Annotated in this window: 52 protein-coding genes (1 of these 52 cut by a window edge); 34 read left to right on the top strand and 18 right to left on the bottom strand. The window is 61.6% G+C overall.

The window, feature by feature from the left end:
• Positions 1-413 carry the 3' portion of a hypothetical protein gene (locus tag E4631_RS07725; RefSeq protein ID WP_133659538.1) on the top strand. It extends 286 nt beyond the left edge of the window, so only the last 413 of its 699 coding nucleotides appear in the window; its start codon lies off the left edge, out of view; the stop codon is at positions 411-413.
• Here E4631_RS07725 and E4631_RS07720 read toward each other — a convergent pair.
• The 3 genes from E4631_RS07720 to E4631_RS07710 form a co-directional block, all read right to left on the bottom strand.
• Positions 389-1,573 carry an SMP-30/gluconolactonase/LRE family protein gene (locus tag E4631_RS07720; protein WP_133659537.1) on the bottom strand — a complete coding sequence of 395 codons (1,185 nt, stop codon included), beginning with the start codon at positions 1,571-1,573 and terminating at the stop codon, positions 389-391. The genes E4631_RS07725 and E4631_RS07720 overlap by 25 nt on opposite strands.
• Before the next feature lie 164 nt (positions 1,574-1,737).
• Positions 1,738-2,733: a hypothetical protein gene (locus E4631_RS07715; RefSeq protein WP_133659536.1), complete on the bottom strand. Its 996-nt coding sequence runs from the start codon at positions 2,731-2,733 to the stop codon at positions 1,738-1,740.
• Between the two features lie 114 nt (positions 2,734-2,847).
• Positions 2,848-3,249 (bottom strand): hypothetical protein, encoded by a 402-nt coding sequence (locus E4631_RS07710; protein WP_133659535.1) that lies wholly within the window; start codon positions 3,247-3,249, stop codon positions 2,848-2,850.
• 343 nt (positions 3,250-3,592) lie between these two features.
• Here E4631_RS07710 and E4631_RS07705 point away from each other — a divergent pair, with 343 nt between their 5' ends.
• The 3 genes from E4631_RS07705 (at position 3,593) to E4631_RS07695 (ending at position 5,908) form a co-directional block, all read left to right on the top strand.
• Positions 3,593-4,030, top strand: a complete 438-nt coding sequence (locus tag E4631_RS07705) for a hypothetical protein (RefSeq protein ID WP_133659534.1) — start codon at positions 3,593-3,595, stop codon at positions 4,028-4,030.
• A gap of 86 nt (positions 4,031-4,116) precedes the next feature.
• Entirely contained in the window at positions 4,117-4,755 is a 639-nt protein-coding gene (locus tag E4631_RS07700; protein WP_166648238.1) for an RNA polymerase sigma factor, read from the top strand.
• A gap of 94 nt (positions 4,756-4,849) precedes the next feature.
• Positions 4,850-5,908 (top strand): energy transducer TonB, encoded by a 1,059-nt coding sequence (locus E4631_RS07695; RefSeq protein WP_133659532.1) that lies wholly within the window; start codon positions 4,850-4,852, stop codon positions 5,906-5,908.
• Positions 5,909-6,027: 119 nt separating this feature from the next.
• On the opposite strand, the gene E4631_RS07690 is transcribed toward E4631_RS07695, so the two are convergent.
• The 4 genes from E4631_RS07690 to E4631_RS25860 form a co-directional block, all read right to left on the bottom strand.
• On the bottom strand, positions 6,028-7,113 hold the full coding sequence (locus E4631_RS07690; RefSeq protein ID WP_133659531.1) for a proline iminopeptidase-family hydrolase: 1,086 nt from the start codon (positions 7,111-7,113) through the stop codon (positions 6,028-6,030).
• A gap of 184 nt (positions 7,114-7,297) precedes the next feature.
• Complete coding sequence (locus tag E4631_RS07685; protein ID WP_133659530.1) at positions 7,298-9,463, bottom strand: S9 family peptidase; 2,166 nt, start codon at positions 9,461-9,463, stop codon at positions 7,298-7,300.
• Between the two features lie 208 nt (positions 9,464-9,671).
• Positions 9,672-11,933, bottom strand: a complete 2,262-nt coding sequence (locus E4631_RS07680) for a M28 family metallopeptidase (RefSeq protein ID WP_133659529.1) — start codon at positions 11,931-11,933, stop codon at positions 9,672-9,674.
• A 339-nt stretch (positions 11,934-12,272) separates the two neighbouring features.
• On the bottom strand, positions 12,273-12,449 hold the full coding sequence (locus tag E4631_RS25860; protein ID WP_166648237.1) for a hypothetical protein: 177 nt from the start codon (positions 12,447-12,449) through the stop codon (positions 12,273-12,275).
• A gap of 158 nt (positions 12,450-12,607) precedes the next feature.
• Between E4631_RS25860 and fumC the strand changes: the two genes are divergently transcribed.
• The 12 genes from fumC to E4631_RS07620 all read left to right on the top strand — a co-directional run bounded on the left by fumC (position 12,608) and on the right by E4631_RS07620 (position 25,702).
• Positions 12,608-14,017, top strand: coding sequence for a class II fumarate hydratase (fumC, locus tag E4631_RS07675; protein ID WP_133659528.1), 1,410 nt, complete (start codon positions 12,608-12,610; stop codon positions 14,015-14,017).
• A 233-nt stretch (positions 14,018-14,250) separates the two neighbouring features.
• Positions 14,251-14,574, top strand: coding sequence for a hypothetical protein (locus E4631_RS07670; protein WP_133659527.1), 324 nt, complete (start codon positions 14,251-14,253; stop codon positions 14,572-14,574).
• 128 nt (positions 14,575-14,702) lie between these two features.
• On the top strand, positions 14,703-15,290 hold the full coding sequence (locus tag E4631_RS07665) for a GNAT family N-acetyltransferase (protein WP_133659526.1): 588 nt from the start codon (positions 14,703-14,705) through the stop codon (positions 15,288-15,290).
• Complete coding sequence (locus tag E4631_RS07660) at positions 15,283-15,690, top strand: diacylglycerol kinase family protein (RefSeq protein ID WP_133659525.1); 408 nt, start codon at positions 15,283-15,285, stop codon at positions 15,688-15,690. The genes E4631_RS07665 and E4631_RS07660 overlap by 8 nt, the downstream gene beginning before the upstream one ends.
• Positions 15,691-15,750: 60 nt before the next feature.
• The gene (locus E4631_RS07655; RefSeq protein WP_133659524.1) at positions 15,751-16,215 is read left to right on the top strand and encodes a hypothetical protein; all 465 of its coding nucleotides are present in this window, start codon (positions 15,751-15,753) and stop codon (positions 16,213-16,215) included.
• Positions 16,216-16,351: 136 nt separating this feature from the next.
• Positions 16,352-16,843 (top strand): DinB family protein, encoded by a 492-nt coding sequence (locus E4631_RS07650; RefSeq protein ID WP_133659523.1) that lies wholly within the window; start codon positions 16,352-16,354, stop codon positions 16,841-16,843.
• A gap of 155 nt (positions 16,844-16,998) precedes the next feature.
• Positions 16,999-17,676 carry a response regulator transcription factor gene (locus tag E4631_RS07645; protein WP_133659522.1) on the top strand — a complete coding sequence of 226 codons (678 nt, stop codon included), beginning with the start codon at positions 16,999-17,001 and terminating at the stop codon, positions 17,674-17,676.
• Positions 17,677-17,840: 164 nt separating this feature from the next.
• On the top strand, positions 17,841-19,217 hold the full coding sequence (locus tag E4631_RS07640) for an ATP-binding protein (RefSeq protein ID WP_166648236.1): 1,377 nt from the start codon (positions 17,841-17,843) through the stop codon (positions 19,215-19,217).
• A 202-nt stretch (positions 19,218-19,419) separates the two neighbouring features.
• Positions 19,420-19,689, top strand: coding sequence for a hypothetical protein (locus E4631_RS07635; protein ID WP_133659520.1), 270 nt, complete (start codon positions 19,420-19,422; stop codon positions 19,687-19,689).
• A 37-nt stretch (positions 19,690-19,726) separates the two neighbouring features.
• Positions 19,727-20,875 carry an efflux RND transporter periplasmic adaptor subunit gene (locus E4631_RS07630; RefSeq protein WP_133659519.1) on the top strand — a complete coding sequence of 383 codons (1,149 nt, stop codon included), beginning with the start codon at positions 19,727-19,729 and terminating at the stop codon, positions 20,873-20,875.
• Between the two features lie 172 nt (positions 20,876-21,047).
• Positions 21,048-24,224 (top strand): efflux RND transporter permease subunit, encoded by a 3,177-nt coding sequence (locus E4631_RS07625; RefSeq protein WP_133659518.1) that lies wholly within the window; start codon positions 21,048-21,050, stop codon positions 24,222-24,224.
• Between the two features lie 47 nt (positions 24,225-24,271).
• On the top strand, positions 24,272-25,702 hold the full coding sequence (locus E4631_RS07620; protein WP_133659517.1) for a TolC family protein: 1,431 nt from the start codon (positions 24,272-24,274) through the stop codon (positions 25,700-25,702).
• Between the two features lie 201 nt (positions 25,703-25,903).
• Here E4631_RS07620 and E4631_RS07615 read toward each other — a convergent pair whose 3' ends face one another.
• The 4 genes from E4631_RS07615 to E4631_RS07600 form a co-directional block, all read right to left on the bottom strand.
• Positions 25,904-28,945, bottom strand: a complete 3,042-nt coding sequence (locus E4631_RS07615) for an AsmA-like C-terminal region-containing protein (protein ID WP_133659516.1) — start codon at positions 28,943-28,945, stop codon at positions 25,904-25,906.
• 409 nt (positions 28,946-29,354) lie between these two features.
• Positions 29,355-30,980: a carboxylesterase/lipase family protein gene (locus E4631_RS07610; protein WP_133659515.1), complete on the bottom strand. Its 1,626-nt coding sequence runs from the start codon at positions 30,978-30,980 to the stop codon at positions 29,355-29,357.
• Positions 30,981-31,168: 188 nt separating this feature from the next.
• The gene (gene htpG / locus E4631_RS07605; protein ID WP_133659514.1) at positions 31,169-32,998 is read right to left on the bottom strand and encodes a molecular chaperone HtpG; all 1,830 of its coding nucleotides are present in this window, start codon (positions 32,996-32,998) and stop codon (positions 31,169-31,171) included.
• A 101-nt stretch (positions 32,999-33,099) separates the two neighbouring features.
• On the bottom strand, positions 33,100-33,624 hold the full coding sequence (locus tag E4631_RS07600; protein WP_133659513.1) for a hypothetical protein: 525 nt from the start codon (positions 33,622-33,624) through the stop codon (positions 33,100-33,102).
• Between the two features lie 390 nt (positions 33,625-34,014).
• Here E4631_RS07600 and E4631_RS07595 point away from each other — a divergent pair, with 390 nt between their 5' ends.
• From E4631_RS07595 to E4631_RS07550, 10 genes are all read left to right on the top strand, one after another.
• The gene (locus tag E4631_RS07595) at positions 34,015-34,353 is read left to right on the top strand and encodes a hypothetical protein (RefSeq protein ID WP_133659512.1); all 339 of its coding nucleotides are present in this window, start codon (positions 34,015-34,017) and stop codon (positions 34,351-34,353) included.
• Positions 34,354-34,590: 237 nt separating this feature from the next.
• Complete coding sequence (locus E4631_RS07590; RefSeq protein WP_133659511.1) at positions 34,591-37,062, top strand: TonB-dependent receptor; 2,472 nt, start codon at positions 34,591-34,593, stop codon at positions 37,060-37,062.
• Between the two features lie 117 nt (positions 37,063-37,179).
• Entirely contained in the window at positions 37,180-37,749 is a 570-nt protein-coding gene (locus tag E4631_RS07585) for an RNA polymerase sigma factor (protein ID WP_133659510.1), read from the top strand.
• 3 nt (positions 37,750-37,752) lie between these two features.
• Positions 37,753-38,034: a hypothetical protein gene (locus tag E4631_RS07580; protein ID WP_174805475.1), complete on the top strand. Its 282-nt coding sequence runs from the start codon at positions 37,753-37,755 to the stop codon at positions 38,032-38,034.
• Between the two features lie 99 nt (positions 38,035-38,133).
• A complete protein-coding gene (locus tag E4631_RS07575) occupies positions 38,134-38,832 on the top strand; it encodes an ATP-dependent Clp protease proteolytic subunit (protein ID WP_133659509.1) in 699 nt (232 codons plus the stop codon).
• A 79-nt stretch (positions 38,833-38,911) separates the two neighbouring features.
• Positions 38,912-39,862: a cation diffusion facilitator family transporter gene (locus E4631_RS07570; protein WP_133659508.1), complete on the top strand. Its 951-nt coding sequence runs from the start codon at positions 38,912-38,914 to the stop codon at positions 39,860-39,862.
• Positions 39,863-39,977: 115 nt separating this feature from the next.
• Entirely contained in the window at positions 39,978-41,297 is a 1,320-nt protein-coding gene (locus E4631_RS07565; protein WP_133659507.1) for an MFS transporter, read from the top strand.
• A gap of 66 nt (positions 41,298-41,363) precedes the next feature.
• A complete protein-coding gene (locus E4631_RS07560) occupies positions 41,364-41,750 on the top strand; it encodes a hypothetical protein (protein ID WP_133659506.1) in 387 nt (128 codons plus the stop codon).
• A gap of 118 nt (positions 41,751-41,868) precedes the next feature.
• Positions 41,869-42,309 carry a DUF6526 family protein gene (locus tag E4631_RS07555; RefSeq protein WP_133659505.1) on the top strand — a complete coding sequence of 147 codons (441 nt, stop codon included), beginning with the start codon at positions 41,869-41,871 and terminating at the stop codon, positions 42,307-42,309.
• Positions 42,310-42,360: 51 nt separating this feature from the next.
• Positions 42,361-42,663, top strand: a complete 303-nt coding sequence (locus tag E4631_RS07550) for a DUF4286 family protein (protein WP_133659504.1) — start codon at positions 42,361-42,363, stop codon at positions 42,661-42,663.
• 118 nt (positions 42,664-42,781) lie between these two features.
• Here E4631_RS07550 and E4631_RS07545 read toward each other — a convergent pair whose 3' ends face one another.
• The 3 genes from E4631_RS07545 to E4631_RS07540 form a co-directional block, all read right to left on the bottom strand.
• A complete protein-coding gene (locus E4631_RS07545; RefSeq protein ID WP_133659503.1) occupies positions 42,782-44,827 on the bottom strand; it encodes a prolyl oligopeptidase family protein in 2,046 nt (681 codons plus the stop codon).
• Positions 44,828-44,985: 158 nt separating this feature from the next.
• A complete protein-coding gene (locus tag E4631_RS25855) occupies positions 44,986-45,162 on the bottom strand; it encodes a hypothetical protein (RefSeq protein ID WP_166648235.1) in 177 nt (58 codons plus the stop codon).
• 45 nt (positions 45,163-45,207) lie between these two features.
• The gene (locus E4631_RS07540; protein ID WP_133659502.1) at positions 45,208-46,020 is read right to left on the bottom strand and encodes a hypothetical protein; all 813 of its coding nucleotides are present in this window, start codon (positions 46,018-46,020) and stop codon (positions 45,208-45,210) included.
• 256 nt (positions 46,021-46,276) lie between these two features.
• Here E4631_RS07540 and E4631_RS07535 point away from each other — a divergent pair, with 256 nt between their 5' ends.
• From E4631_RS07535 to E4631_RS07515, 5 genes are all read left to right on the top strand, one after another.
• Positions 46,277-47,323 (top strand): lysylphosphatidylglycerol synthase transmembrane domain-containing protein, encoded by a 1,047-nt coding sequence (locus E4631_RS07535; RefSeq protein WP_133659501.1) that lies wholly within the window; start codon positions 46,277-46,279, stop codon positions 47,321-47,323.
• A 72-nt stretch (positions 47,324-47,395) separates the two neighbouring features.
• Positions 47,396-47,869, top strand: a complete 474-nt coding sequence (rfaE2, locus tag E4631_RS07530) for a D-glycero-beta-D-manno-heptose 1-phosphate adenylyltransferase (RefSeq protein ID WP_133659500.1) — start codon at positions 47,396-47,398, stop codon at positions 47,867-47,869.
• Positions 47,870-47,943: 74 nt separating this feature from the next.
• Positions 47,944-48,621 (top strand): zinc metallopeptidase, encoded by a 678-nt coding sequence (locus E4631_RS07525; RefSeq protein ID WP_133659499.1) that lies wholly within the window; start codon positions 47,944-47,946, stop codon positions 48,619-48,621.
• A gap of 131 nt (positions 48,622-48,752) precedes the next feature.
• On the top strand, positions 48,753-49,916 hold the full coding sequence (locus E4631_RS07520) for an acyl-CoA dehydrogenase family protein (RefSeq protein WP_302476332.1): 1,164 nt from the start codon (positions 48,753-48,755) through the stop codon (positions 49,914-49,916).
• A gap of 169 nt (positions 49,917-50,085) precedes the next feature.
• A complete protein-coding gene (locus tag E4631_RS07515) occupies positions 50,086-51,012 on the top strand; it encodes an AraC family transcriptional regulator (protein ID WP_133659498.1) in 927 nt (308 codons plus the stop codon).
• 462 nt (positions 51,013-51,474) lie between these two features.
• On the opposite strand, the gene E4631_RS07510 is transcribed toward E4631_RS07515, so the two are convergent.
• Genes E4631_RS07510 through E4631_RS07500 form a run of 3 tightly spaced genes read right to left on the bottom strand, consistent with a single transcriptional unit; the run spans position 51,475 to position 53,604 of the window.
• Positions 51,475-52,230, bottom strand: coding sequence for a geranylgeranylglyceryl/heptaprenylglyceryl phosphate synthase (locus tag E4631_RS07510; RefSeq protein WP_240734750.1), 756 nt, complete (start codon positions 52,228-52,230; stop codon positions 51,475-51,477).
• Positions 52,223-53,185: a hypothetical protein gene (locus E4631_RS07505; RefSeq protein ID WP_133659496.1), complete on the bottom strand. Its 963-nt coding sequence runs from the start codon at positions 53,183-53,185 to the stop codon at positions 52,223-52,225. Before E4631_RS07505 ends, E4631_RS07510 begins: the two co-directional genes overlap by 8 nt.
• A 47-nt stretch (positions 53,186-53,232) precedes the next feature.
• Positions 53,233-53,604 carry a phage holin family protein gene (locus E4631_RS07500; protein WP_133659495.1) on the bottom strand — a complete coding sequence of 124 codons (372 nt, stop codon included), beginning with the start codon at positions 53,602-53,604 and terminating at the stop codon, positions 53,233-53,235.
• 138 nt (positions 53,605-53,742) lie between these two features.
• Between E4631_RS07500 and E4631_RS07495 the strand changes: the two genes are divergently transcribed.
• A complete protein-coding gene (locus tag E4631_RS07495; protein WP_133659494.1) occupies positions 53,743-54,903 on the top strand; it encodes a J domain-containing protein in 1,161 nt (386 codons plus the stop codon).
• Positions 54,904-54,920: 17 nt separating this feature from the next.
• Here the strand turns inward: E4631_RS07495 and E4631_RS07490 are convergent, their stop codons facing one another.
• Positions 54,921-55,907 carry a YpdA family putative bacillithiol disulfide reductase gene (locus tag E4631_RS07490; protein WP_133659493.1) on the bottom strand — a complete coding sequence of 329 codons (987 nt, stop codon included), beginning with the start codon at positions 55,905-55,907 and terminating at the stop codon, positions 54,921-54,923.
• A gap of 196 nt (positions 55,908-56,103) precedes the next feature.
• Here E4631_RS07490 and E4631_RS07485 point away from each other — a divergent pair, with 196 nt between their 5' ends.
• Together E4631_RS07485 and E4631_RS26235 are read left to right on the top strand one after the other, a co-directional pair.
• Complete coding sequence (locus E4631_RS07485; RefSeq protein ID WP_133659492.1) at positions 56,104-57,015, top strand: bifunctional 2-polyprenyl-6-hydroxyphenol methylase/3-demethylubiquinol 3-O-methyltransferase UbiG; 912 nt, start codon at positions 56,104-56,106, stop codon at positions 57,013-57,015.
• 24 nt (positions 57,016-57,039) lie between these two features.
• The coding region (locus E4631_RS26235; RefSeq protein WP_205704217.1) for a hypothetical protein at positions 57,040-57,367 on the top strand (328 nt) is incomplete at its 3' end.

Raw genomic sequence — 57,367 nt, 5'->3', positions numbered from 1 at the left:
AAAAGCGCTGGATGGCGCTTTCCAACGACCTGCTGGCCCGCTGGGGCGGCAAGTTTCAGTACGGCGATAAGGTGCGGGTGCGAGGTATCTCACCGCAGCTCGATGGCGTGTACACGGTGCACGACACCATGAACAAGCGCCACCGCCACTGCATTGATATTCTGACGCATCCGAGCGAGAAGCTCGATATTTTCACGCCCGACGTGAAGATTCAGCTGGTGTTGGCGGCCGCGCGGCCGGCCCCTACCCCCCCCATTACTACGCTGCCGCAGCCGGCGGCCCGCAGCCGGTTGCGCAATCAGGCCGCCATAGCAAAGGCCCGGCCAGCACGCAGTACGTCACCAGCCGGGCCTCACCCACGATTTATTCGCCGCCCCAAACGGGAGATTTATTTCGCGAGTGCCATCTTATAAATACGGAACGGCTCGCGCGGCTGCCCTACCCCCTTGTTCCAGTGCGGCGTCTTGTGGATGGCCGACGTGGTAAAGTAAATATTGTTGCCGTCGGGGTCCCAGCTAAAGGTATCGGGCCACTCCAGGCGGGCCTCTTTAACTACAGTTTCGATTTTGCCGTCAGGCGTGCGACGCAGAATCTCCCCGTTTTCGAAACCCGTGAGGTAGAGATTATTCTTGCTGTCGAGCTCCATGCCGTCGCAGGCGGGCGCATCGCCGAGCTTCTCCACGGCGGCTTCTACCTGCGCTTCTGTCAGGGCCGCGTTGCGGAGCACAGCCGTTTTGATGCGGTAGAGCGAATGGCCCGACAGCGCGCGGTAGTAGAGGTATTGGTTGTCGGTACTCAGGGCAATGCCATCGGCCTTGAAGGCGCCGGGCTTGCCGGTCGGGTCATACAGGGCGTGGCCCTGGGCCTTGGTAATGAAGCCTTTATCGGGTAGCGTGGACGGCTGTTTGGCCAGCAGCTGGCGCGACTTGGTGGTTTTGAGGTCCGTCACAACCAGCGCGCCGGTGCCCGAGTCGGTGAGGTAGGCGTAGTTATTCTGGAGGTCGATGCGCACGTCGTTGAGGTACGAATGGCGCGGCGCCACGCTCTCGGGGTAAAGAATCGTCTGGACCACCTGGCTGGTTTTGGGGTCAATTTTGACCAGCTTTACGCCGCCGGGCACGGTGAATTTGAGGCCGGGCGCGGCGGGGTCAATCACCCACAGCATACCCTGCTTATCGACGTAGCCCGCCTGCGGGCAAATCCAGTGCTTCTGCGGCTCGGCTTTCACCGAGTCGTTCCAGGTGCACCAGCCAGCATCGGGGTAGGCCGAGAGGGTATTATTAGCGCCGACTAAGGCCACCGGAAAGGTCGGGTTGTAGTCCCAGCGCGGCGAAAAGGCGATGATTTTGCCGCCGGGCGCCACGGCCACACCAGTCACCTGCGGGGCGTTGAACTCGCCCACGATGGTGAGCGGCGAATTGGCGGGCACCGGCGCGGGCACGTGCGCAGCGGTAGAGTCGGCGGGCATGGTACCGCGGGCTTGGTTGGTGGCCGCGTCGTTGCCGCCGCAGCTAGCCAGCAGCAAGCCGGCGGCGGCCAGCGCCGCACCCGATTGAAGAAGAGAAGCAGACATGGAAAAGGAAGGGATAAACGACTAAAAAACCCCGGCGCCAAGGTGGGCGGGGGTTTCGCATACGGCCAGACCGGGCGGGGCGTTGAGCAAATACGGCGCGCGGCGCCGCATAATTTCCGACCCCTACCCCCCGGCGCCGGCCCGAAGTCAAGTAGCCTGAACCGCTACAGCCACACGGCCGCTTCGGCGGCGCTCTGGGGCTGGCCGTCGGGGGTATAGAGTAAGCTCAGCGGTTGGAAGGGGTTGGCCAGGATGCGGGCTTCGCTGATATTCCAGCGGGCCCACAGGCCGGTGAGGGTGTGGGCGTAGGCCAGGTTGTCCCAGGGGTTAAAGATGGTGGCCGTCACGTCATCGACCAAGGCATCGAGCACCAGCTCGGCACCGGGCGCGTCGAGGGGGGTAGGGCGGCGCGGGTACACATCGGGCACCGCCGCCAGCAGGTAGGCCGCGTAGTAGGCGCGGGCTTTGAACTCAGCCACCTGCACTGGGTGCAGCAGCCGCTGAGCATCGAGGGCCACCTGGCGCATAGCTTGGCCGATGAAGCCGATATCGACCAGCGTGCCTACTACCACGGCGTTGCCCAGTTTTATGCTGAAAACCAACGTGTTGAGGTCGTCGTCGTATTCAAACGCCGGGGCTTCAAACTGGCTATCCACTTCGAGCACGAATACCGAGCCGGGCACAAAATCGGCGTAGTCGGTAGGCACCCGTAGGCCTTGCAGCAATTGAAAAAACGCCCGAAACCGCTGCAACAGCTGCACGTTTTCGGCCAGCGGATACTGGGGCTTGATGAGGGGCTCCTGCTGCTGCACCAGCTCAGCGGCAAAGATGCCGTAGAACATCTTGGCCAGCCACTGCCACAGCCGGGCGGGGGGTAGGGCGCGCAGGGCGGCGGGGCCGACCAGCGCGGCGGCTTCTACTTCGGCTTCCAGGGTGGCCAGGCGGGCGTGCAGCACGGGGGCCAGCGGCAGGCGCAGGGCGGCGTAGGTAGTTTGGCTCTGGTCGAGCAGGTAAATGGGGCGCTCGGCGAGGCCGTAAGTAGCTTGCAGCCAGTCGGCAAACACCGGAATGGTATCGGCGGGGCCGACGAGTTGGCCGGTGAGAAAGCAGTGGCCGGGGCCGAACTGCATTCCCTCAAAAGGGTCGTAAAGGGTAATCATGGCGGGGGAACTAGCACCCGCAAAGGTCCTCCTTGAAATGTAAAATGAGGAATTTGGAGTGAAGAATTATACGGTCGATAATTCTTCACTCCAAATTCCTCATTCCAAATTCTTCTAGCGCGAGAGCAGGTTACTGGCTTTGATGAGCAGGCGGCTCAGGTTGTGCAGGGCATCGGAGTAGCCGTTGGCGGCTTCCTCGCCCACCTTGGCGGCCTCGGCGCCCAGGCTGGCGAGCACTTCGGCTACCTCGTGGCCTTGGGTATCGGGCGACTTCAGCATTTGATTCAACAGGCTGATTTCCTGCTTTATCTTGGCCAGGCCGGGGCGAGTGCTGGCGGCCAGCACGGTTTCCCAGCGCTCCAGCTCGTGCAGGCCGGTGGCGCCATCGGCGTTGGGCAGGCCTTGACTCAGCAGGGTGATGGTATCGGTTAGCAGGGCCGAGCTTTGCTCGTCGCTGACGTGGAGCTGCACTTCGGGGGTAGGGTTGGCGTGGGGGGTGGCGGCGGTAGAGTCCATAAGTAGAGGGGGTAAGATTACCTGGCTATACTTGGCGCGGCCCAAAAAAGTTAGTGGTGCGGGCAGCCACGCCCCCAGCGGCCCGGGGTTTTCCCTGAATAAGGGCCTGAGTAAAAGGCGCCTTTTCTCCCCAAAGCCGCCTGCTTTCTGAAGCGCGCCCGGTTATTATCGTTGGCCAGCGGCGCGGTGGCCGGCGCCTGCGGGGCCGCTGGCGCTCGTGCCCGAACAGCCGCGGAACCAAGCCAGCCGGGTGAGCCAAAAAGACGCGGTGGGCGCGGGTTACTTTTAAGAGCGAGCCCGCATTAAGCAGCAAATTTCCCTACCCCCTCATTTCTACTTCATCATGAATACTTCGCTGAAAACCCTGTTCGCTGCCGCCATCGCCCTGAGCTTCACGGCTTGCTCGACCGACACGTCGAAAACCACCAACGCCGATGGCTCGACCACCACGACCACCGAGGTAACTACCCCCAGCGCTGACTCGGTAGGTGCCACGATGGATACCAAAATGGACGCCGCCGGCGACAAGATGGATGCCGCTGGCAACAAAATGGAGAATAAAATGGAAGAGGCTGGCGACAAAATGGATGCCGCCGGCAACAAGATGGGAGCTAAAATGGACGCCGCTGGCGACAAAATGCAGGCCAACGCTGCCGAAGCCAAAGCCAACATGAACGCCAAGATGGATGCCGCCGGCAACAAGATGGATGCCATGGGCGACGCCGCTGCCAAGTCGGCCCGCGAAACCAAGGCCAACATAAAAGCTGCCGCCAAGCAGTAGTTTTTAGCTAGCCAACCAAGAGCCTGCGCCCACCGGCGCGGGCTTTTTTGTGCGCGGTTCGGGCGGGGCAGGCGTATTTTGCTGCCGTGTTATTTCGCCGCCGCGCCCCCGTTGTTCCTGCCGCCGTGCTCTCCGACCAGGAGGTGCTGGCGCGCTACCGCCAGGGCGGCGACGTGGCCGCGCTGGGCGTGCTCTATGAGCGGCACCTGCCGGAGGTGTTTAGCGTGTGCCGCCGCTACCTGGCCCCGCCCGATGAGGATGCGCAAGATGCTACCATGCAGCTCTTTGAGCAGCTGGTGGTGAAGCTGCGCAGCCACGCGCCCGACAATTTTGCGGCCTGGCTCTATACCACGGCCCGCAACTTTTGCCTCATGGAGCTACGGGCGCGGCAGCGCGGCACGGCCAGCGGCGGCCCGCTGCTGCTCATGCCCGAAGCGGCCGATGTGGAAAACGCGGCCGCCCGGCATCTGCCCGATGCCGGCATCGAGGCCGAGGCTGCCCAGCAGCACGAGGCCGACCTGCAAGCCCTGGAGCTGGCCATGCTGCAGCTGCCCCCCGAGCAGCGCCGCTGCCTGGAGCTATTTTATCAGGAAGAAAAATCGTATCAGGAAATAGTGGCCGCCACCGGCCTCGCTCTCAACCTCGTGAAAAGCCACCTCCAAAACGGCCGCCGCATGCTCAAGCGCAGCCTGGGCAAGGAGTTGAGAATGAGGAATGAAGAGTGAAGAGTTACTTTTAATGCTGCTCATAAAGCCCCTACCCCCCTTCCATAACCCGCCAATTCATCATTCTTAACTCCCAACTCTTAATTCAAAAAAAATGCTGCCCGCCAACCCGCTACTGAACGCCACTGCCCCGGCCGGCCCGCACCTGCCGGTGGCGCTGCTGCGCCAGTATGCGGCGGGTACGCTGGCCTCCGCCGCCCAGCACCGCGTAGAAACCCACACGCTAGCCTGCGCCCGCTGCGCCGATATTCTGGAAGGTTTACTGCAAACCCCAGCTACCACCACCGACCAGGCCCTGGCCCAGCTTCAGCAGCGGCTGCGGCAGCGCGTGCAGCAGCAGGCCCCGGCGCGGCTAGCCCAGCGGCCCCGGCGGCACCACTGGCTGGCGCCGCAGCTGGCCATAGCGGCGGCCCTGCTGCTCGCGATGCTGGCGGCGGGCTGGTGGGCGTGGCAGCAGCGGCAGCACACCGCGCTACCCGCGGCCCGTGTGGCGCCGCCCCGCCCCGCGCCGGCCCCTACCCCCCCGTTGCCGGCCGATGCTCCCCTCCCCGCTGCGGAGGTAGCCGACGCGCCCACAGCGGCTGCGACGCGCCTCCCGGAGCTTGCCGCCACTACGCCCCCCAAGCGGCGCGCGGCTACCGCGCCCGTGGCGGCGGGCAGAACTACTACCAACCATCAGCGTACTACTTCGCCCGCTGTTAGCCAGCCGGTTACTGTTGCTAGTGCACCGGCAGCCGCTACCACTGACTCAGCCGTGAAAACGCTTTCAGAAGTAGCGGTAGCCCTTACCCCCCCTAGCCCGGCCCAGGCCCGCGAAGCTACCGACCGCCTGCGGGCGGCCATGCCACCGCCACCAGCGCTGGCGGCCTCACCCACGGGTGGTTACGCGGCGCTGCGTGAGTACCTGAAGAAAGGGGCGGCCGAGTTTGAGCCCGAAATGCGCGACGGGCCGCGTCGCACCGGCCGCGTGCTGGTGCGCCTGCGCATTGGGGCCGGTGGCAAGCTGGAGCAAGCCGAGGCCGTGCGCAAGCTGCGCGCCGACTACGACGCCGAGGCCATCCGGCTGCTGCAGGAAGGCCCGACCTGGGCGCCCGGCATCAGCGGCGGCCGGCGCGCCGCCCAAACGATTGACGTGCCGGTGGAGTTTGAGTAAAGAGGCGTATTGAGCCGACTGTCATTGCGAGCAACGCGAAGCAATCGCCCCAGAACGACACCCACACGACTCGTTCTGGGGCGATTGCTTCGCGTTGCTCGCAATGACAAGCAGTTACCTTACAGCTGCATACCGGCTTTGAAGGAGCCGTCATCTACCGTTTTCAGGAAGGTGATGAAGCCTTTCATGTAGGTTTGCTGGTCGTCGTACATGGCCATGTGGCTACCCTGGGGGCAGATGAGCGAGGCGCCTTTCTGCACCTTGGTGGCAATCATGGCCATGTGGGCGGGGTCCATGGTGTCGTATTTGCCGCCGATGGACAGGAATGGCACCGTGAGCTTGGGCAGGTCGGGCACCCGGTCCCAATTGGTGAGCTTGCCCGAGATGCCGAACTCGCTGGGGCCCTGCATGGTCACGTAGAGCGACTGGTTAATTTTGCTCATGGCGCGGGTTACGGGCTCGGGATTGGGCACAATGCGGCACAGGTGCTCGGCGTAGAAATTGGGCTCCAGCAGGCCCATGTAGCGCGGGTTGCTAAAGTCTTTTTTAGCCTCAATCTGGCGGATTTCCTTGAGCACCTCGGGCTTCATCTGCTTGGCCAGCACCTCGTCGGCGTACTTGCCGTAGGCGGGGCAGCTCATCATCATATTACTGATAATGAGTCCTTTTAGATTTTTCTGATATTTGAAGGCGTACTCGGCGGCCAGGATGCCGCCCCAGCTGTGGCCCAGCAGGTAGAAGTTGTCCTTATTCAGATTTAATGCCTGGCGCACCTGCTCCACCTCTTCCACGTAGCGCGGCAGGCTCCACATGCTGGTGTCTTTGGGGTTGTCGGAGTTGCCGCAGCCGAGCTGGTCGTAGTAGATAAACTCGATGCCTTCCTGCGGCAAAAAGCTCTCCATGCACTCGAAATACTCGTGCGTGGCGCCCGGCCCACCGTTGAGCAGCAGCACTTTAATCTTGGGGTTATTGCCAAACTTCTTGGTCCAGACGTTGAACTTGCCCTTGGGGGTCGTGATGGGAATAACCTGGATGCCGCCGGTTTTCACCCCACTTTCCACGGCCGGGAAGTAGTTGGCCGGCATACTCGTAGAGGTGGCCGGAGCGTCGGCAGTGGCGGGGGCTTGCGACTGGCCGCAGCCGGCCAGTAGCGCGCCGCTAAGCAGCAACAGCGCCGGCAGGTGGGCGGGAAAACGCTTTTTCATGGGGGTAGGGAAAGGGGGATGTAAGGAGTTAAAAGGTATTTGTAAACACCAACAGAACGTCATGCGGAGCTTGTCGAAGCAGCTCGCTCGAATCGTTGAGCCAGTGACCCAAACGGCGCGAGCGAGATGCTTCGGCAAGCTCAGCATGACGTTCTTTTTTATGCAGTAATAAAGTAAAAACGACCTACTGCGCGGCTACCCCTTTGGTGCGCAAATACCGCTCAAAAAATTCGTAGGTGCGCAGCATCTGGTCGATGCGCTGGCGGTTGTCGCCCGAGCGGGTGAGCTCGTGGGTGCCGCCGGGATGGCGCACGTATTCCACGGGGCGGCCCAGCACCTTGAGGCTGCGGTACAGCATCTCGCCCTGCACGAAGCCGGTGCGGCGGTCATTCTCACCATGAAAGAGAATGTAGGGGGTAGTAATATTCTCGACGTAGGTGATGGGCGACTCGCGGGTGAGTACCGCCCGCACCGCCGGCTGCCAGGGGTAGCCGCCGAAGTAGTTGGGCACCAGGCGCCAGGCGTTGCCTTCGCCAAAAAACGTGGCCAGGTCGTACACGCCGCGCTGCGAGCAGGCGGCCTGGAAACGGTGGTCATGGCTTACAATCCAGGCCACGAGGTAGCCGGCGTAGGAGCCGCCAGTCACCACCAACTTGTTGGGGTCGGCCCAGCCCTGGGCCACGGTTTGGTCGAGGGCCGTGAGCACGTCGCGGCTCGGGCCGGTGCCCCAGTCGTTGATATTGGCCCGCAAAAACTGCTCGCCGTAGCCGCCCGAGCCGCGCGGATTGCCATACACCACGCCGTAGCCCTGGCTGGCGAAGTACTGAAACTCGTGCCACATGCTAGCCTCACCCGGCCCCCACATGGCCGCCGGGCCACCGTGGATTTCGAGCAGCAGCGGGTATTTCTGGCCGGCCTGGTAGGCAGTGGGCTTCATCACCCAATACTCCACGGTCAGGCCCTTGTCGTTCACGAAGCTGTGCTTTTCGGGCACCGACAGCCGCCGGGTCTTCACCCAATCGTTGAAGGTGCCGGCGCGGTGTACCTGGTGCAGATTGGCGTCGGCCACGAATAAGTCGGAGGGGTTGCGCACGCCGGTTTGGGCATACACCACGTGGCCCTGCGCCACGTCGAAGCTCAGAATACCCGTATCGTCAGCCGATAGATTTTCGACTTTGCGCGTGCTGATATTCACCCGGTACAGCGGCACGCCGCCGTTGGCTTGGGCCGTGAAATACAGGTACTTGCTATCGCTGCTCCAGGTGAGGCCGGCCGGGTTGCGGTCGAGCGGAATGGTAATGGCTGGGCCGCCGCCCAACGGCATGACCAGCAGCTTGGGCACGGCCACGCGCCCGGTGGGCGACTGCTGGTACGCCAGCCACCGGCCCGAGGGCGACACCGCCGGCGTAGTGTAGGCGGTGCTGTCCTGGCCCAGCAGGCGGCGCAGGTGGCGGCCGTCGCGGTCGGCCAAGAACACCGCGTTTTCCTGGGCGCGGTCGGGGTGGCGCACCGAGTCGATGGCCGCCAGCAGTAGCAGGTGCTGGCCATCGGGCGTGAAATCGGCCTGCGTAAAGCGGTAGAAACCGTGGGTGATAGCCACCGGCTGCGCGGCCGGGTCGGTGGCGCTAATCAGGAACAACTGAGCCAGACTTTTATCGGCCGACACGTCCTTTTCATCTTGAAAATCAAGGTTATCAAGCACCTTGGCTTTTTTGTCCAGCTCGTTTTTGTCGAGGTAGGCACGCACCTCGGCCAGGCTACCATCGGCGTTGGGCCGGGCCGAGTTCAGGGGCGAATTCTTAGCAAAGCCCGGCTTCTCGTACGACCAGAGGGGTTGGGATTTGCTAGCGTTCAGCAGCGAGTCTTTCACCAATTCGCGCAGCGGAATGGCCGCCCCAAACAGCACCTGCCGGCCATCGGGCGACCACTTGGGGGTAGTAGCGCCGTACTTGAAGCGCGTGAGCTGCCGGGCCTCGCCGCCATCGGCGGCCATCACGAATACCTGCGGCTTGTCGTCGATGGGCCGCACGAAGGCCAGCCGCCGACCGTCGGGGCTCCAGGCGGGCTGCGCGGCACCCTCCTTGCCGAAGGTGAGCTGCCGCGGCACGGCCCCCGCCTCGGTGCCGACGGCGTAGAGCTGGCTCACGTTTTTGTAGTCGGCCTTGTTTTTCTCATCGGGCACCACGGCCAGCACGCTAAAGGCCGCCCGCTTTCCGTCGCGGGTCAGGGTGATGTTGTTCACTTGCTCGATTTTCAGTAGGTCGGTGACTTTCACTGGCTCGGGGGTCTTTTGGGCGCGGGCGGCCAGCGTGGCGCAGCAAGCCAGGAGGGCTAGGGTACTTTTTTTCATAGTCTTCAGAATTATCAGTAGTGCATTAGTACGTTGCGCAAACCAGCAGAACGTCATGCTCATCTGGCGTCCGCCTGTCGAAGCATCTTGGTCGCATCGTTGGATTACTACCCCCAACGGCGCGGTAGAGATGCTTCGACAGGCGGACGCCAGATGAGCATGACGTTCTGCTGGTTTGCTCCATAAGATTCAAACCACCCTTCTTACCTTACAGCACCTTCGGCGTGGCCGTAGTCGCCGCCTGGCTCACCTGCCCGGCAAAGCGGTCGATGGCCGCGGCGGTGCGCTTTATCTGCTCGTCGGCCTCGGCCCACTTGCGCTCCTCCACGGCTTCGCGGATGCCGGGCATGGTTTTCACGCCGTAGCCGGTGTAGAAGCCGGGCGCGTAGAGCTGGTGCCGGTACCAGGGCCGGCGCGGCAGGCCTTCGTTGCTGAGGAGTTGCTGCTCAGCCTGGTACAGGAGCTGGTCGAGGGCTTTCTGGCGGTCGGGGGGTAGGGGGTTTTGGCGGGCCTGCTCGTAGGCCTGGGCGCTTTGGGCCAGCTTCTGCAAAGCCGCGTCGAGGGGTGCGAAGTCGAGCTGGGGCACGGCGGCCTGGGCTTTGGGGGGTAGAAGCGGCTGGCTGGGGTTCGACACGGCCTCGTAGCGCTGCTCGGCCAGCAGCTTGGTTTGCTTGGCGGTTTCAGTGCGCATGTCGTCGGTCAGCTTCTTGACTTCGGTGCTGTACTTGGCCACGGTGTTCGAGAAATTCTGAAACTCGAAGGGCAGCACGTCGGCATTGACCAGGCGCAGTTCGCAGCGGCCCATGGTTTGGGCCAGCGCCACGCCGTAGGCAAACGTGGGGTCTTTGAAGCGCGTGAAATCATCGAACGAGTCAAAAATCGAGTGATACTCGCCGCCCGCCGCCTCACCGCCAAAGCCCACGTTCATCGACGGAATACCCAAATGCTGGAGGTAGGGCGAGTAGTCGGAGCCCGCGCCTAGGGCCCCGATGCGCAGGTCGGGCCGCTCGCGGGCATCTTTCTGCACCTCGGCACTGCCGTTTACCAGGTCGTTGGCGCGGCGCCGCTCCAAGATGGACATCGGTTTTTCGGGGTCTTGCACGTCGCGCGCCACCTGGTTGAAAAACTTTTCCAGGGTGTGCGAGCCCGCCACGCCCAGAAAGCCGCGGTCGCTGTTATCAGTATTAAGGTAGGCCACCACGTGCTTCTGGATGTCCTTGGCGTTGGTTTCGGCCCACTCCGTGGAGCCCAGCAGGCCGGGCTCCTCGCCGTCCCAGGCGCAGAACATGAGCGTGCGGCGGGGCCGCCAGCCGGTTTTCACCAGCTCGCCGATGGCGCGGGCTTCTTCCAGCTCGGCCACCATGCCGCTGAGCGGGTCGCTGGCGCCGTTGACCCAGGCGTCGTGGTGGTTGCCGCGCAGCACCCACTCGTCGGGCAGCTCCCTACCCCGCAGCGTGGCGATGACGTTGTAAATGGGCTCCGTTTTCCAGTTGAATTCCAGCTGCAAGTGCACCTTGGCCGGCCCCGGCCCGAGGTGGTAGCCGATGGGCAGCGCGCCGCGCCAGTCGGGCGGCGCCATCGGCCCGGCCAGCGCCGAGAGCAGGGGCAGGGCGTCGCCGTACGAGATGGGTAGCACGGGTATCTGCGTGAGGGTGGGCGCGGTGCGGTAGTCGAGGCGCTTGGCGTTTTTGGTTGAGCCATAGCCGGGCGTGAGGGGGTCGCCGGGGTAGGTGGGCATGTCGAGCACCGAGCCGCGCTGGGCGCCGGTTTCGGGCTTGAAGGGGCCCTTGGGGTACACGTCGCCCTGGGCGTAGCCGTCGTCTTTGGGGTCGGAGTAGATGAGGCAGCCGATGGCGCCCATCTCGGCGGCCACCTTGGGCTTGATGCCGCGCCACGAGCCGCCGTACTTGGCAATCACGATTTTACCCTTCACGTCGATGCCGCGGCGGGCCAGCTCCTCGTAGTCTTTCGGGATGCCGTAGTTCACAAACACCAGCTCGGCGGTCACGTCGCCGTCCTTCGAGTAGGCATTGTAAGTGGGCAGCTGCTCGCTGGTCTGGCCCGAGGTGGCGTCTTCGGGCACTGGCTTTTCGGTGAGGCCCGCCACGTAGGGGGTAGGCGCCACCAGCTCCAGCTTGCGCAGCTTGGGCGTCGGAAACAGCACGTACGACACGTCGATGCGCGTGGCGTAGCCCCAGCTTTTGAACAGGCCAGCCATGAATTCCGCGTTGTCCTTGTCGTAGGGCGAGCCCACGTGGTGCGGGTGGGCGGCCAGGCGCTTCATCCACTGGCGCAGCTCGTCGGCCTTGAGCTGGGCATCGAACTTAGCTTCGAGTTGGTACTCGGTGGCGGCCGTGGCGGGCACGAAGCCCAGCAACGGCTTTGGGGCGGCAGGCGGAGCAGTCTGGGCGGCGGTCGCACGGGATAGCAGGCCAGCCGCGAGCAGCAGCAGGGGGTAGCGTTTCAGCATAAGCAGGTTGATGTGGAGAAAGCCGAAGGCCCATCACTCGCTATGCGAGAAGTAGGCCGGCGAAAGATAGCGCCCGCTTGCCGCCGAAACGTGCTGTTTTTTCGTCTTATTATCAAATTGCTTAGGGCTTACACCAGAGACGTTTGTCATTGCGAGCGAAGCGCGGCAATCGCACCAGCACAATGGACGAACGATTGGCGTGGGCGTCGTTCTGGTACGATTGCTTCGCTTCGCTCGCAATGACAAACGAGTTGCGTAAGCCCTATTTCTAAAACACCAAAGCGCCGCGCCAGCCCGTGAGGGACAGCGCGGCGCGTAAGGGGGTAGGAAATCGAAAACCTAGCCGCTGTAGCCGCCGCCGCTTTCGGGCTCGGTGGCGCTGCCGCCGGGCTTGGTGGGGGTAGGCAGGTCGGTTTCGGTCTTGATTTCTACGTTTTCGTAGTCGGGCACACCGTCGCCCTGCACGGGTACGGGCGGCTCGGTGTGGGGGTCGGGGGTAGGCGTGGGCTCGTTCATAGGAGGTGAACTAGTGAGAGGTGAACTAGTGAGCCGTGCTTACGCAGTTAAGAGGGTAATGGCTGACGGGGCGGGGGTGGGTACTGTACTTTTGCGCGGGCCGCCTGGCCTTGCCGCTTGGCCTTCTCACCAGTTCACCACCTCACTATCTCACCCGCATGAGCCAGTTCCGCACCGAAAAAGACACCATGGGCCAGGTGCAAGTGCCCGCCGACGCCTATTGGGGCGCCCAAACCCAGCGCAGCATCGAGAACTTCCCGATTGCGCAGGATATCAACAAGATGCCAAAGGAAATTATCAAAGCCTTTGCCTACTTGAAGAAAGCCGCTGCCCTCACCAACCGCGACGCGGGCATTCTGGACGCCGACAAGGCCGACCTCATTGGCCAGGTGGCCGACGAGATTCTGGCGGGCCACCTGGCCGACCAGTTTCCGCTGGTGGTGTGGCAAACCGGCTCGGGCACGCAGTCGAACATGAACATGAACGAGGTCATTGCTTACCGCGGCCACGTGCTGCACGGCGGCCTGCTGGGCGACGAAAAGAAGTTCTTGGCCCCCAACGACGACGTGAATAAGTCGCAGTCGAGCAACGACACCTTCCCGACGGCCATGCACATCGCGGCCTACAAAATCCTGGTGGAGCTGACGATTCCGGGCATTACCAAGCTGCGCGACACGCTGAAGGCCAAGGCGCTAGAGTTCAAAGACATTGTTAAAATCGGCCGCACCCACTTCATGGATGCCACGCCGCTGACCCTGGGCCAGGAGTTTTCGGGCTACGCCTCGCAGCTCGACCACGGCCTGCGCGCCATCAACAATTCCCTACCCCACCTCAGCGAGCTGGCGCTGGGCGGCACGGCCGTGGGCACAGGCATAAACACGCCGCCGAATTACTCGGAAAACGTGGCCAAGCACATCGCCGACCTCACCGGCCTGCCTTTCGTCACGGCCGAGAATAAGTTTGAAGCCCTGGCTGCCCACGACGCCATCGTGGAGGCTCACGGTGCCCTCAAAACCGTGGCCGTGAGCCTGATGAAAATCGCCAACGACGTGCGCATGCTCAGCAGCGGCCCGCGCGCCGGCATCGGCGAAATCTCGATTCCCGACAACGAGCCTGGCTCCAGCATCATGCCCGGCAAGGTGAATCCCACGCAGTGCGAGGCCATGACCATGGTATCGGCCCAGGTGATGGGCAACGACGTCGCCGTCACGGTGGGCGGCTCAATGGGCCACTTTGAGTTGAACGTGTTCAAGCCGATGATGATTTACAACTTTCTGCACTCGGCCCGCCTCATCGGCGACGTGTGCGTGGCTTTCAACGACAAGTGCGCGGTGGGCATCACGCCCATCCTGCCCAACATCAAGAAGCACGTCGATAGCAGCCTGATGCTCGTGACGGCCCTCAACCCGCACATCGGCTACTACAAAGCCGCCGAAATTGCCCAAACCGCCCACAAAAACAACTCGACCCTCAAGGAAACCGCCGTGCAGCTCGGCTACGTGACGCCCGAGGAGTTCGACCAGTGGCTGAAGCCCGAGGACATGGTAGGCGACATCAACATCAGCTAGCCCTTGCCTTGAACCAAGCGGCCGGAGCGGCGCCATAGCCAATGGCGAGCCGCTCCGGCCGCTTTTTTGTGTTCACCAGTGCCCGGCTGCTTCATCGCTGCTTACTTTAATTCAGGGGGGTAGGGTGGCCTCGCTGGCGGGCCCAGCTTTTTTTGAGGCGGGCGGCTAAACCACGGCGGGTGGCGCGCGTCGAACGGCCTCGTTGAGACTCCCACCCTTTACCCCTCCTTGCCATGAATAATCGTTTGTTTTCGGCTGCCGCCGCCCTGCTCGTAGTAGCCAGTCTCGCCACGGCTCAGGCCCAAACCCGCACGCCCGTTGTCAATGCCCGCGAGCAAAACCAGCGCGCCCGTATTCGCCAGGGCGTCGCCTCGGGTGAGCTGAACCACCGCGAAGCTGCCCGTATGCGGGGCCGCGAAGCCGGCCTAACGGCCGAAAAGCGAGCCGCCCGCGCCGACGGCGTGGTAACGCCCGGCGAGCGCCAAGACTTGCGCCAGACGGAGAACCGCGATAGCCGCGCCATCAACCGCCAAAAGCACGATGGGCAGGTGCGCTAACCTAGCAGCCTGACCAGCAGCCCCGCGCCCACCCGGCGCGGGGCTGCTTGCTTTTGAGGGGGGTAGGCGATTTGGCAATTCGCCATTAGCGGGCATCTTTGCGGCTCGTACCAGCTTTTGCCATCCCTATGGATTGTTCCCAAAACATTGTACTGGAAAACAGCCGCGTGCGCCTGCGCCCGCTCGAAGCCACTGATTTCGAAGCCCTGAAGCTCATTGCTTTCGACCCCGAAATCTGGCAGTTTACCATCACCCGCGCCGACGATGTGCTGAGCCTGGCCGCCTATATGGCGGCCGCCGAGCAGGCGCGGCAGGCCGGGCAGCGCTACCCCTTCGTGATTATTGACCGGGGCAGCGGGCGGCTGGCGGGCAGCACCAGCTACTACCACATCGACCCCGACAACCAGAAGCTGAGCATTGGCTACACCTGGCTGGGCGCTGAGTTTCAGCGCACGGGACTCAACCGGGCGGCCAAACACTTGCTGCTGGGCTACGCCTTCGACCAACTGGGCTGCGAGCGCGTGGAGCTGGAAACCGACAGCCGCAACCACAAGTCGCAAACCGCCATGCGCCGCATGGGCGCCACCGAGGAGGGCACCCTGCGCAGCCACCGCTTCGGGCAGGACAACTACCGGCGCGACACGGTCATCTTCAGCATTTTGCGGCCCGAGTGGCACGAGCTACGGCGCACCACCTTTGCCGAGTACAATGTCTGAAACCGGTCCCCTACCCCCTGCCGGGCGGCCGGGACTACTGCGGCGCCGGGCGGCCAGCTTTGGGCACGCCTTTCGGGGGGTAGGGGCAGCGCTGCGCTCCGAGCTGCACTTGCAGTTTCATGCGGTAGCCACGGTGGCGGTGCTGGGGCTGGGGCTTTATATGAGGCTGAGCCTGAGCGAGTGGGCGCTGGTGGCGCTGGCGGTGACCGGCGTATGGGCCGCCGAGCTGTTCAACACGGCTATCGAAACGCTCACTAATCTGGCCTCGCCCGATTACCACCCGCTGGCTGGCAAGGCCAAAGACGTGGCGGCCGGCGCCGTGCTATTAGCCGCGCTGGGCGCGCTGGCGGTGGGCAGCTGCATATTCGGCCCCAAAATATGGGCCTTACTGCCGCGCTAACTATGCGGGCTGGTTGACGTAAGACTATTTCTGAGTCTCGCGTTTCCCTACCCCCTTCTTATGCGCCGTTTTTTTATTCCCGTTACGATTACCCTGTTGGCTTTGTCGCTGGGCGCCTGCCAGCAAGATGTGGTAGTGAATACCCCTACTACCCCGCCATCCGAAACCTTCGTTTCGGACAATACCGTGGCCCCCACCAGCGCTAACACCGTGGATGGCGTGCCCACCCGCGACATGCGCCTCGACAGCACCGCGCGCCCCGCGTGGCTCGAAAGCCGCATCCAGAGTATCCTGGCCACGCGCAAGCGCAACCCCATTATCCGCATCACGCGCTACCGCTACGACGGCGAATCGGTGTATTATGAGTCGGCGCCGTGCTGCGACCAGCAATCGACGCTCTACGACCTGCAAGGCCACGTGCTGTGCCACCCCGAGGGTGGCATCACGGGCAAGGGCGACGGCCGCTGCGGCAGCTTCGACAAGCGCAAAACCAACGAGCAGCTGGTGTGGCAAGACCCGCGGTGATGCTTAGTTATGAGTTAAAAGTTATGAGTTATGAGTTAAAAGCTGGCCGGCCGCTATCTGGCGTGGCCTTAGCTTTGGCTCATGGATGATGACTTTTCAACTCATAGCTCTCAATTCATAACTCATAATTCAACCAATGATTAACACCATCGCCAAGCTCGGCACCTTCAACGTGTGGGCCAACGAAACCTTGCTGCGCCGCCTCGACTCGTCGGTAGCCGCCGGCAAAGAAGCTCCTCAGCCCGCGCTGCGCATTTTCAGCCACGTCATTAATGCCCAGGCCATCTGGATTGCGCGCCTCAGCGGCACAGCCAGCCCCCTCAAGGTGTGGCAGGAGCACGACCTGGCCGGCCTGCACCACTGGCACGAGCAAACCTCGCAGGCATTTGCCGACCTCTGCGCCAACGCCGACGAAACCGAGCTGCTGCGCCACATTCAATACGCTAACTCCCAGGGCGATGCCTTCGACTCGCAGGTGAGCGATATCCTGACGCACTGCGTGGTGCACGCCAGCTACCACCGCGGCCAGGTGGCAGTCAAAATGCGCGAAGGCGGCCTGGAGCCGGTTAACTCCGACTTCATCACCTACTGCCGCGAGCAAGCCGGCCAGGTAGTTCCGCAGCTGTAAAACGGAGTGGCACTCCGCTTATCGTTGAACGACTCGTTCACGCGGAAACGGAGTGCCACTCCGTTTTACATTTTTAACAGGCTGCTTCGCCTTGGGGTGAGGCAGCCTGTTGTTGGTGAAGCCGGCCCAGCATGGCCCGTTAGTACGTTGCGTTTATGAAAATACTCTTGGTGGAAGACGAGCCGCCGCTGGCCTCGTTCATCAAAAAAGGTTTTGAGCACGAGGGCTACGACCTGACCGTGGCCTACGACGGGCGCACGGGCTGGTCGCTCTATGACCAGCAGCCATACGACCTCGTAATTCTGGACGTGAACCTGCCCTACCTCAACGGCGTGGAGCTGTGCCAGCGCATTCGGGCGAACCACCGCCGGGTGCCGGTGCTGTTGCTCACGGCCCTCGACAGCCTCGACGATAAGGAAGCCGGCTTCGCGGCCGGCGCCGACGACTACCTGGTCAAACCCTTCGAATTCAGAGAGTTGTTGATGCGGGCCCGCGCCCTCACCCAGCGCTACGCCGCCGCCGGCGACGAGCGCCGCGAGCTGCGCATGGCCGACCTTGTGCTCGACCTCGACGCCAAATCCGTGACCCGCGCCGGCCAGCGCATCGCCCTCACCACTCGCGAGTACTCGCTGCTGGAGCACCTGCTGCGCAACCGCGGCCGCGTCATCTCGCGCGTCGATATCGCCGAGCGCGTCTGGGACCTGGATTTTGACACGACTACGAATGTCATTGACGTGTACGTGAGCTATTTGCGCAAGAAGCTGGACCGCGATTTCTCGCCTAAGCTCATCCATACCGTGGTGGGCATGGGCTACGTGATGCGGGAGGGGTAGGGACCCTATGAGGGGCAATAAAGAACGTCATGCTGAGCTTGTCGTAGCATCTCTTTTGCATCACTAACTTCCAACGTTTGAGGTTAGTAGCACGGTAGAGATGCTTCGACAAGCTCAGCATGACGTTCTTTATTGCCCAGTACCCATTACCCATTCAAAAAACTGTGCTGATTCGTAATAAGCTGATGCTGCGCTTTACGCTGGTGGTGCTGGCGATTCAGGTCAGCTTTTCGGCGTTCATTTATTATTTCAACGTCAGCACGCGGGCGCAGCGCTTTGAGCACCGGCTGGGCACCAGCGCTACGCTGGCGGCGCGGCTGCTTATCCGGCCCGGCAAGCTCGAAACCGGGCAACTGGGCACCCTGCGCCGTCGCGATTTGCTGACGCTGGCGAATGAGCAAATCAGTATTTATGGGCCGGGCGGCGAGCTGCGCTACAGCAGCGCCGACGACTTTGACCAAGCGCCGTACCGCGCCCGGCTGGCGGCGCTGGGGCCGGGGCAGCAGGTAGCATTCGGGCTGGGCGGGCGGCGCGAGGCGGTGGGCCTGGGCTACGACCACGCGGGCGCGCCCTACCGCATTTTTGTGTCGGCCGACGACCAGCTGGGCTGGGCGCGGCTGCACCAGCTGGGGCTGCTGCTGCTGCTGGGCAACGTGGGTGCGCTGGCGCTCACCATTTTGGCCGGCTGGTACTTTGCGGGGGCGGCGCTGGCGCCGGTGGCGCGCATTGGCCGGCAGGCGGGGCGCATTTCGGCCACCAACCTGGGTAGGCGGCTGCCCGAGGGCAACGGGCGCGACGAGCTGGCCCAGCTGGCGCGCGCCTTCAACGGCATGCTGGCCGGGCTGGAGCAGGCCTTTGAGGCCCAGAAGAGCTTTCTCAGCCACGCCTCGCACGAGCTGCGCACGCCCCTCACTACCCTCACCGGCACCCTCGAAACGGCCCTGGCCTACGATGCTACCCTGCCCGCCGCCCGCGAGAGCCTGGCCCACTCGCTCGACGCCGCCCGCCACCTGCAGAGCCTCACCACCAGCCTGTTGGCGCTGGCTAGGGCCGATGGCACCCTACCCCCCTTTACGCCGGTGCGCCTCGATGAGTGCCTGAGCCAGGCCCTCGAATATGCCCGCGCCAAGTATCCCGGCCGTGAGCTGCGCCTAGCCTTCGGCACGCTGCCCGACGCGGCGGCCGACACCGACGTATTTATGGTGCCCGGCAATGCCGAGCTGCTCACCACGGCCCTGCTCAACCTGCTCGACAATGCCGGTAAGTACTCAACTGGGCCGGTGCTGGCCGAGCTGGGCTACGACGGCCCCACCGTGCTGCAAGTGCGCGTCATCGACCGGGGCCGCGGCCTCAGCCCCGACGAGCTGGGCCACATCTACGAGCCGCTGTACCGGGCGCCCGGCGCCCTGGGCCGCCCCGGCTACGGCCTGGGCCTACCCCTCACCCAACGCATCGTGCAGCGCCACGGCGGCCGGCTGGCCCTGGCCTCGGCAGAGGGGGTAGGGACCACGGCAACGGTATGGTTACCGGCCGCGGCGTAGTGTGAAGTTTCCACTTCGTGCGCGAGCGGCGCGAGCATGGTCGGGCGCGCCGCTCGGTTCCGCCTGCTCGCGCCGCCCGCGCACGAAGTGGAAACTTCACACTACTATTTTCACTGGATTTTCATCTTTTTTAATACGGTTCTCACACCGTTTTAATGTCAGATTGAGTACTTTGTAAGTAGTTGAACCATGCTACTTACCTATGTCTCCCAAACCACGCTCCTTAAATTTTCTGGCCTTGCTGCTGGGCGGGGCGCTGGTGTTATCATTGGTATTCAATGGTTTCCTGCTTTATTCGCGGCCGGCTGTGGCCGGTGACTTCGACGACTTGCAGGAAACCGAAGCCGACCTGCGCATGACGCAGAAGCTGCTGGCCCACTGCCAGGCCGACCACCAGCGCCAGGACAGCCTGCTGGCCCTGCGCCCTCCGGCGTCGGCCGCCCTGCCCACCGCCGCCGTACCTTCCCAATAGCCGGCCGAGGCCTTTTCCATTGCTCATTTCTCTACCCATGCACACCGTTTTTAGTCGCTCTTTTTTCTCGTTCGCGCTGCTGGCCACCACGGCGGGCCTGCTCGGCGGCTGCTCGGCCAAGGCCGAGAAGGACACCGCCGAGGCCCCGGCCGAAGTGCCCGTCGTGACCCTCAAAAACTCGGAGCAGGAGTTGTTTCACGACTACGTGGCCGATATTCAGGCGGTGCGCAACGTGGAGGTGCGGGCGCAGGTCAACGGCTTTCTGGAACACATTTTTGTGGATGAGGGCCGGCCCGTGAAGAAGGGCCAGCCGCTGTTCCGCCTCAATGCCAGCGCGTTTAAGAACACGCGCAACCAGGCCGAAGCCTCCGTGGCCAGCGCCCAGGCCCAGGCTGCCTCGGCCCGCGTAGAGCGCGAGCGCGTGCGCCTGCTGGTGGGCAAAAACGTGATTGCCAAGAGCGAGCTGGAACTGGCCAACAGCAAGGTGAAGGACGCCGAGGCCCGCGTGGCCGACGCCCGCACCGGGGTAGCCGCTGCCCAGCTCAACATCGGCTACACGCTGGTGCGCGCGCCGTTTGATGGCGTAATTGACCGCATTCCGCTCAAGGTGGGCAGCATCGTGGAGAAGGGCACGCTGCTCACGACGGTGTCTGACTTACACGCGGTGTACGCCTACTTCAACGTGGCGGAGGCCAACTACATGGCCTACGTGAAGGCCCGCCAGCAGCACCCCGAGCGCCACCCTGATTCGGTGCAGCTCACGCTGGCCGACGGCTCGCGCTACGCCATGGGCGGCCTCATCGAAACCACCGAGAGCGAGTTTAATCCAAACACGGGCTCGCTGGCCTTCCGGGCGCGCTTCCCCAACCCGCAGCGCATGCTCAAGCACGGCGCCTCGGGCAAGGTGCGCCTCACCTCTACCCTCCCCGATGCGCTGCTGGTGCCCCAGCGGGCGGTGTTTGAGCTGCAGGATAAAAACTACGTGTACGTAGTCGACAAAACCAACACTATTCACCCACGCAGCTTCATACCGCAGACGCGCCTCGGCGACTTCTACGTGGTGCAGAGCGGCCTGAAACCCGGCGAGCGCGTGGTGTACGAGGGCGCGCCCGAGCTGCACGACGGCCAGAAAATCCAGGGTCGGACGGTGCAGATGGATTCGCTGCTGGCGAAGAATGGGGAGTGACGGGCCGTTTGTCATTGCGAGCGCAACGAAGTGAAGCGCGGCAATCTTTCCTTGGTCGTTCGCTTCGTTGAATTAGTACCCCTAACGTGAAGGAAAGATTGCCGCGCTCCACTTCGTTGCGCTCGCAATGACAACGTGCTCATTGTTAATTGCTCATTGCTAATTACTTACCATGTTCGACATTTTCATTCGCCGGCCGATTCTGTCGCTGGTTATTTCCGTGTTTCTGGTGCTGCTGGGTGGGCTGGCGTTGTTTACGCTGCCCATCACGCAGTTCCCCGACATCGTACCGCCTTCGGTGACGGTGACGGCCAAGTACACGGGTGCCAACGCGGAGGTGTGCGCCAAGGCGGTGGCTACCCCCCTGGAACGGGCCATCAATGGCGTGCCGGGCATGACATATATGTCGTCGGTGAGTAGCAACAACGGCATTACTATTATCACGGTGTTTTTTGAGGTGGGCACCGACCCGGACCTGGCGTCGGTGGGCGTGCAGAACCGCGTGACGACCATCCTGGACGAATTGCCGGAGGAGGTCATCAAGGCTGGCGTGACGACGGAGAAGGAGGTAAACTCGATGCTGCTGTACCTCAACATTACCAGCGATGATAAGTCGGTGGGCGAGAAGTTTATCTACAACTTCGCCGACATTAATGTATTGCAGGAGCTGAAGCGAATCAATGGGGTAGGCTTTGCTGAAATCATGGGCTCGCGCGAGTATTCGATGCGGATATGGCTGAAGCCTGACCGCATGGCGGCCTACGACGTGGGCACGGAAGACGTGGTGGAGGCCATTCGGGCCCAGAACGTGGAGGCCGCGCCCGGCAAGTCGGGCGAAAGCTCGGGCACTACCCAGGCCCAGCCGCTGCAATACGTGCTGCGCTACACGGGCAAGCTGTTTGAGCCCGAGCAGTACCGCAACATCGTGCTGCGCTCGAACCCCGACGGCTCGGTGCTGCGCCTCAAGGCGGTGGCCGACGTGGAGTTTGGCTCGCTCACCTACGGCATGTCGTCGAAGACCGACGGGCGGCCCTCGGCGGCCATCATGCTCAAGCAGCGCCCCGGCTCCAACGCCAGCGACGTGATTGCCAACGTAAAAAAGCGCATGGCCGAATTGCAGGGCACCAGCTTCCCGCCCGGCATGAAGTACAGCATCGCCTACGATGTGTCGCGCTTCCTGGACGCCAGTATTCACGAAGTACTGCGCACGCTGCTGGAGGCATTTATCCTGGTGTTTATCGTGGTGTACCTGTTTTTGCAGGATTTCCGCTCCACGCTTATTCCGGCGCTGGCCGTGCCGGTGGCGCTTATCAGCACGCTGTTTTTTATGCAGCTGCTGGGCTTTTCGATTAACCTGCTCACGCTCTTTGCGCTGGTGCTGGCCATTGGTATTGTGGTCGACAACGCCATCGTGGTGGTGGAGGCCGTGCACGCCAAGATGGAAGAGAAGCACATGAGCGCCCGCGCTGCCACCTTCGAGGCCATGCACGACATCAGCAGCTCGCTGATTGCCATCACGTTGGTGATGTCGGCGGTGTTCATTCCGGTGTCGTTCATGAGCGGGCCGGTGGGCGTGTTCTACCGGCAGTTTTCGCTCACGCTAGCCATCGCTATCGTCATTTCAGGCATTAATGCCGTGACGCTGACGCCCGCGCTGTGCGCCATCTTCCTGAAGACCCACGAGGGCGAGCGCACCGGCCTGATGGGCCGGTTTTTCAAGGGTTTCAATACCCGGTACGACGCGATAGCCGGCCGCTACCAGGGCTTCCTGACGGCCGTGGCCGGGCGGCGGCTGGTGACCATCGGCGGGCTGTTGTTTTTCTTCGTTGCCACCTGGGGCATCAGCCGGATTTTGCCCTCGGGCTTCATCCCGACCGAGGACCAGGGCATGGTGTACGTGAACGTGACTACCCCCCCCGGTGCCACTGTAGAGCGCACCGAGGAGGTGCTGAACCAGGTGCAGCGCATTGCCGAAAAGCTCAAGCCCGTGGAGTCGATTTCGACCCTGGCCGGCTACAGCTTGGTGAACGACGCAGCCGGCTCCAGCTACGGCATGGGCATGATTAACCTCAAGAGCTGGGACGAGCGCGAGCAGTCGGTGCCCGATTTCATCAAGGAATTGGAGGAAAGGACCAAGGGTATCAGCGACGCCGATATTCAGTTCCTACCCCCCCCGGCGGTGCCGGGCTTCGGCAACAGCAGCGGCTTCGAGCTGCGCGTGCTCGACCAGTCGGGCCGCGGCGACCTGCAAAAGACGGCGGCCGTGGCGAAGACGTTTTTGGCCACGCTGCGCAAGTCGCCGGCCATTGGTGAGGCTTTCACGGGCTTTAACCCAAATTATCCGCAGTACCTCATCCACGTGGACCAGGACGTGGCCGCCAAGGAAGGCGTGACCGTGGACCGCGCCATGAGCACCCTGCAAACGCTGATGGGCAGCTACTACGCCTCCAACTTCATCCGCTTCGGGCAGATGTACAAAGTGATGGTGCAGGCCGGCCCCGAGTACCGCGGCCGGCCCGACGACCTGCTGGCGCTGCACGTGAAAAACAACCGCGGCGAGATGGTGCCGTTCTCGACGTTCATCCGCCTGGAGCGCGTGTACGGCCCCGACCAGCTGACGCGCTACAACATGTACACCTCGGCCATGGTGAACGGCGACGCCGCCGCCGGCCACAGCTCGGGCGAGGCCATCAAGGCCATTGAGGAAGTGGCGGCCAAGGTGCTGCCGCGCGGCTACTCATTTGAGTGGAGCGGCATGACGCGCGAGCAGATTTTGAGTGGCGACCAGGCGCTGTACGTGTTCGGCATCGTGCTGATATTTGTGTACCTGCTGCTGGCCGCGCAGTACGAAAGCCTGCTCCTACCCCTGCCCGTGCTGCTGAGCCTGCCCACCGGCATCTTTGGCGCCTTCTTGAGCCTCAAGCTGTTGGGCCTCGAAAACAACATCTACGCCCAGGTGGCGCTGGTGATGCTCATCGGCCTGCTGGGCAAAAACGCCATCCTGGTCATTGAGTTTGCGGAGCAGCGCCGCCGCGCCGGCGCTACGGTGCTGGAAGCCGCAGTGCAGGGCGCCGTGTCGCGCCTGCGCCCCATCCTGATGACCTCCTTCGCCTTCATCGCGGGCCTAATTCCGCTGGTGCTGGCCGACGGCGCGGGCGCCCTAGGCAATCGCTCCATCGGCACGGCGGCAGCGGGCGGCATGCTCATCGGCACCCTGTTTGGCATGCTGCTCATTCCGGGCTTGTACGTGCTGTTTGCCAGCTTCGAGAAGGTGAAAAACCTCGACTCAAACGAGGACGAGCCCGATGCTACGCCGGTGGTGGCCGAGCCGGAGTTGGTGGCGCATTAGTGCAGCCCCACCGCCGGCCCCTCACCCCCAGAACGACAATCCAACCTATGCGCTTTCTTCCCGCCTTACTTATTCTGCTCCTGGCCGCTGGCTGCCGGGTGGCCGCGCCCAGCGGCCCCGTTACCAGCCCTACCTCCCCGCAAACCTTCGCCCCCACCCAAACCGACACGCTGAGCGCGGGCCTGCTGCCGTGGCGGCAGTTTTTCCGCGATTCGGCGCTGGTGGGGCTGCTCGACACGGCCATGCGGCAAAACCTGGATGTGCGCATTGCGGTGCAGCGCGTGGAGGTGTACCAGGCGCAGTACCTGGCCCGGCGCGGGGCGCTGTTCCCGACCGTGTCGGCCGGGGGCACCACGGGGCTCGACCACTACGGCCTCTACACGATGACAGGCGTCGGCAACTTCGACACCAACTTGTCGCAGAATATCGACGGGGGCCAGCGCGTGCCCACCGGCCTCACGCCCGACTACTTTGCCGGCCTGCGCAGCTCCTGGGAAATCGACATCTGGGGCAAATTGCGGAGCCGCCGCCGGGCCGCCTACCTGCGCGTGCTGAGCTCGGAGCAGGGCCGCAACCTGGTCATTACTAACCTGGTGGCCGACGTAGCCCGCGCCTACTACGAGCTACAAGCCCTTGATAGCCAGCTTGCTACTCTGGAGCGCAACGCCAAGCTGCAGGAAGAGGGCCTGCGCCTGATTCGCATTCAGAAGCAGGCCGGGCGCGTGACCGAGCTGGCCGTGCAGCAGTTTGCCGCCCAGGCCCTGCGCACCGAAAGCCTGGCCTTCGAAACCCGCCAGCGCATCACCGAAACCGAAACCAACATCAACCAGTTGCTGGGCCGCTACCCGCAAACCATTCGGCGCACCCCCCTGCGCCCCACGCAGGAGCTACCCGCCAATATTATGGTAGGCGTGCCCGCCACCGCGCTGCTGCGCCGCCCCGATGTGCGCCAGGCCGAGCTGGAGCTGCGCGCCACCCACGCCGATGTGGATGCCGCCCGCGCCGCCTTCCTGCCCTCGCTCACGCTCACGCCCTATGTGGGTCTCAACTCATTCAGCGCCAGCCAGTTTTTTAACCCTAGCTCGGTGGTGTACGGGGTGCTGGTGGGCCTCACCGGCCCCATCCTCAACCGCGCGCAGGTGCGGGCCGACTACCGCCAGGCCGTGGCTGGCAGCTACCAGGGCTACTACCGCTACCAGCAGGCGCTGCAAGCCGGCTTCCGCGAGGTAGTAGTGGGCCTGCGCGGCCTCGAAAACTACCGCGCCGCCGCCGACCTGCGCGCCCGCGAGGTAGCCCAGCTGCGCAGCGCCGTGGCCACCGCCAACGAGCTGTTCGTGGCCGGCTACGCGTCTTACCTGGAAGTAATTACCGCCCAACGCAGCGTGCTCGACGCCGAGCTGAACCTGGCCACCGCCCGCCAGGCCCAGCTGCTGCAAAGCGTGAATTTGTACCGCGCCCTCGGCGGCGGCTGGCGGTAATTATCTGAACCGCGGATTTATCGGATTCGTCGGATTTATCGGATTTCGTTGACGATTAATTTCGGCCAGTATACACACTAAAAAGGCTGCTCTCCGAGCATCCTTTTTCAGCTTTAAATTAAGCCTACTGAATTGACGAAAGCGAATCGTCAACAAAATCCGATTAATCCGACGAATCCGATAAATCCGCGGTTCAGACAATTACTTCCTGGTCGTGTCGGCCGCCGGAGCCGGGGTAGGTGCCGCCGCCTTCTTCCTACCCCCAAACAAGCTGTTCAAGCCGGCACCGATGGCTTGCTTGGCCTTCTCCTGGGCTTCCAGCTTCTTCTTTTGAATTTCGAGGTTGAGCTGCTCCTGGGTATTTTGCTGGGTAACGGCGGTGGCTTTCTGGGTGCTGTCGGTTTTCGCCTTGTTCTTGTTGGCGAGGCCCAGCAGAGCGTCGGTGAGCTTGGTTTTCACCACGTTGGTCACGATGGCTTTGCCCTGGTCCTTGAGGCTGCCGCTGGTCAGCTTCACGCTGGGGCTGGTCATGGTGCCGCCGATGTTGAGACCCAGCGTCACGCGGTCGGTACCCTGGATATTCGATACGCCCGTGAGCTGCGTGAGCTTGCTGCTCACAGCGTTGCCGAGCTTGCCGGTGGGCGCGTTGATGGCCGCCGCGTAGCTCAGCAGGCCGGCCAGGCTGTTAGTGCCGCCGAGCGTCATTTTCACGTCGCCCACCGTGATGTCGAAGGGCTTTATCACCAGCTTGCCGTCCACAATCTGGGCATCGACAATCTTGTTGACTACGCTCAGATTTTTCAGTTCGGGTAGGGTAGTGAGGCTGGCAATCTGGGAGAGCACCGGCGACTGCAACACGCTGGCTTTCACGATGTCAAACAAGCCTTTACCGCTCAGCGAGGCCAGCTTGGGCAGCATGTCCTGGCCCATCTCGCCGTTCACGCTGAAGTTGGTGTTGAACACGCCCTGCACCGCGGCGGCCAGCGGCACCAGCGCCTTCACCGAGTTGAACGACGCGAAGGCTTTCTGAAAATCGAGGTTCTTGATGTTCAGCCCCAGGTCAAACTTGGGGTGCGCCAAATCCTGGGTGTTGTAGCTGCCGGTAGTGCCGAAGGTAGCGCCCAGCGTATTGAAGGTCAAATCTTTGAGCGTCGCCACCTCGTTTTTCACCGTCACGGTGCCGCTGGCGTTGTTCAGCTTCAGGTTGTCGTAGGTCACATTATCCACCTTGCTGTTCAGCACTAGGTCGAAGAACTTCGGAATCGGCACTACCCCGTCGGCTTTGGTGGGCGCTTTCTGCACGGCGCCGGGGGTAGGCTTTTCGCTCACCGGGTCCACCATAAACTCGTTCACGTTGAAGTTGTGCGAGGTCACGTTCATGGTGCCGCGCAGCGGCTGGCCGGGCGTGAAGAGGTAGCCCAGGTAGTTGCTCACCGTGCCGTTGGCCGCAAAGTCGGAGCTGCCGACCGTGCCGTTGAGGCTCTGAATTACAATCTGGTTGTTGTTGAACGTGCCGGCCGCGCTGCTGATGTTCACGCCCTGCGGCAGGTCTTTGCTCTTGTAGGTCACGTTTTTAGCCTGCACCGTGCCGCTGGCTTTCACGTTCTGGTAGCGGCCGGCGTCCACGTCGGCCATATTGCCGGCGGCGGCGATGTTGCCGCTCACGCGGCCCGTCACGGTCATGCCCTGCAGCGGGAAAATCTTGGTGATTTTGGTGAGGTCCACCGTGCCCTTCACGTTGGCGTCAAACACCGGTGAGTTGATGTTGTGCGCCGCCAGGCGGCCGTCGAGCGGCTCGCCCTCCAGCATCATGTGAAACTGCGGCAGGTTAACGTAAGTATCATTCACCTGACCAGTCGAGTTTACCACCGTACCGCTCAGGTTAATATCCTCAATCGGGGCCGGAAACTTATCCGACTTCACGTAGCCGTTGGTCATCTTGATGGCGGCGTTCACCACCGGCATCTGGGTTTTCGAGTAAGTGCCTTTGCCCGTGGCATCCACGAAAAGCTGGCCGCGCATGTTGAGGCCGGCCACCGGGTACACTTTCAGCGCCTCGGCCAGGTTCACGTTGGCTTTCACGCGGCCATCCACCTTCATGGGCTCCAGGCCGTCGATGGTCACGTTGCCGTCCACGGGATTAGTGCCCAGGTCGAGGTGAAACTTCGACACGTTGACTTTCACGTTGTTGGTGAAGCCCGAAGGGTTGTCCACCACCATCGCCACGTTGATATTTTTGGCTTCCTGCGGCAGCTGCGGATACTTGAAGCGACCGTTGGTCACGGTCAGGTTCACGCCGTAGCCGGGCATGCGCAGCTTGTTCTGCACGCCCTTGTAGTAGCCGCTGAAGGCCACCTGCCCGCTCGCCTGCACATCCTTAAACTCCTTGTTGAACACGCCCGGCACCAGGCTCAGAATATTCTTGAAGTCAGTTTGCAGCGCCTTAAAGGTGATGTCGTAGGTGATGTCCGTGGCATTGGGCAGCCCGATGGCGCCCGCGAAGCTGAACGGAAAGTCGTTGAGCTTCACCTGGTTTTCCTTGAAGGTGTAGAGGTTTTTGTTCAAATCCATGGCCATGGCCACGTCGGCGTTCACCTGCTTATTGGTCAGGTAATCGATGCCGTTGTAGTTGGCCGTGAGCTTGTCGATGGTCGTGTTAGAGGTTAGGTCAAATACATTCTTCGCAAAGTCGCCCTTGCCGGTGTGGTTCAGGCCACGCGCGTCCATGCTGAACGGGATGCTGCGGTCGTCGTAGCGCAGGCGGCCGTTGTTGATTTTCCAGCCCTGAATAGCCAGGTTCACCGAGCTGGTATCCTGGCCTTTAGAGGCGGCGGCCGAGTCCGAAATCATAATATCCCAGTTGGCGCGCCCGCTCTTGAGCACCTTCACGGCGATGTCGGGCTGGTCGAGGGTCACGCTTTTCACGTCAATCTGCTGGCCTTTGATGACGCTCATCAAATCGAGTCCCACCTTCAAATCGGGCAGGTAGGCCAGCGTGTCGCGGCTGAATGAGTCGAGGCCAATCACGCGCAAATTTTTGATATCCAGCCCTAAATCGGGAAACGTGCTGAGCAGCGTCACGTCAATGTCGGCGGGGTTGTACTGCACCTTGGCCCGCACGCGCTGGGCAATCTGCTTATCGGCCAGCGCCCGCAGCTTGTCTTTAAATAAAAACGGCGCGGCCACCAGGCCCACTACCAGCAGCACCACAAACACCAGAAAACCAAGGAGAATCTTGCGCATCAGAAGAGGTAATTAAATAACGTCGGGCGAAAATAGCGCCCGCCGGGGCCGGCAAGGGCCTATCTATACTTTAACGCGAAAATGAAGCCGACTGCACCCGGCCACCGCATTTTTTCTGCCAACCCAGGCAATTTCCCCCTAAAAAAAGCCCCGCGGCCGGGCGGCCACGGGGCTTTCGATTCCGAGATGGGGGTAGGGAGGTTAGCAAACCCAAGTTGCAGACGAGCTTGCTGCGGGGGGAAGTTTCAGCTGGAGGGGCCGCCTGGCCGGTCCGCCGGCGTGAGCCGGCTGACCGGTTATCGTTGACAGATGCGGCCCACGCAACAACAACCGGTCGGCCGGCTCGCGCCGGCGGACCGGGGAGCATGCCTCGCAACTTGGGTTAGCAACTAAACCTGTTTTAAGGGCGCTACTTGCCCGCGTGCTGCTCCAAATATTGGTAGCGCGCCCGCGTCTGGTCGGGCTCGGCCTGGGTGGTCACGTCGAGGCGCATCACCTGGCCATTTTGCTGGCTGGCGGCGGGCCACTGGGGTAGGCCGGGGCCGTTGGGGTTGCCGGTTTTGATGAAGTTGGCGAAGTAGCCCTGCATTACTTTCGACACCTGATAATCGTCTGGCGTCCATGCAAATACCTTGTTGGTGGGCAGGTTGCCGAGGGCGTACTCAATCTCGGCCGAGTGCACGGCGCCCTTGGCGGGCGGGGCGGGGGTAGGGGCTCCCGTGCCCTTGCTGACGCCGCCGGCCAGGTTGGCGGTGGCGTTGCCCATTTCGGGCGTCATGGCCGGGCGCGGGCGGGCGTAGAGGTAACGGTACACGGGCTGGCCGCCGGTCTGGAGCTGGGCATCGGCCAGCTTCCAGGTGCTATAGGCGATGAAGCGGTCGCCGGCCAGGTCGGTGGCGGCCTGCTCGGCCTGCGCATCGGTAGTGGCGGGATAGAGACGCTGAATATCAGCCGCCTGCTCGCCGTAGAGCTTCTGCACGGCGGCGGTGTAACTGGCCACCGTGGGCGCGGCCGGGCCCAACAGCGCCTGGTAGGCCATCTCCTGCGAGTTCCAGCCCACCAGCAGCGGCACGTGCGCCTGCTGGCCGGCGGCAAAAATCTCGGCCGGCGAGCGGGGTAGGAAATACCCATCCACGATGGGCGAGAAGCGCGGCGCGCCCTGCTTGCCGGTGGCTTCGAGCACCTGCTGGGCTGGCAGCGCCCGCAGGGCAGCCAGCGAGGTGGCGCCCAGGCTGGTAGCAAACCCTACCCCAGTCTGCTCGCCCTGCGCCAGGGTGGGCAGCGGCTGCAAGCCCAGCAGCGAGCCGCTTTCGGCAATGGCGCCTACTATCAGGTTTTTAGAAGCCGGAGCCGCCAGCTGGGCGCTCACCGACCACGAGCCGGCCGACTCGCCTGCAATGGTAATGTGCTGCGGGTCGCCGCCAAAGGCCGCGATGTTGGCCCGCACCCACTGCATAGCCGCCTGCTGGTCGAGCAGGCCATAGTTGCCCGAGGCGTGGTGCGCCGATTCCTTGGTCAACTCGGGGTGGGCCATAAAACCGAACACGCCCAGGCGGTAGTTCACAGTCACGGTCACGATGCCCTTCTGGGCCAGCGCCTCGCCGTCGTAGCGCGGCTCCGAGCCATCGCCAGCCACGAAGCCGCCGCCATAGAAATACACCAGCACCGGCCGCTTTTCCTGGGCCGCTTTGGCGCCGGTCCACACGTTCAGGTACAGGCAGTCCTCACTCACGCCATTCGAGCGAAAGTTCATGTCGCCAAACAGCGGCAGCTGCATGGCGCGGGGCCCAAACTGCGTGGCGGGCCGCACGTTGGTCCATTTAGCGGCGGGCTGCGGGGCCTGCCAACGGCGCGTGCCCAACGGCGGCGCCGCGTACGGAATACCCTTAAACTCGTGGATGCCGCTCGGGGCGGTGGCGCCGGCCAGCTGGCCGCCGGCCACCTGCACTTGGTTGTGAGCCAGGTCGGGAGTAGGCTTTTGGGCCACGGCCGCGATGGTCAGAAAAAGGGTGGGTAGGAAAAGAAGCGATTTCATAGCGAAAAGTAGCGCGAAGTTTCCACTTCATACGCAAGCGCAGCGAGCATCGCCGTTGGCGCCGTGCGGTTCCGCCTGCTCGCTGCGCTTGCGTACAAAGTGGAAACTTCGCGCTACACGCAAAAAGCCCCGCTGCCAGCTGGGCAACGGGGCTTTCTTAAAAAAGCTGTCAGCTAGTAGCTCAAAAACTACAGCAGCTCGGTGCTGCGCTTCACGAAGGCCGTGAGCGCCTCTCCCTTCAGCATACCCTGCGTGAGCAGCGCTAGGTCGAAGGCCTGCTTGGCGATAGTGACGCCGCCATCGGCGAGCACTTTCTGCACCAGTGGGCTGTTGGCGTTCACCGTCACGTCAAACGAGTCGGGCATCGAGCCGAACATCTGCATGCCGCCGCCGCCGCCGGTGCGCTGCATGTCCTTCATGCGGCGCATAAACTCGTTTTGGGTGATGACCACCGGCGCATCCTGCGGCGAGAGGGCCGCCACTTTCACGTGCATGGCGGGGTTGCTAATGGCCCCAGTGAATACCTCTTCGAGCTTCTTCTGGTCGTCCTCGCTCAACACGCTGGCCGGGGCTTCCTCCTTCTCGATGAGCTGGCTGGCCGTGGCCGAGTCCACGCGCTTGAACGTGGTTTTTTCCAATTTCTGCTCCAGTTGGCCGATGAAGTGTGGGTCGAGCACCTGGTCCAGGTCCAGCACGTCGTAGCCGCGCTCCTGAGCGGCCGCCACGAAGCCGTGCTGGCGCTCGGCGTCTGTGGTGTAGAGCACCACCGTGTTGCCGTCCTTATCCTGCTGGTTGGCTTGGATGTGCTCGGTGTATTCGGTGAGCGTGTACAGCTTGCCTTCTACGCTTTTCAGCAGCACGAAGTCCTTGGCGCGCTCGTAGAACTTGTCGTCCGAGAGCATGCCGTACTTCACAAACATCCCAATGTCAGTCCATTTCTCCTCGTAGCCAGCGCGGTCCTTGCGGAAGAGCTCGGCCAGCTTGTCGGCCACCTTGCGGGTGATGTAGGTGTTGATTTTGCGCACGTTGGCGTCGGCTTGCAGGAAGCTACGCGACACGTTCAGCGGGATGTCGGGCGAGTCAATCACACCGTGCAGCAGCATCAAGAACTCGGGCACTACGTCCTTCACCTCATCGGTGATAAACACCTGGCGCGAGTAGAGCTGAATCTTGTTACGCGAGAATTGCAGCTCGTCCTTCACCTTGGGGAAGTACAAAATACCCGTCAGGTTAAACGGATAGTCCACGTTCAGGTGAATCCAGAACAGGGGCTCGTTCATGCTCATCGGATACAGCTCCTGGTAGAACTTCTTGTAGTCCTCGTCGGTGAGGTCGGCGGGCTGCTTGGTCCAGATGGGGGTAGTGTCGTTCACGAGCTGGCCCTCAAACTCAATCGGCACCGGCAAAAACTTGCAGTACTTGGTGAGGATGGTGCGCAGGCGGGCTTCCTCCAGAAACTCGTCCGAGTCGTCGGCCACGTGCAGCACCACGTCGGTGCCGCGCTCGGCCTTTTCGTGCTCGCCGGTCGGCTCGTCAATGGTGTATTGGGTGCTGCCGTCGCAGGTCCAATGCGCCGTGAGCGTATCTTCTTTATACGACTTCGACCAGATTTCCACTTCCTTCGACACCATAAAGGCCGAGTAGAAGCCCAGGCCGAACTGGCCGATTATCTGGTCCTTGGCCTGCGCATCCGTCTCCTTGTACTTCTCCACAAACTCGGTGGCCCCGGAGAAGGCAATCTGGTTGATGTACTTCTTAATCTCGTCGGCCGTCATACCCAGGCCGTGGTCCGACACCGTGATTTTGCGGGTTTCCTTGTCAACCGTCACGCGCACTTTCAACTCGCCCAACTCGCCCCTGAATTCGCCCTGGCGGGCTAGGCTTTGCAGCTTCTGGGTGGCATCGACGGCGTTGCTGACCAGCTCGCGCAGGAAAATCTCGTGGTCAGAATACAAGAACTTCTTGATGATGGGGAAGATGTTCTCGGTATGGATGGAAATAGAGCCGGTTTCAGACATGAGAATAGCAAAAGGATTGAAAACAATAAAAGGCTGACTAACAGGCAGCGCCTGCGAGTCAGCCTCTTCTTTCAAAGGCTATTCCAAGGGGTAGGGAGCTGTCAGGATGGCAGCCGGAGCGGCTTTCGGAGCGTGTAGCTGGCCTGGGGCTCGGCCACCTCGTCGGTATTTCGCGAGGTGGGTGCGCAGTGCTGGTTCCACTCCTGCTGCAGGATAGGCAGACGGGGCGAATAGTCAGTTATCCACTGCATGGCCGCATCGGGCTGCGCAAAAAACTGCACGTCGAACCGAATCAGCAGCTGCACTGCCATCAGCAGGCCCTCCACCATTTGGTGGTTATATACGTTTTTGGGCGACAGTACCACCACGACTTTTTGGAGGGGTAGCAGCAGTAGCGAGGGCATGAAAACCGTACTCAGCCACAGCTGGTCGTACACCGAAACTTCGGGCAGCGTATTCAGGTCGAGCAGTGCGCGCCCTACCCCGAACTGGGCCAGCAGCTTCTGAAACTTGCTGAATGCTTCGCGAAAACCCCGCATGTTGCGCCCCCCTACCCAGGCGGCCCGCATCATATCCAATTCCTCGTCATGCTGAACACAAAGCTCTTTTGCGCAGAAAACAATCATAAAACTCGCCGCGAATACTTATAAAATTTCTATTTCGCCGGTCAATAATCAAGTGCGAATTTTCTACTTACGAGAAAGTCAACTGAGCGGACGGCAAGTTGGCGAAAAAAAATCACTTTTTATTAGTGGCCTCCTTTATCGTGCAGATTGATTTTGCTGTCACTTACTAACACGCCGGAGTTTAACTGCTAGTTATTAGATTAGTTATTTTTTTATGTTTTTACGCAAAATGACTATCCGCTAAAAATTCTACTAGTACCTAAAAAGCCATTTTGCAACAAAGATGCATTTATTCGTTTTTTCAGCGCTCCCGGCTGTAACTTTGTCCGGCCGGTGCAACTATCGGTCCTGAAGGCTATTCTTTTAGCTGACTCACTTCGCGTTACTGATTTGCGGCCCGTTCTTCGCCCCTACCTCGCTACGCTGCTGCTACTCTGCCTGGGGCGGACGCTGCTGCCGGAGGCGTGGGTACTAACGTTGCACGCGCACCGGCACACCATAGAGGTAGCCACCACGGCCCGCCGCCAGGGCAAGGCGCTGGCCAGCCCTCAACACACCCACTGCCACACCGAGCAGTTTTACGATGCGGCCTACGCGGCGGCGGCGCGGGTGGTAGTGCCCACGCCCCGGCGGCAGGCCTATTACTGTGCCCTGGCCGTGGCACCGCCGCGGGCCGGCTTGGCCGTAGCCCTGCGGCAAGCAGCCCTTCGGGGGCCACCAAAGGGGTAGGAAACTCGTGTAGGCGTTGTTTTTTTTGGTAGGCCAGCCGCCGGCTTAAGCAAGTCTTCGCACTTGGCCAGCCGCCGCTTGATGCCGGGCCTCGCGCCCGGCTGCTCCGATTTTTTCTCTGGTTTGGTTTTAGAGAAAATGCAGACATGCCCTGGCCGCTGGCTGGGGTTTGTTTGCGGAGCCCGGCGGCGTGCTTAGTGGCCGGGCGGCCCTACCCCCTCCTTTTTGTGGTATAGTATGTTTCGCACTTTTTCGCTGGTGCTGCTGGGCAGCACTGTGGGTTTTTCAATTTCGGCGGCGGCGCAGGCGGTGGCGCCAGTGGCCGCAGACCGCGCCCGGCCGGCGGCGTTTAGCGGCCGCCTCACCGACGCCGCCACGAACGAGCCGCTGCCGGGCGCCAACGTGGTTTTCCCTGACCTCAAGCAGGGCACGGCCACCGACGCCGACGGCCGCTTCAGCTTCGCCAACCTGCCGCGGGGCCGCTTTACGGTGCAGATAAATTCGCTGGGCTACAATACAGTTATCCGAACCATTGACACCGGTAGCGGCCTACCCCTGCAAGTGGGTCTAACGCCGGCGGCCACCGAAATCGGGCAGGTGGTAGTCACGGGCGTGAGCCAGGCCACGCAACTGCGCCGCTCGCCGGTGCCCACCACGGTGGTGGACCGCACGCGCCTCAACCAGACGTCCTCGACCAACGTCATCGACGCCATTGCCCACACGCCGGGCGTGAGCCAGGTGACGACCGGCGCGGCCATCAGTAAGCCTGTGGTGCGCGGGCTGGGCTACAACCGGGTGGTGACCCTGAACAACGGCGCCAAGCAGGAAGGCCAGCAGTGGGGCGACGAGCACGGCATCGAGATTGACGAGTTCAGCATCGACCGGGCCGAGATTATCAAGGGGCCGGGCTCCTTATTATATGGTTCCGATGCGATGGCGGGCGTCATCAACTTTCTGGCGCCCGACCCGGTGGCCGACGGCCGCATTGTGGGCACAGCCACGGCCAACTACCAAACCAACAACCGCCAGCAGGGCTACTCCTTCCAGAACGCGGGCAATATCAACGGCCTGAACTGGCTGGCCCGCGGCACCCGCAAGGTGGCCGGCGACTACCAGAACCGCTACGACGGCCGGGTTTTCAACTCGGGCTTCAATGAGTGGGACGCCAATGGCTACGTGGGGCTGAACAAGAGCTGGGGCTATTCGCACCTGACGTTCAGCACCTTCAACCAAAACCTGGGCCTGATTGAGGGCGGGCGCGACAGCCTGAGCGGACGCTTCACCCGCGATGTGGGGGTAGGGAGCGCGGTAGAATCGCGCATCGTAACCGACGACGAGCTGCGCGGCTACTCGCTGTTTGTGCCGCGCCAGCGCATCAACCACCTGCGCTTTGGCACCGACAACAACTTCATTATCGGCGACAAGGGCGGGCGGCTCACGCTGCAAGTAAACTACCAGCAGAACCTGCGCCGCGAGTTTGGCGACGCGCTGGCGCCCGACACGCCGCAGTTGTACTTCCAGCTGCGCACCGTGGACTACGCCGTGCGCTACTTCCTGCCCGAAATGAGCGGCTGGAACCTGGCCGTGGGCACCACCGGCCTGCGCCAGCAAAACCGCAACCTGGCCACCGAATTCCTGATTCCGGCCTACAACATGACCGAGGGCGGCGTGTTTGGGGTGGTGAAAAAGTCGTTTGGCGGCCTCGACCTCAGCGGCGGCCTGCGCTACGACGTGCGCCGCATTTCGGCCCAAAGCCTGTACCTGGATGCCAACGAGCGCCCTACCCCCGCCACCACGCCCGGCGCCGAAACCAAGTTTCCGGGCTTCCTGAGCACGTTTGACAACTACAGCGGCAGCCTCGGCGCGTCGTACGCCGTGAATGACCGCCTCACGGTGAAGGGCAACCTGAGCCGCGGCTTCCGGGCGCCCAACATTGCCGAGCTAGGCGCCAACGGCGTGCACGAGGGCACCATTCGCTACGAGGTGGGCAACGCCAACCTTAAGGCCGAAACCAGCCTGCAAGTAGATGCCGGCGTGAGCTACGTGACCGACCACGTGCGCTTTTCGGTCGATGCGTTTGAGAACAGCATCAATAACTACATCTTTGAGCAGCGCGTGCTGAACCGGGCGGGCACCGACTCGCTGGTAGACGTGGGGCCGCCCGCCATTGGGCTCTTCAACTACGTGCAGGGCCAGGCGCGGCTGCTGGGCGGCGAGGTCACGCTCGATTTTCACCCGCACCCGCTCGACTGGCTGCACTTCGAAAACTCGTTTTCGATGGTGCGCGCCCGCCAGCTGGGCGTGCCCGAGGCCGAGCAGTTTCTGCCTTTCATCCCGGCCGACCGCCTGCAAAGCGAGCTGCGCGGCAACTTCCGGCGCCAGGGCAAGCGCCTCACCAACGTGTACGCCCGCTTTCAGCTGGAGCAGACCTTCGCCCAAAACCGCTACTTCGCCGCCTTCGACACCGAAACCGCCACCCCGGCCTATACCTTATTTAATGCGGGGGTAGGCACCGACGTGGCCGACGCCAAGGGCCGGACCCTGTTCTCGCTCTACGTCACGGCCAACAACCTGTTCGACGTGGCCTACCAGAGCCACCTCAGCCGCCTCAAATATGAGGAAATAAACTACGCCACCGGCCGGCGCGGGGTCTACAACATGGGCCGCACGCTGAGCGTGAAAGTAGTAGTGCCCTTTGTGTTTAAGTAGCTTGTTGATTGTTAATCAATTTATTAAGGTCGCTTGCTTCTCTACGGGGGGGTAGGCGGCCTTTTATTTTGGGGCGGGCGGGGTGATAATGCAGGCGAAAACGGATTAACTAGTACCATGTCTGCTTCCCCGACTTCTGCCTCCACCCTGCGACACGCCCTGCTAGCCAACCGCGAGCAAGCCCTAACGCAGCTGTACCACCGCGCTTTTCCGCTGGTGCGGCGCCACGTGTGCCGCCACGGTGGCTCGGCGCAGGATGCCCAGGATATCTTTCACGATGCCTTGGTGCTGCTCTATGAGCAGGCGGTAGGCGGCACGCTCGTGCTCACGGCGTCAGCTAGCACTTACCTGGTGGGCATTGGCCGCAACCTGTGGCACCACGAGCGCCGCCGCCGCGCCCGCCTACCCCACGAAACCCTGCCCGACGACCACCTGGCACAGCTGGCCAGCGAGCCGCCCGCGCTGCCCGAAGCCGATGTGGCGGTGCTCGACTACGTGGAGCGGCTAGGCGAAAAATGCAAGCGTATGCTGCTGGCTTTCTACTACTTCCAGCAGCCGCTGGCCCAGATTGCGGCCGCCTACGGCTATGGCAGCGTGCGCTCGGCCACGGTGCAAAAATTCAAGTGCCTGGAGCGACTGCGCCAGTCGGTGCGAGCGGCCTTCGGCGTCGAAACCCTTACGCACTAACCCATGCGCCCCGCCCTCGAACGCCTCTTGCTGATTGAGCAGCAGCTCCTGAACGACCCGGCCGCCCTGCCCGCCGCTGAGTGGCAGCTGCGCCAGCTCCTCGACCCTGATTTGCAGGCCGATACAGCGGCGCAACAGCGCCTGTACGCGGGCCTGCGTGCAGTGGGCCGGCGCGAGCTGCGGCGCGAGCTAGCCGGCATTCATGCGCGCCTGTATGGTCCGCTGCCCAGCGCCTGGCCGCACCGGGCGGCCGCCTGGCTACGCGCTTTTATTCAGGCTAATTAGCTGATTCACTGATATCACGGCATTTTTTTACTTTGCTCGCCGGGCAAAGCTGGCCGCGCATTGCCCGGCTGTTTTCCAGGTGTTTTACCAACCCCAACTATGCTGACCCAAACAGAATTTCGAAAATTTGCCGTGAAAGACCAGCGCCTCAACGGCCTGGCCGTGGACCAGTACCTGCGCCACATTGAGGGGGTAGCCCGGCCACTGGTGACGAATATGACGCGCTCAGTGATTGAAGAGCGCCCGCAGAATTTCCGGGAAATCGACGTGTTTTCGCGCCTCATCATGGACCGGATTATCTTCCTGGGCACGGCCGTGGAAGAAACCATCGGCAACATTATTACGGCCCAGCTGCTGTTTCTGGAATCGGCCGACGCGAAAAAGGACATTCTCCTGTACGTCAACTCGCCCGGCGGCTCGGTGTATGCCGGGCTGGGTATTTATGATACGATGCAATATGTGAATCCTGACGTGGCCACTATTTGCACCGGCCTGGCGGCTTCGATGGGGGCCTTTTTGCTGGCGGGCGGGGCCCTGGGCAAGCGCTCGGCCCTACCCCATGCGCGGGTAATGATTCACCAGCCAAGCGGCGGGGTGCAGGGCCCCTCGGCCGATATCGAAATAACGGCCCGTGAGGTGGTGAAGCTGCGCCACGAGCTGTACAGTATCTACGCTGAGCGCACCGGCAAAACTTACCAGCAAATTCACGACGACTCGGACCGCGACTACTGGATGCGGGCCGATGAAGCCCTGGAATATGGCCTGATTGACGAAGTGCTAGTTCGCCAGCCAGCGTAGGGGTTCGAGCGCAGGCGCGGGGGTAAGGCACCCAAATACGTAGCCGCTACGTTAATAGAGCAACTAATTTTGCTTTGCCATGCCTCACGACCACCACGACCACGCACACGCCGGCCACGCGCACGCCGCGCCGCCGCCCGGCGGCCAGTTCAGCGCCGCCTTTGCCTGGGGCATTGGCCTGAACCTGGCCTTTGTGGTGGTCGAAACGCTGGGTGGGCTGTGGGCCCATTCGGCGGCGCTGCTCTCCGATGCGGGCCACAACCTGAGCGACGTGCTGAGCCTGGCTCTGGCCTGGGGTGCGGCTTGGCTGGCGGGCCGGCCAGCCACCGTGCGCTACACCTTTGGCTACCGGGGTGCCACTATTCAGGCAGCGCTGCTCAATGCGGCGCTGCTCTACGGGGCGCTGGGCTTCATTCTGTGGGAAACCATTGACCACCTGCGCCACCCCGAGCCCGTAAAGGGCGTGGCCGTGATGCTGCTCGCGGGCACGGGTATTGCCATTAACGGCCTCACGGCCTGGCTGTTTCGGGCCGGGCAAAAGGGCGATGTGAACGTGCGCGGCGCCTACCTGCACATGCTAACCGATGCGCTGGTGAGCCTGGGCGTAGTCATTGGCGGCGCCATCACCTACTTCACGGGCTGGAACTGGCTCGACCCGATTATCAGCCTCGGGCTGCTGGTAGTGATTGCCGTGGGCTCGTGGAGCCTGCTGCGCGATACCGTGCGCCTGGGCCTGCAAGGCGTGCCCGATGGTATCGACCTGGAGAAAGTGCGGCAGTTTATGCTGGCCCAGCCCGACGTGCAAAGCCTGCACGACCTGCACATCTGGAGCTTGAGCAGCGACGGCCACGACACGGCCCTCATGGCCCACCTCGTGCGCCCCGGCGGCGCCGATGCCGCTTGGCTGGCCGACCTCTCGGCCGGGCTGCTGCGCGAGTTTCACATTCACCACAGCACGGTGCAGGTCGAGGACTCGGAGCTGGAGCACGGCTGCAAAACCGCCTGCGAATCACGGATTTCACGGATTTAAGCTGATTTCACGGATTTTGTAGTCGATTCGCTTTTTGCTTTCCTTACTCGGGTAGTGAGGGGGTAGGCGCGGGTTACTGGCCAAAAAGTTTGCGGCGTGGGCGCTACATTTCGCTATGCAACGCCCCAACTCTTCGTCCCCCACCAGCCCCGTAGCCAATCGTCCACAAAATCCGCCAAATCCGGTAAAATCCGCGCCAAACAGTGGTCTGCTTTCGGCGGTGGTCGTGGTGGCCTCGCTGGGCTACTTCGTGGATATTTATGACCTTATCCTCTTCAGCATCGTGCGGGTGAAGAGCCTGGCCGAACTGGGCATTGTGGATAAAGTCGCGGTCAAAACCCAAGGCGAGTACCTGCTCTCGATGCAGATGGGCGGCATGCTGCTGGGCGGCATCTTGTGGGGAATCTTGGGCGATAAGAAGGGCCGGCTCTCGGTACTGTTCGGCTCCATTCTCATGTACTCCCTGGCTAACCTGGCCAATGCCTACGTGCACACCCTGGAGCAATACGCCTGGCTGCGCCTGATTGCGGGCATCGGACTGGCCGGCGAGCTGGGCGCGGGCATCACGCTCGTAAGCGAGAGCCTGCCCAAGGAGCGGCGCGGCCTGGGCACCATGATAGTGGCCACCGTGGGCGTGAGCGGCGCCATGCTAGGTTACTGGGTGGGCAGCCGCCTAGGCTGGCGCACGGCCTACCTGGTGGGCGGCGGGCTGGGCCTGGCCCTGCTGGTGCTGCGCGTGAGCGTGTTCGAGTCGGGCATGTTTCAGAAAACCAAGGAGAGCACTGTGGCGCGCGGCAACTTTCTGGCCCTCTTCACCAATACCAGGTTGCTGGGGCGCTACCTGCGCTGCCTGCTCATTGGGGTGCCGCTGTGGTTTGTGGTGGGCATTCTCATCACCTTCTCGCCCGAGTTTGCCGACACGCTGGGCGTGCGGGTACCAGCCAGCGAGGCGCCGGTTACGGCGGGGCTGGCGGTATTTTGGTGCTACTTCGGGCTGGTATTCGGCGATTTTTTCAGCGGTGGCCTCAGCCAATTATTGAAGAGTCGCAACCGGGCGCTTCAAATTTTTCTGGCCTTTTGCACGCTTATGGTGGGCGTGTATCTGTTTGGACTACGGGGCGCTACCCCCACTTTTTTCTACGGCGTGTGCTTTGTGGTGGGCATCTCGGTGGGCTTCTGGGCGCTGTTTGTGACGGTGGCAGCCGAGCAGTTTGGCACCAACCTGCGGGCCACGGTGGCCACCACGGCGCCCAACTTTGCGCGGGGCGCGGTGGTGCTGCTGGTGCCGGCCTTTCGCTGGGCCGAGGCGCACCTGGGTGGGCGCATCACGGGCGCGGCAGCGCTGGGCGGCCTCACGCTGGTGGTGGCTTTCTGGGCGGTGAGCACGCTGCCCGAGAGCTTTGGCAAAGACCTCGACTACAATGAGCCAACGTAGGGGCGAACTATCTCTCCGCCTGTGCGTTTAAGGCGAGGTTCTTTTAAGGAACCTCCATTAGTACTTATGAAAAAGCTATTTATCGGGGCTACTTTCGCCCTTGGCGCATTAGTCGCCACGTCGGCCCACGCTCAGACTACTACCTCCGACCCGGTACCCGCTACCCCCCAAACGGTGCAGGATGCCCGCTCGACCTACGACCAGCAGCGCGACCAGCGCAAGGCGGCCGACCAGTCGGTGGCCGATAATCGCCGCCAGCTCAAATCGCAGAAGAGCCAGACGCGCGAACTGAAGAGCCAGATGAAGCAGCAGCGCGAGCAGGCCAAGCAGCAAAACGAGCAGCTCAAAATGGCTCGCCAGCAGTCGAAGGCCGCCAAGCAGCAGGAGAAAGCTGCTAAGACGCAGATGAAAGCCGAGAAAGAGGCTGAAAAAGCTGCTCGCAAGGCTCAGTAAATCATCCGGTTTACCCCAGCTTAGGGGGTAGCAACCAAAAAAAGCTCTGGTCCAGGCCGGAGCTTTTTTTGGTTTGTCCGTATGCCATTTTTCAACCCTTTCTTGCCTCTCCCGCCGTATGGCCGCTAAAAACCCCGCTCGCTACTATCCTCTGCACCACCTTGTACTGCTGCCGCTCACGCTGTTGATGGTGGGCTATACCATTCGGCGCTACGTGGGCGTGGCCGGCGACGACTCGGAGATTTCGCGCCTATGGTTTTCGCTGGCGGCCGTTACGCTGCTGTTTTTCATCACGCTCGTGATGGTGCGCCAGCACTACGCCCTACTGCTGCAAGACCGGGTAGCCCGCCTCGAAGTGCGCCAGCGCTATTTTGAAGTGAGCGGCCAGCGCTTCGCCCCGCTCGAAAAGGAGCTTTCACTCAAGCAAATTTTAACTTTGCGCCTCGCCGGCGACCAAGAGCTACCCGCCCTGGCCGAAGCTGCGGCCCGCGAAAAGCTGGCCCCCAAGGCCATCCTAGCCCGCATCAACGACTTCCAGTTTGATACGATGCGGGTGTGAGGCGGCGGTGCCCTACCCCCCATTTTCATCCTAACTACTTGCTTACCAACAATGATTCTATACAATGTAACCACCAGCCTGGAGCCCAGCATCGCCGACGAATGGGTGACCTATATGCGCGAGCACCACATGGCCGAAGTAGTGGGCACCGGCTGCTTTATCCGCAGCGTGCTGCTGCGCCTGCTCAACGAGGAAGACGATGGCGTGACCTACGCCGCCCAGTATTTCAGCGTGAGCCTAGAGCAGCTGGAGGCCTACCAGCAGCACTTCGCCCCCGCCCTGCGCCAGGACATGGACGCGAAGTTTGCAGGCAAATACCACTCCTTCCGCACCACGCTGGAAGTAGTGGAGTAAGGTAATCGCCTGTCATTGCGAGCGCAGCGCGGCAATCGCACCAGAACGACACCCGCGCCGCTCGTGCGGCCATCGTTCTGGTGCGATTACCGCGCTGCGCTCGCAATGACGTGCTTTTCTACTTGCCCATCTCAAACAGCGTGAAGCTCCACACGTCGGCCCATTCGGCTATTTGCAGCTGGGTGCTTTTGCCGGCGCCGTGGCCGGCATTCACATCAATGCGGATGAGGACGGGGGTAGGGCCAGCCTGGCAGACCTGCAGCTCGGCGGCAAACTTGAAGGAGTGCGCCGGCACCACACGGTCGTCGTGGTCGGCGGTGGTGATGAGCGTGGCGGGGTAGGCCGTGCCGGGCTTCAGATTGTGCAAGGGCGAGTAGCTGAGCAGGTTACGAAACTGCGCCTCGTCGTCGGAAGTGCCGTACTCGGGCGCCCAGTTCCAGCCGATGGTGAATTTCTGGTACTTGAGCATGTCCATGACGCCCACGGCGGGTAGGGCCACCCGGCACAGGTCGGGCCGCTGCGTCATGATGGCGCCCACCAGCAGGCCGCCGTTCGAGCCGCCCGCGATGGCCAATTTTTCGGGGGTAGTGTAGCCTTTCGCAAACAGCGTTTCGGCCGCCGCCACGAAGTCGTCGAACACGTTTTGCTTGTGGGGCGTCATGCCGGCCTGGTGCCAGGCTTCGCCGTACTCGCCGCCACCGCGCAGGTTCGGAATGGCCAGCACGCCGCCCTGCTCCAGCCACAGCAGCCGCGCCACCGAGAAGCCCGGCGTCACGCTCACGTTGAAGCCGCCGTAGGCGTAGAGGTAGGTGGGGTTCTGCCCATCCAGCGCCAGCCCTTTTTTGTGGGTGATAAACATGGGCACCCGCGTGCCGTCTTTGCTCTCGTAAAAAACCTGGGTGGTCTCGTAATCAGCCGGTTGCACGTCCACCGTCGGCGCCTTGAATACCGTGCTCACGTTGGTAGCCGGGTCGTACCGGTAAATAGTAGTGGGGTAGGTAAACGACGTAAAGGCGTAGTACAACACGGTATCGGTACGCCGCCCGCCGAAGCCGCCCGCCGTACCAATGGCCGGCAGCGCCACATCGTGCCGCCACGCGCCGGCCTCCGAATACACCCGCACCCGCGAGCTGGCATCGTGCAGGTAAGTCGCCAGCAGGCAGCCCGCCGCCTGGCTGATGCCTTCGAGCTTTTCGGCGGTTTCGGGCAGCACCTCCTGCCACTCGGTGGGCCGGCGCGGGTCGGCGCGCACCACGCGGTAGTTGGGCGCGTGGTCGTTGGTGTAGAGCAGCAGCTCGCCGTCGAGGTTGCCGAGCACACTCGTGTCAAACTCGTAGCTGGGCTGAATGGTGGTCCAGGTGGTGGCCTGAGTCGGGTCGCGCAGGTCGCGCACCAGCAGGCGGTTGCCGTCGCTGAGGCCATCGGTCAGGCTCAGGCACAGCCAGCGCTCGTCCTCCGTGACGTCGGCAATGCGAAAGCCCAGGGCCATTTCCGGGTTTTCGTACACCAGCTCGTCGGCGCTCTGAGGCGTGCCGAGGCGGTGGTAATACACCTTGTGAAACTCGTTTTTGCCGGCCAGCGCGGCCTCGCCGGGCCGGGGCGCGTCGTAGGCGCTGTAGTAAAAACCCGCACCCGCCCAGGCCACGCCCGACACCTTCACCCAGTCCAGGGTCTCGGCGAGGGGTAGGCGGCTTTGCATGTCGAGCAGCCGGATTTGCTGCCAGTCCGAGCCGCCGCCGCTGGTAGTGTAGGCCAGGTGCCGGTGGTCGGGGCTGAAGTGCAGGCCCATGAGCGCCGTGGTGCCATCCGCCGAAAACTGGTTGGGGTCAAGCAGCACGTCGGCCGTTTCCAGCGGCTGGCCGGGGGGTAGGGCGTACACCACGGCCTGGTTTTGCAAGCCGTCATTCTTACTGAAAATCAGCAGCTCACCTTCCTGGCTCGGCACGCCGTAGCGCTCGTAGTTCCAGAGCTGGGTCAGGCGCTCGCGCAGCTTGGTGCGGAAGGGAATCTGGTCGAGGTAGGCGAACGTCACCTCATTCTCGGCCGTCACCCAGGCCGTGGTTTCGGCCGAGTCGGCGTCTTCGAGCCAGCGGTAGGGGTCGGGCACTACGGTGCCAAAGTAGGTATCGGGCTGCGGGTCGCGGCGGGCGGCGGGGTAGGTCAATGTTTAGTTAAAAGTTATGAGTTTAAAGTTATGAGTTACGCAAAAGCGTCTGTCATTGCGAGCCTGCGAAGCAAGCGCACCCGAACGACACCCACGCCAATCGTTCATTCATAGTTCGGGTGCGCTTGCTCCGCGCTACTCGCACTGACGACCGGTTTCTACTGCTCCTTGACGCTGGGCGCCGCCCGCTCCAGCGTAGGCGCTTCCGTGACGGTGTGCTTATTGGAAATGGCATTGGCGTGCATGGCTTCCTTGCGCCCGGTCGAACGCGGCGTCACCTGGCAGCTAGCCAGCGCCAGCGCTCCGCACCCGAGCAGACGTAGAAAAGCACGCATTGGCTTATAACAGCTACTGACTCAATTCGTCTTGCCGGGCTGGGCTCAGGTGCCAGGATTCGCTTCGCGCAGGGCCTCAGCCACGCGCTGGGCCACCAGCTCCTCTATTTGCTCGCGCTGGGCGGCGGTCAGCTCGCGGCTGGCGGGGGGGGTAGCGGTCCGGCGCAGCTCGCGCAGGGTGCGGCCCAGGCTCAGGCGCAGCATCACGTACAGCACTAGGCTTAGAATACTGAAAATCAGCGCTAAGGGCGCAAAAAAGCGATTTAGCAGCGACTCAGTAGCCGCCGTGGCCGGGCGGGCGAGGGGCATTTGGCCGGCGCCGACGCCGGTTTCAGCAGCTTCGGCGGGGCCGGGGCCGGGGTTGGTATCGGCGGCTTCGGGGGCGGGCGCGGCGTCGGTGGGGGGTAGGCCGGTTTGCACGTAGTCGGTCAGCTTTTTTTCCAGCACCTGCAGGTTGGCGAGGCGGGTGGGGTCGCGCTGCCGGGCGGGCGAGGCTTTCAGCTTACTGATGATGGCCTTGGTGAGTGCTGCCAGCCGCGTGGGGTTGTCTTTCAGTCCTTTATAGATGCGGCCTTTCTCCTCAATGGGCGCGTACAGCACCGAATAGATGCGCAGGCTATCGGGCCGCAGGCTGGCCGCCAGGGCCGCCAGGTTGCCGCCCTGGCAGCGCAGGGTGCGCTGCAGCTGCGGCCGGCCGGCGTCGGCATACACGTAGCGGGCCGTGGCGCACCAGATTTGCACCTTGGCCTCGTCGAGCGACGGCTGGCCCAAGGGCGTCTGGGCGCGGGCACTGCCGGCAGCTAGCAGCCAGGCGGCCAGCAGGACCAGCCGCCAGGGGCCGACAAGTAAATTTTGCATAGCGGAGGGGGGTAGGCGCGGGGTTGATTGAGGCCGGAAAGTACAACCTGGCCGGCGCTAAATCCTAGACGCGGGCGGGCAGCGGGCTATCTTTACCGGCCACCCTGCAGGGCAGCAAACCGCCCGAAACGTGTATGCTCCAGGTTTTTTGGCGCTATTCATTGGCCTAAGCTTAGGGCAAGCAGTATGGCTTATTGGCCTAAAAAGCAGGCTGCATTAAAGTATATTGCTGTTTCTTTGCAAGCATCTGTTATTTGTGAAACACCTTCTTACCGTCTTAAAATACGCCCTGCTGCTGGGTATCTCCGGGGCGCTGATGTGGTACGCCGTGCGCGGGCAAGACCTGTCGCGCATCGGGCACTATATTCGTACAGCCAACTATTTTTGGCTGATACTCAGCTGCGTTATCTCCACGCTGGGCTACTTCAGCCGCGCCTACCGCTGGCAAATGCAGCTCACGGCCTCGCGCACGCCGGCGCCCTTCTGGCACGTGTACCACGCCATGATGGTGGGCTACCTAGCCAACCTGGTGCTGCCGCGCGCGGGCGAGGTCATTCGCTGCTCGGTGCTGCGGCGCACCAGCGGCGTGCCCGTGCAGGTGGCCCTGGGCACCGTGGTGACGGAGCGCGTCATCGACGTGCTGGTGCTGCTGGCGCTGCTGGGCGCCACGCTGGCCCTCGACTTCAACACCTTCTGGGCCTTCGTTACTGATAAGCTACTGGGCGGCCAGTACGATAGCCTGGCCCGCAACCGCACGCCGCTGCTGCTGGCGGCCATCGGCGCGCTGGTGCTGCTGGCGGCGGCCGGCTACACGCTGGTGCGCAACCTGGAGCGCCTGCGCCAGAATGCTCTGTTTAATAAGCTAACCCTGTTTTTGAAGGGCCTGCTGGCGGGCGTGTTCAGCGTATTGCGCCTGGAAAATAAAGGGCTCTTTCTGCTCCACACCTTTTTTACCTGGTTCGTTTATTATCTGCTCGATTACCTGGCCTTTTTCTGCTTCCCCGAAACCTACGACCTGGGCATGAAGGCCGCGCTGGCCGTGCTTACCTTCGGCGCCTTCGGCATGGCCGCGCCGGTGGCGGGCGGCATCGGGCCGTTTCACGTGCTGGTGCAGGGCATTTTGCTGGCCTACGGGGTTAGCAAGGAGGCGGGCATTGCCTACGCGCTGGTGGTGCACGGCGCCCAAACGCTGCTGGTGGTGCTGCTGGGTGGTATCAGCTTCGTGGCCGTAGCGGCCATCGACAAAGCCAACCTGGTCAGCGAAGCCGAAGCCTTGAGCAACGAGCCGCTGGTAAGCGAGTAAGTGTAGGGTAAGCTTTAGCTTGCCTTGTTAACAGCCTCCATCACGGCAAGCTAACGCTTACCCTACATTTTTATGACTGCTGATAAAATTCTGACCCCAGCGCAGCTGCCCGCTACCCTGGCTGCCTGGCGCGCCGCCGGCGAGCGCATTGTGTTCAGCAATGGCTGCTTCGATTTGCTGCACCTGGGCCACGTCGATTACCTCGAAAAGGCCCGCGCCCTCGGCGACCGCCTGGTGGTGGGCCTCAATACCGATGCCTCGGTGCGGGTGCTCAAGCCCGGCCGGCCCTTGCAGGACGAAACTTCGCGGGCCCGCGTGCTGGCCGCCCTGGCCTTCGTGGATGCGGTGGTGCTGTTTGGCGAGCCTACCCCCCTGCAGCTCATCGAAGCCGTGCAGCCCGACGTATTAGTAAAGGGCGATGACTACACGATTGACGGAATTGTGGGCCACGAATTGGTGTTAAACAAGGGCGGGCAGGTGCTGACGGTGCCGCTCGTGTCGGGCTACAGCACTTCCAGCATTGTGGCCAAAGCCCGCCTTTCCTAAGTTTTTGGTTTCTAGTTCCTGGTTGTTGTTAGGGACCAGAAATAAGGGACCAGCAACTAGTAACTTAAAAAGCTATGTTTATCTTCCTCATTCTGCTCATGCTCGTTAGCTGGGGCATCCAGCAGCGGCTGCGGAGCAAATTCAGCCAATACGCCCAAATAGGCCTGCACTCGGGCCTGAGCGGCCGCGAAATCGCCGCCAAGATGCTGGCCGACCATGGCATCCGCGACGTGCAGATTATCAGCACCGACGGCCAGCTGACCGACAATTACAACCCGACCGATAAAACCGTGAACCTCAGTGCCGACGTGTACGCCGGGCGCTCGGCCACGGCCGCCGCCGTAGCAGCCCACGAGTGCGGCCACGCTGTGCAGCACGCGCAGGCTTACAGCTTCTTGCGGCTGCGCTCGGCGCTGGTGCCGGCGCTGTCGTCGGTATCGCGCGTGATGCCGCTGCTGCTGCTGGCTGGCGTGGTGCTGCTGCGCGTCAGCATTATCCCGCTGGGGTTGGCCGTGGCCGTGTTTGCGCTGGCCACGCTGTTCTCGTTCATCACCCTACCGGTCGAGTTCGACGCCTCGCGCCGCGCCCTGGCCTGGATGGACCGTAGTGGGGTAGTAACTACCGACGAGCACGCCATCGCCAAAGATGCCCTCTGGTGGGCCGCCATGACCTACGTGGTAGCCGCCATCAGCTCGCTGGCCACGCTGCTCTACTACGGTATGATGCTGTTTGGCGGCAGCCGCCGCAACTAGCATCTCGCCAGGCCGTTCCAACGCCCGGCGGCACAACGTCCTTTTTCGACCGGCTTAGCTGCTTCGCCGTATTTTTGCGGTACCAACATACTTCTCCCCTCTCCCACCCCTCCCTACCCCCTGTTTTTGACATGATGACTTCAACGGCCACCGCCTCCCCCTTTCAGCTTACCGAAGAGCAGTTGGCCGTGCAGGCTGCCGCCCGCGACTTTGCCCAGAGTGAATTGTGGCAGGGTGTCATCGAGCGCGATGAGCACCAGAAATTTCCCGCGGCTCAGGTCAAGCGTATGGGCGAGCTCGGCTTTATGGGCATGATGGTGAGCCCCGAATACGGCGGCTCGGGCCTCGATACCATTAGCTACGTGCTGGCCATGGAAGAGATTTCCAAGGTCGATGCCTCGTGCTCGGTTATTATGTCGGTAAATAACTCACTGGTATGCTGGGGCTTAGAGAAATACGGCACTGAGGAGCAAAAGCGCAAGTACCTGCCCGGCCTTACCAGCGGCGAAATCATTGGCGCCTTTGCCCTGTCCGAGCCCGAGGCCGGCTCCGACGCCACCAGCCAGCGCACCACCGCCGAAGACAAAGGCGACCACTACCTACTGAACGGTACCAAGAACTGGATTACCAACGGCACCACGGCCTCGGTGTACCTAGTTATTGCCCAGACCAACCCCGAGCTGAAGTCGCGCGGTATCAACGTGCTGATTGTAGATAAAGACATGCCCGGCTTCGTGCAGGGCCCCAAGGAGAACAAGCTCGGCATCCGGGGCTCCGACACCTGCTCGCTCATGTTTACCGACGTGCAAGTGCCTAAGGAGAACCGCATTGGCGAAGACGGCTTCGGGTTCAAGTTTGCCATGCAGGTGCTGGCTGGTGGCCGCATCGGCATCGCGGCGCAGGCGCTGGGCATCGCCTCCGGCTCGCTGGAGCTGAGCATCAAGTATGCCAAGGAGCGTAAGGCATTCGGCGTCGAAATCGCGAAGCACCAGGCCATTCAGTTCAAGCTGGCCGATATGGCCACCAACATCGACGCTGCCCGCCTGCTGTGCCTGCAAGCCGCCGCCGACAAAGACAACCAGGTGGACTACGCCAAGAGTGGCGCTATGGCCAAGCTATTCGCCTCTAAAGTGGCAATGGACTCGGCTGTGGAGGCCGTCCAGATTCACGGCGGCTATGGCTTTGTGAAGGAATATCATGTTGAGCGCTTCATGCGCGACGCCAAAATCACCCAGATTTACGAGGGTACTTCGGAGATTCAAAAAATCGTTATATCCCGCGAAATTCTGAAATAGTTCACTTCCGAAAACTAGTTTTTTTTGATTTTGCACAGAACCCAGGTCTTATTGACCTGGGTTTTTTTATTTAATGAATTTTTTTTAGAATTCATTGCAGTAATTAGTTGTAACTTTAGGCACTTTTACAAGGATGTAGTGCCTTTTTCTTGAAAACAACACATACATAATGGAAGATTACAATAAAGTTATTGAATCGCTGGGCGTTCGGTACATAAAGGCCAAGAATTTGGTGCTACGCCAGGCTTTCACCGTTCGCAATGCCTATGATGTTGGCAACAATCTCATCCTGTTGCACCGGGGCAAGTTGGTATTTGGGGAGGATGACTCGCCAGTGGAAGAAGGCGAGCTGCTCTTTTTGCCTGGTGGCCGGCCCGCCCGCGTTGGTTATGGCCAGGGCGCGAACGGCCGCATCATTTCCAATGACGATTTAATCACAAATAAGGACCGGTTCTTTACCTCCAACGACAAGCTCGATTACATCGGCGACGCGGAGGAAAGCCACAGCTTCGTAGCCTTCGAAGCCAAGGTGTTCGATTCGGTTAACTTCTTTGCCTCGCTCGACGTGCCGGCCTTTGTTATCAAGGGCAACACGAAGCTGGCCAACCTGGTCATCAAGATAATCGAGGAGTCGATGCAGGACCTGCCCGGCCGCGAGCGCCTCATCAACATCTACACCGAGAACCTAGTGGTGGAAGTGGTGCGCTACATCCTACGCAACAACTTGTTTGTGGAGCAGTTGGCTACCAACAGCACCTACTTCAAGGACCCGCGCCTGATTGACCTGTTCAACTTCATCAAGGAAAACCTTAGCGGCGACCTCTCGAACAAAGTGCTAGCCACGGTAGCCAACGTGAGCGAGGACTACGTGGGCCAGTACTTCAAAATGCTGACTAACATCAACCCGCAGGATTACATTGAGTATCAGCGCATGGAGCGCGCCGTATCACTCTTGCGCACGACTAAGAAAAGCATCCGCGACATCGGTAAGGAAGTGGGCTACAAAGACACGGCTTACTTCTGCCGCCGCTTCAAGATGATGTTTGGTATCCCGGCCGGCAAGATGCGCCGCCGCGAAACTGCCATGAACATCTAATCACGGATTTCACGGATTTTAACGGATTTCACGGATTTTGTAGACGAAGAAAAGGCTGCCCACTTGGGCAGCCTTTTCTTTGGGCTTGATAATCGCTTATAGAGCAGTTTCGAATTCACTATGTAGGCCGTGCAGTAGCGCGAACTTTGTAGTTCGCGTCCCCGCGCCGTTAGCATTAGAATCAGCTAAATAGCGAAGTAGCGCGAACTACAAAGTTCGCGCTACTTCGCTGACCCTGAAACCGCTTTTAACAGCACTGGCCTGAGTCACCAGCTGCGTCAGCTATTCATGCTTGCTACGCCACACGCGACCAACTGACTATAAGCTATTTGTAGCTAAACCAACTAATAATCCACTGAGAACCAAGAAGCAGGTCATCAGTAGCAAAGCAGCAGGAAAGTAGATACTACACACTTCGCACCTACTGCCCCGCCTACCCCCTCGTTATCGCTCAACGCTGCTCTACTTGGTAGGCTGGTGGGCCGTTACCTGGCGCACGGCCGCTACGGCATCGGCCAGAAACAGCGGGTCACGCTCGATGTGGTTGCCCACCACCACTAGGTCGGCCCCGGCCGCCAGCGCGGCATATACTTTCTCGCCGGTATTGAGGCCGCCACCCACGATGAGCGGCGTATCCACGGCTTCGCGCACGGCCCGAATCATGGCCGCCGACACGGGATACTGGGCACCGCTGCCCCCATCGAGATACATGAGGCGCAGGCCAAGCTGCTCGCCCGCCATAGCCGTAGCCGCCGCAATACTGGGTTTATCGTGGGGTAGGGGCGCCGTACCACTGATGTAGGACGCTGTAGTGGGCCGGCCGCTGTCAACCAGCATGTAGCCCGTGGGCAATAGCTGCAAGCCACTTTGGCGCAGGCGCGGGGCCGCCACCACGTGCTGCCCAATCAAGAAATCCGGATTTCGACCTGAAATCAGCGAGAGCAGCAAAATGCCGTCAGCGGCCGGGTCTACGTGTAGCGCGTGGCTCGGGAAGAGCAGCACCGGCACTTGCGGTGCCTCGGCCTTGAGCAACGCAATGAGGGCAGCCTGGTGCTCTGTAAGCACTAAGCTGCCCCCAACGAGGAAAAAATCAACGGGGTGTTGCTGCGTTAGGCGCAGCAATTGGCGCAGGCGGCCGGGCTCGAAGTCATCGGGGTCGAGCAGCACAGCTAGTGCCTTGCGCCCGCGCAGCCGCAGCCCGGCTAGCGTGTCAAGCAAGCGGTTCGCTGGCGGTAAGGGTGTCGTCGTGGTGAGCGGCGGCAGTGGCATCCTGGGCGGCAGAAGTAGCGGGCCACGCAACAGGCTGAGCGCCCTTGGTAGCCGATGAAGCTGCAAGGTCGGCATTTTTGCTGGTTTCGTCCGCATCCTTGGGCATAATATCCTGCACGACCTTAGTCACCATCGCCAAGGCCACGGCGGCAGCTTGCGCCACCACTACCCGGCCGGTTTCGCTCTTGGCAAATGCCAGCAGGGCCGGGCCCACAACCTTAAATGCAGCGCCTAATTTCTTGCTTGGCTTGCTCGGCGTTGCCTGTTGCTCTTCGGTAGTGGGCTCCTCAAACTGCTCGGAGTGCGAAATGCGACGGCTATCGTCGTAAGGATGGGCCTCAAACGAATTAGGCGAAGCATAGCCGTCTTCGGGCCCTTCGTCTTGGCCGTGGTCCTCGCCCACGTGGTAAGCATCTTCGGTAGCGTCGGTGTCGAAACCGTGCGTAGCACTGGAGTGCGCCGGAAAATCCGACTCCTGGCCCAAGCCATTATCGTCTAGGTCTTCCTCGCTATCCGACGTGCTGTGGTAGTAGAAGCCATCATCGCCGCCCACAGGTACGTAGTTGCCGTCCTCGTCGTAGGTATAGTCGGTGGCCTGAAAGTCCGTCGCCAATTCACTTAGCTCTTGGTCATTTTCATCAAAGCTATCGAAGCCTGAGTAGTCTTCGAAAGAAGGACGGTGGTGCTTTTTATGCTTTTTCTTGGGCTTGCGGCCGCTAAAAGCCTTCACCAGCAGCCACACGCCGCTCACTACGCCCGCGCCAATCAGTGCCACTTTGCCCGCCTGCACAGTTTGCTCTTTTATTTCCTGCACATCGCCCCGTAGCGCCCGCTCGTACTCCAGCTTCTTGCGCATCAGGAAATCTTTTTCGTCCTCAAACAGGGGATTGGTAGGCTCGGTCATGGTTGATGCAGTTTGCGAGGAATTCTCAGAAAATAGTAAGCGGCGGCCTACGAACGTTTATCGGATTTGTAGATAGTGTTGTTGAGCAGCTTATCAGCCACCCCCTGAAATATCTTTTTGTCGATGCCCACAAAGAACAGGATGGCCAGCAGCAAATACAACGCAGCCACCAGACCAAACCCAGCCGAGGGGCTATCCAGCACATCATTGAGTAGCAAACCCAGGTAAATAGAGCCAAACACCACAAACAGAAAGCCCAGCACTCCCAAAGCCACTCCGTGCACGGAGCTGACAAAGACGGTTTTTGCTTTTTCCTGCGCTTCTAAGCGTACCAGGTCTATGCGCGTATCGATGTAGCCAGTCAGGTTGCCGATAAGACTGTCGTTGCGCGGCGTTTTGTCGTCGGTAAGGGTAGCCATGCGAGCGGAATTGTTTAGCGAAGAAATTCGGTTAAAAGTGCAGCCGGTGGTAACACCCTGCCTGCCTAAGGCGTTCTTTACGCAAAACTTGGCACGAAGGCTGCCTTCGCTCCTTGCTTTAGGTTAAATTTTTGTGGCGTGAGTCAAAATCATTACCAGGTGTTGGGGGTGCCAACTACTGCCCCCATTGCCGATATAAAGCGCGCCTATCGTCGCCTGGCCACCGAGTTGCATCCCGACAAGCACGGGGGCGACCGCCGCTTTGAGGAGCAGTTTAAGGCTGTGGCCGTTGCCTACGGCGTGCTATCCAGCCCCGACCGCCGGGCCCAGTACGATTACAAGCTACAACTCGACGCGCGCCAGGCCGCCGAGATGCGCCGCTATGCCACCGATACTGCCACGAGTGGCCCATCGGTATACAAGATGCCGGGCGCGGCCCCTACCCCCCCGTTGCGCACCCGCCCGCCAGCAGGCCGGCGCGAACGCCACTACCAGCAGCGCGTGCCCCCGCAGCAGGCCCGCTTCAACCGCCAGGATTTTTGGCTGGTGGGCGGCTTGGTTTTTCTGATTTTTCTCTTCGGCATCTCGGCTAAAGTCGTTATGGACCGCGTCGAGGCGAAGATGTATTACCAGGATGGGCGTACGGCTTTTGCGAAAGGTCAATGGCGCGAGGCGGAGAGCCAACTCAACCAAGCCCTGGATTTTCGCGACGACCACATCGAAGCGCTGCGGCTGCGGGGCCAACTGCGCCAGGATATTGACCACGACCTATTGGCTGCCCGCACCGACTACGAAGCGGCCCTGTTAGCCACCACCGACGCGCCCCTACCCCCTGCTGAAACCGCCGGCCTATTCTATCGCCTGGGCCGCTGCCAGGCGGGCTTGCGCCAGCCCGCCGCCGCTGAGCTAAGCTACACCCGCGCCATCGAGCTCGATAGTACCTTGAGCGAAGCCCGCCTGGCCCGCGGCGAAAACCGCCTGCTCGACCTGCACCAGCTCCGCCCTGGCTTGGCCGACCTGCACCAGGGCCGCCACCAGCTCCAGCGCGCCGGCCGCCCCGTGCCCCTACCCTACCTACAAGCCGAAGGCGCCGCTCTCACTCGCCTGGCCCGCTTCGACGATGCCCGCCTGGTCTACTTTCAGGCCCTGCGTACCGAGCCCGAAGACGGCCGCACGCTGTTTCTGCTGGGCCGCCTAGCACAGCAGGCCGGCGACTCGACCAGCGGCTGCGAGTTTTTCCGCCGCGGGGCCGCCGCTGGCTATTCGTATGCCAAAGCGGCGGCGGTGGGCTGCCCATAAGTGAGCTATTGCTACCGCTAGGCTTTAACCAGGGTGTCGGTCATCGCAGTTGCAATCAGTTGCGCGTGGTGGCGGCCATTCTCAATAAACCAGCGGCTGGTAGCCAATCCCCCGCAAACAGTACCGGCCACGTACACGCCAGGGCGGGCTGTCTCGTGGGTCGTCACGTCAAAAATGGGGGGTAGGGCCGGGTCGTTTTCATTGAGCGGCAGCGCCAGCATATCTACCAGCAGCGAATAATCGGGCCGGTAGCCGGTCAGGGCATACACATAATCGGCCTTGATGCTAATCGGGCCATTGGGCGTCGTAATTTCCACCGAATGCGGCGTAATGGCGTCGATGGTAGTGTTGAAATACGCCTTGATACGCCCTTCCTTGATGCGATTAAGCAAATCGGGGCGAATCCAATACTTTACTGTTTCAGCTACCTCGGGTCCCCGCACCACCATCGTCACACGCGCGCCGGCGCGGGTAAGCGCCAGCGCCGCCTTAGCCGACGAGTTTTTGGCCCCCACAACGACTACCTCACGGTCGGCGTGCGCGTAGGGTTCCTTATAGTAATGATTGACGTGGGGCAGTCCCTCCCCCGGAATATTCATCAGATTGGGCACGTCAAAAAAGCCCGTAGCCACTACCACGGCGCGGGTCGCAATCTCCCCCTTAGCAGTTTCGACCACAAAATCCCCAGCTTGACCGCGCAAGCCGATTACCCGCTCATAGAGACGCAGGTCTAGCTTCTCGGCCACGGCCACGCGCTGGTAGTAATCCAGCGCATCCTCGCGGTGCGGCTTATAAGAAGCCATCGGGAAAGGGTGCCCCCCAATTTCGAGCAGTTCGGGCGTCGAAAAAAACTCCATTTGGGTAGGATAGCCCACTAGCGAGTTCACGAGCGCACCTTTGTCCACCACCACCACGGTAAGGCCTTGCCGCTGTATTTCGAGTGCGCAGGCCAAGCCCACGGGCCCAGCCCCAATTACGACGGCATCTAGTTTTTCAAGTATCATGTAATAATTATCAGTCAGCATGCTTTATCAACCAACGTGTACGCGTCTGGTTGTGTTCTACTACGGACCTTTGCAGGCAACAAAGAGCTAAGATTACTACCCGACGTTTAATTACCCACCTAGTGCCGGGTAAAAACACGCGCCAGCACCCGCTGCCAATCGAACTCCGATACTATCTAATTACGACGACTACAGCATGCGCCACTGCGACCTGTGCGGAGCCACTAGCTTCAAGCCCCTACCCTTCTACTATATTTTCGACGACCAGCGCTTGCAAGGCACCCGCTGCACCAACTGCGACTTAGCCTTTCTGGACCCGCAGCCCACGCCCGCGCAATTGGAAAAGCTCTACGGTAAAGAGTACTTCACCGACCGCCCCAACTACGACCGCACAGAGAAAGACAAAGCTTTCATTGAAGAAGGAAAAGCCCTTGACCTAAGCCAAGTGCGGCCCGACAAATTCACCACCTATATGCAGCGGCACTACCCCGGCCGCCGCTTCCAGTATTTGGAGGTAGGCTGTGGCCCTGGCTACACCCTCAAAAGCCTGCAAAGCCTGGGTTGGGAAACCCATGGCCTCGAAATATCCGAGCACGCTGCCGATTATGCCCGCCGCGAGCTACACCTGCCCGTGGTCACCGGCAACATCGAAACCACCGAAGATTTTCACGAGAACCAGTTCGACCTTGCCTATCTGGGCGATGTGCTAGAGCATTTGCTCTCCCCATCGGCAGCCATCCGCAAGTTTGGCCGCATCCTAAGTCCTGGCGGGCTATTGGTATTAGCCCTACCCAGTGTGACCAACCTGCCCAGCATGCGCCTGGGTTTTGCTGCCTACAGCCTGCTAGGCCGCCAGCGCCGCATGGATATCCCGCCCTATCATCTCTACGAGTTCACGCCAGCTACTATCCGAAAAATGCTAGCAAAGAACGGTTTCTCTGTAGTCGATTTGCAAAACCCAGTAAAAGCACCAGCCCACATCCGTCTAGGTGGCAACTTGGTAGAACAAGCTACTAAACTCGGCACCCAATATCCTACCTATTGGTTAAATCAACTCACTGGCCGCTTTGGCGACCGCATGTTTGTAGTAGCCAGAAACGAAAAGTAGCCCTAGCACTGCTTGAAGCAGCTTATGAAGTTGTTCGAACGTCATCCCAAGTTAACTACTAAACTTTCACAAGCAGTATTGAAGTTGGACGTATTTTCATCATTAAAAGAAAACTGCCAGCATTCCCTTTTCGAAAGGAATAGCTGGCAGTTTTCTTTTATCATTCATACTCAACTTCATAAGGCACAGTCCTTTGCAGATTACAGGAAGCAAGAATATCAGGGGGTAGGGGGTACTATAAACGCAAAGAGCCCCCGGCCGGGCGCTGATAAAAGCGCTTGGCCGGGGGCTCTGGTGCAGAAATTGGCGGCGACCGACTCTCCCACCGGTGAAGGCAGTACCATAGGCGCAC

It is taken from the genome of Hymenobacter sp. UV11, from assembly GCF_004684095.1.
In the GTDB taxonomy this organism is placed as follows: Bacteria; Bacteroidota; Bacteroidia; order Cytophagales; family Hymenobacteraceae; genus Hymenobacter.
Note: the sequence above shows the minus strand (reverse complement) of the source record. Positions and strands in the feature narration are given on the sequence as shown.

Excerpts from the sequence above, each read along its gene's own strand:
- E4631_RS07485 (WP_133659492.1), top strand. The coding sequence starts at position 56,104 with ATGCGCCACTGCGACCTGTGCGGAGCCACTAGCTTCAAGCCCCTACCC.
- E4631_RS07635 (WP_133659520.1), top strand. The coding sequence starts at position 19,420 with ATGTCTCCCAAACCACGCTCCTTAAATTTTCTGGCCTTGCTGCTGGGC.
- E4631_RS07610 (WP_133659515.1), bottom strand. The coding sequence starts at position 30,980 with ATGAAATCGCTTCTTTTCCTACCCACCCTTTTTCTGACCATCGCGGCC.
- E4631_RS25860 (WP_166648237.1), bottom strand. The coding sequence starts at position 12,449 with ATGAACGAGCCCACGCCTACCCCCGACCCCCACACCGAGCCGCCCGTA.
- E4631_RS07575 (WP_133659509.1), top strand. The coding sequence starts at position 38,134 with ATGCTGACCCAAACAGAATTTCGAAAATTTGCCGTGAAAGACCAGCGC.
- E4631_RS07550 (WP_133659504.1), top strand. The coding sequence starts at position 42,361 with ATGATTCTATACAATGTAACCACCAGCCTGGAGCCCAGCATCGCCGAC.
- E4631_RS07660 (WP_133659525.1), top strand. The coding sequence starts at position 15,283 with ATGTCTGAAACCGGTCCCCTACCCCCTGCCGGGCGGCCGGGACTACTG.
- E4631_RS07555 (WP_133659505.1), top strand. The coding sequence starts at position 41,869 with ATGGCCGCTAAAAACCCCGCTCGCTACTATCCTCTGCACCACCTTGTA.
- E4631_RS07710 (WP_133659535.1), bottom strand. The coding sequence starts at position 3,249 with ATGGACTCTACCGCCGCCACCCCCCACGCCAACCCTACCCCCGAAGTG.
- E4631_RS07505 (WP_133659496.1), bottom strand. The coding sequence starts at position 53,185 with ATGACCGAGCCTACCAATCCCCTGTTTGAGGACGAAAAAGATTTCCTG.
- E4631_RS07630 (WP_133659519.1), top strand. The coding sequence starts at position 19,727 with ATGCACACCGTTTTTAGTCGCTCTTTTTTCTCGTTCGCGCTGCTGGCC.
- E4631_RS07715 (WP_133659536.1), bottom strand. The coding sequence starts at position 2,733 with ATGATTACCCTTTACGACCCTTTTGAGGGAATGCAGTTCGGCCCCGGC.
- E4631_RS07515 (WP_133659498.1), top strand. The coding sequence starts at position 50,086 with ATGGAAGATTACAATAAAGTTATTGAATCGCTGGGCGTTCGGTACATA.
- E4631_RS07665 (WP_133659526.1), top strand. The coding sequence starts at position 14,703 with ATGGATTGTTCCCAAAACATTGTACTGGAAAACAGCCGCGTGCGCCTG.
- E4631_RS07570 (WP_133659508.1), top strand. The coding sequence starts at position 38,912 with ATGCCTCACGACCACCACGACCACGCACACGCCGGCCACGCGCACGCC.
- E4631_RS07540 (WP_133659502.1), bottom strand. The coding sequence starts at position 46,020 with ATGCAAAATTTACTTGTCGGCCCCTGGCGGCTGGTCCTGCTGGCCGCC.
- E4631_RS07720 (WP_133659537.1), bottom strand. The coding sequence starts at position 1,573 with ATGTCTGCTTCTCTTCTTCAATCGGGTGCGGCGCTGGCCGCCGCCGGC.
- E4631_RS25855 (WP_166648235.1), bottom strand. The coding sequence starts at position 45,162 with ATGCGTGCTTTTCTACGTCTGCTCGGGTGCGGAGCGCTGGCGCTGGCT.
- E4631_RS07580 (WP_174805475.1), top strand. The coding sequence starts at position 37,753 with ATGCGCCCCGCCCTCGAACGCCTCTTGCTGATTGAGCAGCAGCTCCTG.
- E4631_RS07585 (WP_133659510.1), top strand. The coding sequence starts at position 37,180 with ATGTCTGCTTCCCCGACTTCTGCCTCCACCCTGCGACACGCCCTGCTA.
- E4631_RS07680 (WP_133659529.1), bottom strand. The coding sequence starts at position 11,933 with ATGCTGAAACGCTACCCCCTGCTGCTGCTCGCGGCTGGCCTGCTATCC.
- E4631_RS07615 (WP_133659516.1), bottom strand. The coding sequence starts at position 28,945 with ATGCGCAAGATTCTCCTTGGTTTTCTGGTGTTTGTGGTGCTGCTGGTA.
- E4631_RS07670 (WP_133659527.1), top strand. The coding sequence starts at position 14,251 with ATGAATAATCGTTTGTTTTCGGCTGCCGCCGCCCTGCTCGTAGTAGCC.
- htpG (WP_133659514.1), bottom strand. The coding sequence starts at position 32,998 with ATGTCTGAAACCGGCTCTATTTCCATCCATACCGAGAACATCTTCCCC.
- E4631_RS07600 (WP_133659513.1), bottom strand. The coding sequence starts at position 33,624 with ATGATTGTTTTCTGCGCAAAAGAGCTTTGTGTTCAGCATGACGAGGAA.
- E4631_RS07490 (WP_133659493.1), bottom strand. The coding sequence starts at position 55,907 with ATGATACTTGAAAAACTAGATGCCGTCGTAATTGGGGCTGGGCCCGTG.
- E4631_RS07520 (WP_302476332.1), top strand. The coding sequence starts at position 48,753 with ATGATGACTTCAACGGCCACCGCCTCCCCCTTTCAGCTTACCGAAGAG.
- E4631_RS07690 (WP_133659531.1), bottom strand. The coding sequence starts at position 7,113 with ATGAAAAAGCGTTTTCCCGCCCACCTGCCGGCGCTGTTGCTGCTTAGC.
- E4631_RS07655 (WP_133659524.1), top strand. The coding sequence starts at position 15,751 with ATGCGCCGTTTTTTTATTCCCGTTACGATTACCCTGTTGGCTTTGTCG.
- E4631_RS07650 (WP_133659523.1), top strand. The coding sequence starts at position 16,352 with ATGATTAACACCATCGCCAAGCTCGGCACCTTCAACGTGTGGGCCAAC.
- E4631_RS07590 (WP_133659511.1), top strand. The coding sequence starts at position 34,591 with ATGTTTCGCACTTTTTCGCTGGTGCTGCTGGGCAGCACTGTGGGTTTT.
- E4631_RS07645 (WP_133659522.1), top strand. The coding sequence starts at position 16,999 with ATGAAAATACTCTTGGTGGAAGACGAGCCGCCGCTGGCCTCGTTCATC.
- E4631_RS07685 (WP_133659530.1), bottom strand. The coding sequence starts at position 9,463 with ATGAAAAAAAGTACCCTAGCCCTCCTGGCTTGCTGCGCCACGCTGGCC.
- E4631_RS07620 (WP_133659517.1), top strand. The coding sequence starts at position 24,272 with ATGCGCTTTCTTCCCGCCTTACTTATTCTGCTCCTGGCCGCTGGCTGC.
- E4631_RS07695 (WP_133659532.1), top strand. The coding sequence starts at position 4,850 with ATGCTGCCCGCCAACCCGCTACTGAACGCCACTGCCCCGGCCGGCCCG.
- E4631_RS07705 (WP_133659534.1), top strand. The coding sequence starts at position 3,593 with ATGAATACTTCGCTGAAAACCCTGTTCGCTGCCGCCATCGCCCTGAGC.
- fumC (WP_133659528.1), top strand. The coding sequence starts at position 12,608 with ATGAGCCAGTTCCGCACCGAAAAAGACACCATGGGCCAGGTGCAAGTG.
- E4631_RS07525 (WP_133659499.1), top strand. The coding sequence starts at position 47,944 with ATGTTTATCTTCCTCATTCTGCTCATGCTCGTTAGCTGGGGCATCCAG.
- E4631_RS07565 (WP_133659507.1), top strand. The coding sequence starts at position 39,978 with ATGCAACGCCCCAACTCTTCGTCCCCCACCAGCCCCGTAGCCAATCGT.
- rfaE2 (WP_133659500.1), top strand. The coding sequence starts at position 47,396 with ATGACTGCTGATAAAATTCTGACCCCAGCGCAGCTGCCCGCTACCCTG.
- E4631_RS07500 (WP_133659495.1), bottom strand. The coding sequence starts at position 53,604 with ATGGCTACCCTTACCGACGACAAAACGCCGCGCAACGACAGTCTTATC.
- E4631_RS07625 (WP_133659518.1), top strand. The coding sequence starts at position 21,048 with ATGTTCGACATTTTCATTCGCCGGCCGATTCTGTCGCTGGTTATTTCC.
- E4631_RS07560 (WP_133659506.1), top strand. The coding sequence starts at position 41,364 with ATGAAAAAGCTATTTATCGGGGCTACTTTCGCCCTTGGCGCATTAGTC.